The following is a 57,671-nucleotide window of genomic DNA, read 5'->3' on the forward strand; positions in this document are numbered from 1 at the left end:
CGCGCTGACCGTCTTTGCATCGGGCAAGAACACGGAGCTCGCCGCCCAGTTGGTCGCCGAGATGACCAGCAGGGACAATGTGGCTGTCATGGCGCAGTTCTTCCCGCCGGCCCGCAAGAGCGTTCTGGAGAGCAACGCCTTTGTCAATTCCAACAAGCTGATCCCGCCGGAACAGATGAAGAGCGTGGCCGCTGCGATCGTCAACGGCCGCGTCCATCCCTCGCATGAGCATGTGCCGCAGATCTTCGCGGCGATGGCGCCGCGCGTCGACGCGTTGTGGCGGGCCGACGCCAATGTCGAAGACGCGCTGAAGGGCGTCTGCGCAGCCATCCAGCCGCTGCTCTGACAGGGGCTCCGCTTCGTGGCCGGCAAGGCATTCCGGGACAATGCGGCGCGCGCTGCGGGCGCGCCGTGGTTGACCTTGAAGACCAGGGAAATGCTTGAAGCGTGGCTGTTCGTCAGCCCGACACTGATCGGCTTCCTGATCTTCTTCCTCGGCCCGCTGGTCGCCATTTTCTACTATTCGACGACCGAGTGGAACCTGCTCAGCCAGCAGGCGACGTTCGTCGGGCTCCGCAATTTCCACAACGTCCTGCTGGAGAATCCCGACTTCTGGCATGTCGTGCGCAATTCCGTGATCTTCGCGCTGGGGCTCGTGCCCCTGAACATGGCACTGGCGCTCTCGCTTGCGCTGGCGCTGTCGCGGCCGTTCTTCGGCGTCGTCTTCTTTCGCACGGTATTCTTCGCGCCGGTGGTCACGTCGGCGATTGCCTGGGCGATCGTCTGGAAATTCATGCTGCAAGGTGAAGGCGGCGCCGTGAACCAGATGCTGGCCTGGATCGGCATAAACGGTCCGAACTGGCTGCGCGAGCCCAACTGGGCGATGGCGGCGGTCATCGTCACCCGCGTCATCAAGATGGTCGGGCTCAACATGATCCTCTACATCGCGGCGCTGCAGTCGATACCGCGCGACTACGAGGAAGCGGCGACGCTGGAAGGCGCTTCGCGCTGGCAGGTCTTCCGCATGATCACCTGGCCGCTGCTTGCGCCAACGACGCTCGTCATCATGGTTCTGACGACGATCGGGTCGTTCAAGGTGTTCGACCACATCTACCAGATGACCGGCGGCGGCCCGGAAAACGGCACGCTGGTACTGGCGTTCTACATCTACCAGCAGGGCTTCAAATTCTTCAACGTCGGCTACGCGGCCGCACTGGCGCTGATCATGTTCGTCATCGTCATGGCGCTGACCCTGGTGCAGGTGATGCTGCGGCGGAGGGATATGGAGTGACCGCGCGCCGGACCGAGATCCTCTATCGTATCTGCTGGACCGTGGCCCTGCTGCTGCTGGCGGTGCCCTTCGTGTTCCCGTTCCTGTGGATGATTTCCGGTGGCTTCAAGAGCACCACCGAAATCTTCGGCACGCCGACCTTGATCCCGCGCATCTGGCGCTTCGAGAATTTTGTCGAAGTGTTCACCTATCAGCCCTTCGCGCGGCAGTATTTCAACTCGCTCTACATTGCCGCGACGGTGACGGTGCTGACCCTGTTCATCGCCTCGCTGGCAGGCTATGCGCTGGCGCGCATCCGTTTTGCGGGTGCGGGTCTTTTGATGCTGTTCCTGGTGATGGCGCTGATGGTGCCGGAGGAGGTCACCATCATCCCGAACTTCTTCCTGATCCGCGCCATGGGCCTGATCGACACGCACTGGCCGCTCGTCCTGCTGCCGGTCTTCGGCCCGCAGGGCGTGGTGGCGACGTTCCTGATGCGCCAGTTCTTCCTGGCGCTGCCCAAGGAACTCGAGGATGCCGGCAAGATGGATGGACTATCGCGCTTCGGCGTCTGGTTGAAGATCGCGCTGCCCATGTCGCGGCCGGCGCTTGCCGCGGTCGCGATCATCACTTTCCTGCATTCGTGGAACCTGTTCCTCGAACCGCTGATCTTCCTCAGCTCGCTGGAGAAGTTCACGCTGCCGCTGGCGCTGTCCAATTTCAACGACAGCTACGGCCTGCCCCTGTGGAACCTGCAACTGGCGGCGACGAGCCTGGCGGTGGTTCCCATCCTCATCATCTATCTGATCGCCCAGCGCCAGATCATCGAGAGCTTCGCCCTCTCCGGCGTCAAGGGATAAGGGACGTCATGACAAAGGTTCTGCTCAAGGACATCCGCAAGAATTTCGGTACTGTCGAGGTCATCCGCGGCGTCGACCTCGAGATCGAGGATGGCGAGTTCGTGGTCTTCGTCGGTCCGTCGGGATGCGGGAAGTCGACGCTGCTGCGGCTGATCTCCGGCCTTGAGCATATCAGCGACGGCGAACTCCACATTGGCGGCCGCCTGGTCAACGAGGTGCCGGCGGCCAGGCGCGGCGTGGCCATGGTGTTCCAGTCCTACGCGCTCTATCCGCACCTGACGGTCCGCGACAACATGGGTTTCGGTCTCAAGGTCCGCAAAGTGCCGGCCAGTGAACGCGCCCGCCGCGTCTCTGAAGCCGCCGCGACGCTGAAGCTCGAACCGTTGCTCGACCGTTTCCCGCGTCAGTTGTCGGGCGGACAGCGCCAGCGCGTGGCCATCGGCCGGGCCATCGTCGGCAATCCGGACGTCTTCCTTTTCGACGAGCCGCTCTCGAACCTCGATGCCGAACTGCGTGTCCACATGCGCTCCGAGATCGCGGCGTTGCACCAACGCCTGTCGACGACGATGATCTATGTGACCCACGACCAGATCGAGGCCATGACGCTTGCCGACAAGATCGTGGTGTTGCGCGACGGCAGGATCGAACAGGTCGGCTCGCCCCGCGACCTCTACGACAGCCCGCGGACCATCTTCGTCGCTCAGTTCATCGGCAGCCCCAAGATGAACATTCTGCCACTTGCCGACGGACAGCCGATCGCGCTTGGCGCGTCGGTCCCCGCGACGGCCACGTCGGTCGGCATTCGACCCGAGCACCTGTCGCTGGGCCAGCCCTCGAACAGCACGTTGCGCGGCAAGGTAGGGCTGGCGGAATATACCGGCGCCGTCACGCTGCTCCATGTCGCGCTGGATGGGGGCCAGACCTGCCTCGTCATCCACAATCAAGGACCGGCGCCCGAAACCGGCGCCGAGGTCGGCCTGCGGGCCGAACCCGGACATCTGCATTTCTTCGACAAGGAAGGACGGGCGGTCTGATATCTGCCGCGCGATCAAGCAGCGCGACGCTCCTGCGATCCGTGCCTTACGATCTATCCCGCCGCCAGCGCCGTGACTTCCCGCCGAAACGGCAATGCGTCGCCGATGTCGGGTTCGTCCAGCTCGCGGGCGAAGCGGTGGCCGGCATAGGTTGCCCATGCGATGGGCCCCGGTGCTTCGGCGTCGCCGATGACCTTGACCGAACGGATGCCATTGTCGGCCCACTCGTTTTCCCGGACCTTGAGATCGCGCCAAACGGCGTCGTCCTGATTGCGAGAGGTGACCAGGACGACGGCGTCCGCCGCCAGATTCTGCGTTGCGCCGGTGTAGACGCAAGCCGTCACGACACCGCCTGAAGCGACACTCACGACGCTCCTGTTGAGCACGATATCGACCCCGAGCTCCGCCAGGCGGCGGTGGATGGCACCCTGCTCCAGCGTGTTGCGGGTCCAGTCCGAGACATAGGCCGATGGCGTCACCAAGGTCACCTTCGTTCCCTGACGGGCCATCAGCTCGGCGAGTACGCCGCCCATGTAGTAGTGGTCGTCGTCGAACAGCACGACCTTGCCGCCTGGTACCTTGCCGGCCATCAGATCATCGGGCGTATGAACCGACATCGCGGCGTCGATCGGCATCGGCACGACATGGGCACGCGCGACGCCATCGCGGCGCCAGGTCGATCCGGTGGCGATGGCGACGTTCTGGAAGCCGAAGGACAGGATGTCATCCGCCGTCAGCCGGCTTTCGAAATAGATGTCGACATCAGGCATCTGGCCGAGCTGATGCTGCCGATAGTCGCGCACCCTGCCCCAGGCGGACAGGCCTGGAAGTTTGCTTTCGCGCGCCACGCGCCCGCCAAGCTCGGTACCTGCTTCCGCGATGGCCACCTTGTAGCCGCGCATGCCGAGCGCACGCGCGGCCTCCAGTCCGGCAGGCCCGGCGCCGACGATCAGCACGCTGTCGCTGTCGCCCTTGGCCTGCATGCGCTCCGGATGCCAACCCTTGCGCCATTCCTCCATGAAGGTCGGGTTTTGCGTGCAGCGCGAGATCGACATGGTCATGTCGCCGGTGATGCAGATGTTGCAGCCAATGCATTCGCGGATGTCCTCGATGCGGCCCTCCTCGACCTTCCTCGGCAGGAAGGGATCGGCGATCGACGGGCGGGCGCAACCGATGAAGTCGAGCGTGCCTGACCTGATCATTCTCACCATCACGTCGGGCGAGGTGAAGCGGCCGACGCCGACGACCGGCTTCGAGGTCAGCTTCTTGATGCCCGACACCAGGTTTTCCTGCGCCGCCTCTTCCTTGAAGCGCGACGGGCCGGAGCAATCCTCCCAGGCGCCGTGCGCGAGATCCCACAGATCGGGCAGGTCGGCATGCATCTCGATCATGTCGCGGACTTCCGAATTGGCAAAGCCGAGCTCGCCGATCATCTCGTCCAGCGACAGCCTGAGCGTCAGGCCGCAGGTGTCGCCGATCGCGTCGCGCCCTTCCTCGATCAGCTCGCGCATCAGCCGCGAACGGTTTTCCAGCGAGCCGCCATATTCGTCGCCGCGCTGGTTGGTGGCCGTCGACAGGAAATGCTGGATGATGCCGAAACCGTGCGCGCCATAGAGGCACACCAGGTCGAAACCCGCCTGCTTCGCGCGTTTGAAGGCATTGCGGTGCCAGCGACGCAGGTCGCGGATGTCCTGCTTGTCCATGGCGCGTGCCTGCACCGGATCGTTGGTGAAGGTGCGGATCGGCAGGGCCGACGGCCCTCGCGGCACCTCCTTGGTGTAGAGGTTGGGACCGTTGATCCCGGAATAGGCGAGCTGGATGCCGGCCAGCGCGCCGTGCTCGTGCATGGCTCTCGCCATCTTGGCCAAGGCCGGAATGTCGGCGTCGTCCCATAGCCGCAATTCGATGAAGGGCGTGATCTCGGAAGTGTGGTGCATCTCCGTCTGCTCGGTGAAGATGACGCCCCATCCGCCTTCCGACTTGATGCGGCGCATCTCGGCCGCGGCCGACGGATCTCGATAGCCGCCGCCATTACAATGCGGAACCTGATAGAAACGGTTCTTGGCCGTTACCGGACCTATCTTCATCGGCTCGAACAGGATGTCGTAGCGTTGGTCGCGCATGGTGCTTCCTCCGTGCCGGCCCGGCACTGCCGGTCCCGCCGAGACTACTCATAGATTGGAGCCGGCGCGGGAAAACTACGGATTTCTTCTGCGCCGATTAGGACGCGCCTAATCGCGCGCGCCGGCGCGGATTAGTCTGTGTTGAACCGGGGCTGAGCGAAATGCGACTTCAGGGCATTGGCGGCATGGTGCTAGACAGCCAGGACCTCACAGCGAGACTGGAACATGGACAGTATCAGGATACTCGAAAGGCTGATTGCATTCCCGACGGTGAGCCGCGACTCGAACCTCGACCTGATCGGCTATGTGACCGACTTGCTCGAAGCGAACGGCGTTGCCTGCCAGATCGTCCGCAGCGCGGACGGACACAAGGCCAACCTCTTTGCCACCATCGGCCCGGCCGACCGGCCCGGTGTCATGCTGTCGGGCCACACCGACGTCGTTCCCGTCGACGGCCAGAACTGGACGCTGCCGCCGTTCGAAATGACCGAGCATGACGGCAAGCTTTATGGACGCGGCGCTGCGGACATGAAGGGTTTTGTGGCCTGCGCGCTCGCGGCCTGCGTCAAGGCCTCCAAGATGGCGCTTCGGACGCCGCTGCATCTGGCGCTCTCCTATGACGAGGAAGTCGGCTGCCTGGGCGTGCGCGACCTGATCGAAATGCTGAGCGCGGCGCCGCAACGCCCGCTGCTGTGCATCGTCGGCGAGCCAACCAACATGCAGGTGGCGACCGGGCACAAGGGCAAGCTTGCCGCTCGCGCCATCTGCAGGGGACGCGAAGGCCATTCGGCGCTCGCCCCACTGGCGCTCAATGCCATCCATCTCGGCTGCGATTTCGTGCGCGCCTTGCGCGACGAACAGGAGCGGCTGGCCCGCGACGGCGCCCGCGACGGCGACTACGACATTCCCTACACGACGGTGCATGTCGGCAAGATCAATGCCGGCGTCGCGCTCAACATCGTGCCCAACCTGTGCCAGGTCGATTTCGAGATCCGCAACGTTGCCGCCGACAATGCCGCCGGCATTCTCGACAGGCTGCGCATTGCTGCGGCGCGCATCGCTGAGGACGCGGCTTCGATCGCGGCCGAGGCCGCGATCGAAATCGAGATCACCAATACCTATCCGGGCCTCGACACGCCGGCCGCATCGGCGGCGGTGGCTTTCGTCAAATCGCTGACTGGTGCCAACGACACGATGAAAGTCGCGTTCGGCACGGAAGGCGGCTTGTTCAGCCGCGATCTCGGCACGCCTGCCGTCGTCTGCGGGCCGGGCTCGATGGCGCAGGGACACAAGCCGGATGAATTTGTCAGCGTCGAACAGCTGCGGCGTTGCGACGGGATGCTGGACAGATTGCTGGAACGGCTCACGGACGGCTGGCCGTGATGCGAATGGCAGCCCTCACTTCACGATGCGTTCGGTGCCGAAGACACCCTGCTCGACGACGAAGCGGCGGCAGTGGTCGATGAAGGCCTGCACCGTCAGCGTGCGATGCTCGGCGTTGGGCAAGGCAATGCCTATGGTCAGCGGCCTGAGGTCCCCCAGCAAAGGCACGAAGACCAGCAATTTTCCGTCCGGCGACATGGTGTTGAGCGGCCGCATATTGGCGATACCGTAGCCGAAGCCATTGGCAACCATCGAGCGCATCACGGCGATGTCGCCGGTGCGCTCGACGATCTTGGGCCGCAGGCCCCTGGGCTGGAAAGCCGACAGGAAGTATTCGCGGCTGTAGGGCAGATCGAGCAGCACCATCGGCTCATCGACCAGTTCCTCGGGGGTGATGCCTGCCTTCGCCGCCAGGCGATGCGCGGCCGGAAGCATCACATAGGCCGGCAACTGCATCAGCGGCTCGAAGGTCATGTCCTGCGACAGCTCCAGATCGTAAGTCAGCGCGGCGTCTATCTCGCCACGCTGCAGCATCTCGAACAATTGGCCCTGGTTGCGTTCGAATTGCCGGACGCGCACATCGGGATAGGCATCCTCGAATTTCTTGCGCAGCGCCGGCAGCACGATCTGCGCGAAAGTGAGCAGGCAGCCGATCGCCAGCGGTCCGCGCACCTTTTCGGCGATGTCGCCGGCAATGTCGTGCAGCGCGTCGGCATCATTGAGCAGCCGCGCGGCTTCCTTGAGAAACAGGCGTCCGCCCGCGGTGAGCGCCAGGGCATGCGAGTGCTTGCGCACGAAAAGCTGGACACCGAACTCGGCTTCGAGCTGAGCGATCGACGCCGAGATGGACGGCGGCGAGACATTCACCTGCTCGGCCGCCTTGGCGATCGAACCCGCTTCGCCAACGGCGACGAAATATTCGAGCTGTCTGAGCGTAAAGCGGAGCGGCATGGTTCTATGTTGCCGGTTTGCGGCTGGTGATCAAGTCGCGGCCACTCCTCAGTACTTGATCCAGGTGGTCTTCAGCGCGGTGTATTTGTCCAGCGCGTGCAGCGACAGGTCGCGCCCGAAACCGGACTGCTTGAAACCGCCGAAGGGAGTCATCGGGCTCAGCGCATCGACGGTATTCACGGAAACCGTGCCCGCGCGCAGCCTTTCCGCGAGGCGATGCGCCCGCGACAGGCTGTCGGTCCACAGCGATGCAGCCAGGCCGTAGACACTATCGTTGGCGATGCGAAGCGCCTCGTCTTCGGTGTCGAAGGCGATCACCGACAGAACCGGACCGAAGATCTCGTCGCGGGCAAGCGGGTCGTCGGGCGACACGTTGTCGAAGATCGTGGGCTGCACGAAACTGCCGCGCCCATCGACGGCGACCCGGTCGCCGCCGGTCACCAGCCGTGCCGACTTCCTGCCGCCATCGATGAAACGCATGACGGTCGCGGCGTGGCGCGCGTCCACCATCGCACCCATCCTGGATGCTGGGTCGAGCGGATCGCCGGGCTGGGTCGCGGTTGCGCGCTCTGCCAGTTTCTCGACCAGCGCATCCTTGATGCCGCGTTCCACCAGAAGCCGGGAATTGGCCGAGCAGACCTGTCCCTGGTTGAAGAAGATGCCGAAGGCGGCCATGTCGGCGGCCGCATCCAGATCGCCGCAATCCGCGAACACCAGATTGGGGCTCTTGCCACCGGTCTCCAGCCAGACCTGCTTCATGTTCGACTGGCCGGAATATTGCAGGAACATCTTGCCGACAGCGGTCGACCCCGTGAAGGCGAGGCAATCCACATCCATGTGGCGGCCAAGCGCCTGGCCAGCCGTCTCGCCGAGGCCGGGCACGACATTGAGCACGCCGGCGGGCAGGCCCGCCTCCATGGCAAGCTCGGCCAGCCTGAGCGCCGAGAATGGCGATTGCTCGGCGGGTTTCAGCACCACCGAATTGCCAGCGGCTAGCGCGGGCGCGCATTTCCAGGTCGCCATGTCGAGCGGAAAGTTCCACGGCACAACGGCGCCCACGACCCCAAGCGGCTCACGCCGCACCAAGGCGAGGTCACCCCGGCCCGTCGGCGCCACCTCGTCATAGACCTTGTCTATCGCTTCGGCGTACCACTGGAAGATCGCCGCCGACCCCGGCACGTCGATTGTCGCCGCGTCCTTGATCAGCTTGCCCATGTCCAGCGATTCCAGCAGCGCCAGCTCCTGCAGGTTCTCGCGCAGCAATTCCGCCAGCCGCAGCAGCACCTGCTTGCGATGCTGAGGGCTCGCTCGCGACCAGACGCCAGCCTCAAAACTGCGCCGCGCCACAGCGACCGCGAGGTCGATGTCCTCTTCGCCGCAGGAAGCAACCTCGGCGAGCGTTGCGCCCGTGGCCGGATTGATGCTGGCGAAGGTCCGGCCAGAGCGGGCGGGCACCGCCTTGCCGTCGATGAACGCCCTGTCGCGAAAGCGGATCGCCGACGCCTTGCCGATCCAATCCTTATGACTGAGTTCGCTCATGCTGGCTCCAGATGTCGGACTATTCGTCACCGGGAACGCCATAGCTTGGCGCACCGGACGGATTGAGAGCGCGCGTGACATAGGCGTCGAGCTGGGGCTTGTAGATCTCCCACAGCGCCGCCAACTGCTCGATCGGGCAGTCCTCGGTCCAGTCGCAACGCAGGTCCGCGACCGGCCATGAAACATCGCGCACCAGCTTCATGCCGGCGGAGCGGACAGGTCCCGCCTCCCCGCCTGCATCGAGCGCGGCCCGCATGGTGGCGATCAGCCGGTCGCCGAGATCGCCTTCGGAGGCGAGAAAGGCGTCGACCATGGCTTGCGGAACCCTGTCGCTGGCAAGCAGATTGCCGCCGCAGGCGACGTCCTCGCCGCGCGCCTCGGCCCAGATGCCGAGTGCTTTCGGTCCCGAATGGATTGCGCTGCCGCCGGCCGCGTCGACCGCCAACACCTGCCGGTATTCGCTGAAAGCGGCCGTGCGCTTCAGAATCGCGACGGCTTCAGCGGCGGAGGCACCTCGCGCCATCAGCTCCAGCGCCCGTGGCCCGAGCGTCGGGTCCGTGACGTTCTGGCTGGCAACCGCGCCGACGCCGGCCTGCGCGTAGGCGCAGCGGGCCGCGACGGCGGGAGACGACGAGGACACCGCCACTCCGAACATGCCTGTGCGCCGGCACCGCGCGACGATGGAGAAGGTCATGGCCTAGTCCGGGATGATGGCTGTGCATCATCCGGGATTACGGCGGTGCCGTCGATCTCGACCAGCCATTCCGGCCGCGCCAGGGCCGATACGACAAGGCCGGTCGAAACCGGATGCACGCCTTTGATGTATTCGCCCATTGTCCGGTAGACGGCTTCGCGATGGCGCACGTCTGTCAGATAGATCACCACCTTGACCAGATGCTCCATCGTGCCGCCGCATTCCTCGATGAGCTGCTTGATGTTCTGCATGACCTTGTGGGTCTGCTCGACCGGATCGTGGCTGCCGATGTTTTTGGCGGTGTCGAGATCCTGCGGGCATTGGCCGCGCAGATAGATCGTGCGGCCACCTCGCGTGACGACCGCCTGGCACAGATCATTGTCGAGCTTCTGCTCGGGATAGGTATCCTTGGTATTGAAGGTGCGAATTCGCGTATGCGCCATATTGGTCTCCATCAGGTCGGGCTCGCGGCGTCGTCGGCTTTGGTCAGGCGTCCACGGGCTCGCGTTTCGCGGCGGCGTGATAGGCCAGATATTTGCGCTGCGTCGAAATACGGTCGGCCACGTGCTTGGCGTCGTGCCAGACGCCCCAGATAAAACTGGAACCCCTTCTCGATTGCCAGGGCAGGCCCAGGAAATAGATCCCTGGCTCGGTCGAGACGCCGCGGTGGTGCCTTGGCCTTCCCTTCTCGTCAAAGGCATCGACCTTCAGCCAACTGTAATCGGCGGCAAAACCCGTCGCCCAGATGATCGCCGCTATCCCCGCCTCGGCCAGGTGCAGTTCGCGGATCGGATTGGTCATGCATTCGGGATCCGGTTCGATCCGGCGGGCAGCGGGCTCTTCGGGAAGGTCGAGACCGTTGCGCGCCACATAGGCGTCGGCCTCGTCCAGCAGCGACATCAGATTGGCATCACCGCGGGCAATGTTCTTCGCAAGATCAGGCGCGAAGCTCATCAGCCCGTCCTGATAGGTCCTTGTCATGCCGACCAAGGTGAGCCCTTGCTTCGCCAGTCGGCGGAAATCGATCGTTTCGCCGCCGCGCGCGCCGCTCACCGCGATCGTCACATGTTCCGTGCCGGGTCCAGGGGTTTCGAGGTCCCATTTGCCGAGAACGCCCAGCCACCAGCAGAAATCGCGCCCGCGATAGGCCCGCGGCGGGCGATCGTGCGGGCCGACCGAGAGGTAGACGCGCTTGCCAGCGCGCTGAAGTTCGTCGGCGATCTGCACGCCCGAGGATCCCGCACCGACCACCAGGACCGCGCCCTTTGGCAGCTGATCGGGGTTGCGGTAGGCACTGGAATGGATTTGCAGAATGCCTGCCTCCTTGGGGACGAGAGGCGGGATTACGGGGACCTGGAAAGGTCCGGTCGCGGCGACGATGCTGTTTGCCTCGATCGCGCCATTGGACGTCTCGACCCGGAATCCGGGCCGGCCGACATTTCTTTGCACAAGCCTGACTTCGACGCCGCTGCGGATCGGCGCATCGATCTGCTTTGCGTAAGCCACAAAATAGTCGGCAACCTCCTCCTTGGAGGGAAAGCCATCGGGACCCGTAATCGGAAACTCCATGCCCGGGAAGCGGTCGTGCCAGGCCGGGCCATTGGCAACCAGGGAATCCCACCGCTGCGAGCGCCAGCGCTCGGCAATGCGGCCGCGTTCGAGAACGAGATGAGGCACCCCGCACTTACTCAGGTGCTCGCTCATGGCCACCCCCGCCTGGCCACCGCCAACGACAAGCGTGTCTATCGTCTCAACCGACATGCCCAGTCCTCTCCTGACCATCCGACAGCTCCTGCCGCACGGGACGAAAGCCGATTTCCGGCGGCTGGCAGACGCAGCCTGGGTGATCCATTTCGCCGTGTTCCGGACAAGCCGCTTGCGCCATCCGGTCTCCCTATTGGCGCTCACAAGTAGCAGCACGTGGCGGTGGGCGCCCATAACGAATCTCCGAAGTCACGCGTAACCATTTCCGAATTTCTCGCGCCGACAGACGCATCTACAGTTTCAGCGATCGGGTCCGCGGCGCCGCATGAGGTGGCGGGCGAAGCCGGGCACGGGTCGGCACGGAACAGGAGGCGCTCCCCCGTTCCGCAATGCCTCGAGCCGGCATTCTCGAGGGGCCGCTATGAAGACTGAAAGCTATGATACATTGTCGTCGGCGCGGGTTCGGCCGGCTGCGTGGTGGCCAATCGGCTGAGTGCCGATCCCTCGGTCAGAGTGTGCCTGATAGAGGCAGGCGGCAGCGACAACAGCCTGCGGGTCAGCGTGCCGGCAGGCATTCTGTCGCTCTATGGCAACCCGAACTACGACTATTGTTTCGTCGGCGTGCCACAGCCCCATCTCAACAACCGCAGCATTCCAGTCAACCGGGGCAAGGCGCTGGGCGGATCGAGTTCGATCAACTCGATGGTCTATATTCGCGGCGCCGCTGAGGACTATGACGAATGGGCCGGGCTCGGCTGCGCCGGCTGGGCCTACAGCGACGTGCTGCCCGTGTTCAGGAAACTGGAGCGCAACCTGATCGCCCAGGACCCGCGCTATCACGGCACGGACGGCGAGCTTATGGTCGACAACCCGCGCGATCCGAACGTGCTTTCGGGCATGTTCGTCAAGGCCGGCGAACATGCCGGCCTGCCTGCCAACGCAGATTTCAATGCCAAGAGCCAGTTCGGCGTCGGGGTCTACAACGTCACGCAGAACCGGGGCCAGCGCTTCAGCAGCTTCACCGCTTTCATGCGTCCGGTGCTCAATCGCAAGAACTTGACCCTGCTCAGTGCATGCGAGGTGATCGACCTTGTCATCGCCGAAGGACGCGCGACTGGACTGCGCGTGCGCCATGACGGCCAGGAGAAAATGCTCTCGGCCAACCACGAGATCGTGCTCTGTGCCGGAGCCATCAACTCGCCCAAGATCCTGATGGCGTCCGGCATCGGCCCCGCGGACGAGTTGCGGCGGATCGGCATCACGCCGGTTCTCGACCTGCCCGGCGTCGGCAAGAACCTGCAGGACCACATAGACGGCATGATCACCGTGCGCTCCAGGAGCACCAGGACGCTCGGCCTGTCGCTTGCCAACCTGCCCCGCATCGCGGCAGCACCGTTCCAGTATTTCGCGCGCCGCAAGGGCATGCTCACCACCAATTATGTCGAGGCTGGCGGCTTTGCGAAAACCAGGCATGCGAACGGCCTGCCCGACATTCAGTTCCACTTCGTGCCGGGCTATCGCAGCCACCGCGGCAGGCTCATCGAATATGGCCATGGCTATGCCATTCATACCTGCGTGCTCAGACCCAAAAGCGCGGGCGAGATCAGGTTGTCACGCGACAGTTCTCGGCGCGACGTTCTGATCGACCACCGTTTCTTCGCGGATGAAGAGGACGCCATGGTGCTTGTCGAAGGCATCAAGATCGCGCGCAAGATCCTCGCCGCATCCGAGTTCGATCCGGTGCGTGGCAAGGAAGTGCTCCCAGGCAAGGATGTCCGCAGCGACGACGAGATCCTCGCCTATCTACGCGCCGAGGCGCTGACCGTCTACCACCCGGTCGGGACCTGCAAGATGGGGACCGACGCGATGGCGGTCGTCGATCCGGCGACGCTGAAAGTGCGTGGCGTGGATGGCCTCCGGGTGGCGGATGCGTCGGTCATGCCGAAGCTGATCGGCGGCAACACCAACGCGCCAAGCATGATGATCGGCCAGAAGGTTTCGGAGATGATCCTCGGCTCGGGACATCGCGGTGGCAAGTAGGCCATCGCTGTTCTGGTGAACCGTCGCAAACGTCCAGAATTGTCTTAAGCCCTCCAAACGTCGTCATTCTATGGCGGAGCAAGGAGCGAAGCGACGCGCGCAGACCATAGAATCCATTCCGTTACGCTAAGGCGTTGCTACCGTGCAGAATTCTGCTCCGCTGCGTCGCTCGGCCAAGGTCACGGAATGGATCCTCGGGTCCGCTTCGCTCCCGCTCCGCCCGTGGATGACGAAGCAGAGAGGCTTCGGCCAATTCCCAGCATCCGCGCTGAAAGCCTGCAGCCTTTTCAGAGGCCCCATGTCGAGAGACTGGTTCAGTGGTCCTCGTCGATCTCGTCGTGCAAGAGGCCGAGGATGCGGCGCTTGAGCGCGATGAACTCGGGTTCGAGGATCACGTCCATCGAGCGCGGCCTGGGGATCTCGACCTTGATCTCGGCCTTGATCTTGCCGGGCCGGGCCGTCATCACCAGGACGCGATCGCCCAGGACGAGCGCCTCGTCTATATCGTGGGTAACGAACAGGACCGTTTTTTGCTGCCGCTCCCAGACACACAAAAGCAGTTTCTGCATGGTGCCGCGGGTCTGGCTGTCCAGGGCGCCGAAGGGCTCGTCCATCAACAGAACGGCCGGGTCGTTGGCAAGGGCACGCGCGATCGCCACGCGTTGCTTCATGCCGCCGGAAAGCTGAGCGGGGTAGTGGTCGGCAAAGGGCGCGAGGCCGACCTCGTCGAGATACTGGTCGACGATCTGCTTGCGCTGCCCCGCCGGCAGACCCTTGCGCCTGGGCCCATATTCGATGTTGGCGCGCACCGTGAGCCAGGGAAACAAGGTGTAGCTCTGGAACACCATGCCTCTGTCGGGGCCAGGCTCGATCACCTCCCTGCCATCGACCTTGATGCTGCCCGAAGTCGCGTCATTGAGGCCGGCCGCAAGGTAGAGCAGGCTGGATTTGCCGCATCCCGAAGGGCCGACGATGACGCAGAATTCATTCCTTGCCACCCCCAGCGACACATCGTCCAGCGCCAGCACGCCGTTGGCGTCGCCGTAACGCAATGTCACGTCTTCGATGGCCATCGTCGTGCCGGTCGGGCGCGGATCGCCGGTCGTCGAGGCCGTGCCGGCCAGATTTTTCGCCTTGATGGTTTCGGTCATTGCCATCCTTGATCCGACTGCGGTTTGCGAGCTTGCGTTCAAAATCAGGGTGCCCATGGCGCGACCCTCGCCCGGACAAGACGGAACGCCGTGTCGGTTATGAGGCCGAGAAGGCCGATGGCGGCGATCGCCATAAAGATCACATCGACCTGAAAACCTCGCATCGCCTTCAGGCTGATGTAGCCAAGGCCGCTCGACGCGGCAACGAGTTCGGCCACCACCAGATAGGTCCAGGCCCAGCCCATGGTGACGCGAAGCGTGTCGAGGATCGCTGGAAGCGCTGCGGGGAAAATGACGTGCCACACGGCTTCGCTGCGCTTCGTGCCGAGGGTGTAGGAGGCGTTGACCAGATCCCTGGATACGCCGCGCGCGCAGTCGGAAATCATCACGAGCTGCTGGAAGAAGGTGCCGAAGAAGATCACTGCTATGCGCTGCTCGATGCCGATGCCGATCCAGAGGATGAACAGGGGCACGAACGAGGTCACGGGCAAGTATCGGATGAAGTTGACCAGGGGCTCGAGCGGCGCCTGCACCACCCGGTAGGTCCCCATCCACAGTCCCAGCGGGACCGAGATCAGCGAGGAGACGATGAAGCCCAGGATCACCACCTTCGCGCTGGTCAAGGTGTGGTAGAAAAGGCTGCCGTCCAAAGACATGCGATAGGTCGTCTGTAGCACGGTTCCGGGCGTCGGCAGGAACATGTTCGGCACAACGCGGCCATAGGACAGCATCGCCCAGCCGCCGATCACGACCACCCACATCGCCAGGGCCAGCGTTGTCGCCGTGCTGGCGGGAATGTTGGCGAATGGGGTCGTCAGGCGCGTCCACGCCGTCCGCCTCTGTGCCATGGGATGGTCTCCGTTGATCTTCTGAAACACGAAGCTCTGGCGAAAAAACCGGGTTCGGCCCAGACGGACCGACCCGGTTTTTCGAAGGCTCACTGTTCCCTGATGAAATCGGTGTCGAGGATTGTCTTCGCGTCGATCGTCATCTTGAGCTTGCCGGCCTTGCCCCAGATGTCCTGCGCGAAGTTCACCAGGTCGGACGCCTCGCTCTTCTGCGGCGTGCCGAAGAATTCCAGGTTGCGATCGCGGTCGTAATAGCGCACGCCCTTGGCGCCGGCGGCGAAATCCTCGGGCTTTTCGAGATAGCCGCCAATGCCCTTGGCCATGATCTCATAGGCCTTTTCCGGATTGGTCTTGATGTATTCGACCGCCTTGTAATAGCCCTTGACGAGGGCCTTCACGTCTTCGGGATGCTTTTCGATCAGATCGCATTTGAGAGCGATCACATCGACGATCAGGCCGGGGGTGGTCGTGGAATCGATCAGCACCTTGCCCTTGCCGCCCTTGCGGACTTCGGTGAGGTGAGGCTCCCAGGTCACCGCGGCGGGAACCTGGCCGGCGATGAAGGCGGTCGCCGCGTCATCGGCGGTCATGTTGGTGATGGTGACGTCGTCCTCGGTCATGCCTTCCTTTTTCAGGAGCACGTTGAACCAGAATTCGGAAACGGAGCCCTCGTTCAAGGCCACCTGCTGGCCCTTCAGATCCTTGAGCGCCTTGACGTCGGGCTGCGTCACGACGCCATCACCGCCATGGCTGTCGTCCAGCGCCAGGACGTATTTGAAACAGAGATCGTCGGAGCGGTACTTCATCAGCTCGTCGACGGTGGAGGCGGCGCCATCGAGATCGCCGCCGGCGACCGCCGCCATGTAAAGCGCTGATTCTTCTATGATCTTCAGGTCGACATCGACGCCGGCCTCCTTGAAGTAACCAAGGTCGCGGGCAAGAAACAGCGGCCCGTATCCAACCCAGGTCGTCATGCCAAGACGAATGGCGCCTGCGTTGGCTGGCGCCGCAAGCCCCAGGCCCAGCAGGCCTGCGCCGACCGCGCCCATCAGGCAATTTCGGAATGTCTTCATTGTCGTCGTTCCCCTATGGCTGTTGCCGGCATCGGCCTCATGCAAGCGGCGTATGCCGGCTGTGTTTCGGCAGCCGCTCTTGTTTGGGCGTCGCCTCCCAGCGAGCCTTGCGTGTTTTAAGGTCCGCAAGAGAGCATCCGGACCGGATCGCAAAAAGAAGTCTTTTTCTGCCCATTGCTTCGTCGAAACCGAAGCGCGGTCGATAGCCAAATCGGCGACCTAGTGCCGGTCTTCATGCATGGATTGCGGGAGCCAGCCGTTTGGTTATTTTCGTACAAATGTTTTTTCGTGACACGCTGGGCGGGTGGTTTTATGAATCCGGTGATCGATCCGCGCGTCCGGCATGCCTTCTGGTGCGCAATGCCTGATCGCTTCGGGCCGGTTCGAGACCAAAGGTGACGCCCATGCGGGAATTGCCGAAAGACATTGACGCCGATGTGGTGATCGAAATCAGCAGGTTGCTGGACGACAGCGCTCTTTTCGCGCCTGTCCGGGTTCATGAACTCACAGCAAGGGTAAGGCAGAAAGTGAAGACGGGTTTGCCGGACCGTTCAATTGAAGAGCTGATCGTGGAAATGGCCTCCTTGCGTCGGTTGGCCATGGCCTTCGAGCTGCCTGGATCGGAAAATGTGGTGCAAATTCCAGAGCGACTCCTACGCTGACCGGGTCACGCGCTCCACAAGGCGGTCAGGACAAGCGACGCCTCGAGCACCTGGGCACCGGTCTCATTGCGCACCTTGACGGTGATCTTGACCAGGTCGCGATCCGGCATTTCGTCACGGGCGACATCCTGCAAAATGCGAATGGCTTCTGCTCTCGCTTGTTCTCGCGATTCGAACGGCTGGCCATCGTCGTCCGGCACGAGGCCATCGCCGTTATAAAGATCGAAATGATACCGTTTCATTTTCGGGCAGCCTCGGACACCTCTAGCGTGCTAAATACTTGTCGACGCTGGTGGTTCCCTCTCTGCTCCGGCGTTTGCCCCAGAATGCTCTCGGGCTGTCAAATGATAGTGTCCGCCATCGTCCGAAGGCCTAGGGTCCGAATGCTATCCTTGCGTCCGAGACAGTTGGCGATCGGCGTTTCAACCCCGATCCCTTCGAGGCCATCATGTTAGAGTCTCTCTATCTGCAACTCGGCCAGCACGACACAGTGTCGGACGAAGAGAAGGCCTTGTTGGCCGAAACGGTTTGTTTCGGACGGGACTTCGAAAAGGGGCAGGATCTGGTCAAGGCGGGGTCGCGGCCAACCTATAGCACCATGCTGCTGGATGGCTTGGCGGCACGCTATAAAGTGCTCGAGGACGGCGGCCGGCAGTTCACGTCCTTGCAGGTGCCCGGCGACTTTGTCGATCTCCACGCCTTTTTGCTCAAGACCATGGATCACGGTATCGTCGCGCTGTCGCCTTGCCGGGTGATGTTCGCGGATCACAACAAGCTGAAAGCCATTACCGAACAGGCCCCTCACCTGACCCGGTTGTTGTGGCTGGACACGCTGGTCGATGGCGCCATTCATCGCGAATGGATCGTGGCGATGGGCCGCCGTTCCAAGACCTCGCACCTGGCCCATCTCATGTGCGAATTGTTCGTGCGCCTGCAGGCGGTGAAACGCACCAACGGCATGAGCTTCCATCTACCGCTGTCACAGGCCGAAATGGCCGACGTGCTTGGGTTGTCGGTCGTGCACATGAACCGGGTGATCGGGGGCTTGAAAAAGATCAAGGTGATCACCTGGACGAACCATGTGGTCACCATTCTGGACTGGGACCAACTTGCCAGGCTTGCCGAGTTCGATCCCACCTATCTGAGCATCAACAACGAACCGAGATAAACAGGCTTGGCTCAATTTGCGGTGCTGCTGTTCTCGTCAAAAAACTGAATGCCCCGCACAGCAGCCTTCTTGGTGATCAAGCCTTTCAGATCCGCATCCGATCGCTCTGTGCCGGTCCGCTCCCGCAGCATGGCTATGGCGGCTTGCATCGACGAAAAGGGACGGTCCTGCAACTCGTCGAGAATGGCGTCCACCGACGCCGCGACGTTTGTCGGTTCGGGATTTATCGACATGGCCTTCCGTCCGACTCGCCTGCCTAATCGGCATGGCAGGTGTTCAAAGGCGCTTGATACCACCCAGCTTCAAGCGAAGCCTTTGGCCCTCGGCATAGGCCAGGGCAAAGGATTCGAGGTCGAATTGGCAGGTCGTTTCCTCACCGCCGCCGATCACACGGACGAACCATTCACCGCAGCCTTCGACGACCTCGATCCGGGTTCCGACTTTGCTTTTGTGCTGGGTATCGTGCACGGCTTTCCTCGCAAGCATCAGCCAACGCGGGATTCTCGCACCAGAACGAGGTTCCGTCATTTAAATTTGATGTCTTTGCGCTGTACGAGTTTTGCCAAACCGTGCCGAGCCAATCTGTCGCGCCGGCGGCATAAAACGCGGCTCGCACAGGATTAGGCTCGGGAGCCCTAAACAGAAGATCCAATAGCTTGGCAAAGCCGATGGTACCGTTGGCTGGGATCGAACCAGCGACCTCCGGATCCACAATCCGGCGCTCTAACCATCTGAGCTACAACGGCACGTCTTAACGTTGGTAGCAGGATCGAGGTGGAAGGTTCACTCTCCGCGATCCGCTCTGTCGTTCGGCGATGCGTCCATACGGGCTTCTGGATTCTAATTCAAGGCTTTTGCAAAGCAAAGGCCACTTCCCCACAGCGGTGCAGCTTTCGCCGGGCAAAGAAAAAGGCCGGCGGGAGGAGGTGCCGGCCTTTTCCTGTTACGAGCCAGCGGGAGGAGGTGCTGGCTGGTCACCCCGGAGGTGGAGGGAGGAGGTTCCACCCGCCGGGTATTCGCTCGACCGTCACTATCTCACATCTATTTGTCCGACAAAATGCGACCTTTTGTTGCATCCGCGGACGATGCGCAATTATTAGGCGGCCTTGATTTCCTTGATCGCCTTCTCGAAAGCGGTCTTGATCGGCTTCGAGACATCCTCGGCCGCCTTGGAGGCGACAGCCTGGAAATCCTTGGCCTGCTCGACGGTCAGTTCGACGCGCTTGCGCAGGAAGGCGGTCTGCAACTCGACGACTTCCGACAGCGACTTGGCGCCGATCAGGGCTTCGAGATGCGAGAAGCCGGCCTCGGCATTGGCGCGCAGCGCGGCAATGGTCTTGAGCGACAGGTCGCTGGAAACAGTCTTGGCGGTCTCGTAGGTCGACTCCAGAGCCTTCTGGGTCTCCTCGGCACCGGTCTTGAGCTTGGCGTAGGCCTCTTTCGACTGCTCAACGCCCTTTTCGGCGAAAGCGCGCATCTGGTCGGTGGCCTTGGAAGCGTCGAAGCTCGGGAATTCAACGTGTTCGATCGTCTCGGCAGTCTTGGTCCTGGACATTTTCCATCCTTTTCAGCGGCAGCGGCTTTGACAGAAAGCCGTCTCGTTCATGTATGATGGCAATATAAAGGCAAATTTTGTGCATTGCAATATCCTTGTTGCAGTGCACAAAAAACGTTTTTGGCCGTTAACCAAACAGCCAGAATTCAGCCTTTGCACGTTCTGGCTTGTGGACCTTCGTGGCTGCGGCTTTTATTAACAAAGCGTTAACTGCAAATCGCCGCTCCGTGAGGGTCCGCCAAGCGCATGCCGTCCGAATATTCCTTCCTCGACGTCGCCGTGCTCGACGCGGTCCGCCAGCGGTTTGCCGCCGGCGACGCGATCGCGATCCTGTCGGTGGACCTCGAGCAGGTCATCTGGGCCAATGGGCCGGGCGCCGCCATGTTCGGCTATCCCGATATCGAGGCGATCATCGGCGCCTCGGCGCGGCTGCCGCTGGTCGCGCGCCGTCAGATCATGGCGACCAGCGGTTTCCCGCAGATCGGCGGCGATCGCTCGATCACGGTGCGCCTGGCGACCGGCATGACCAGCCGCGCCGTCGGCTTTCTTGCCAGTGCCCTGACGCTGCCCGATGGCGAGCATGCCATCATGCTGGCCGTGCCGGCGGCGCAGACCGGCTCGCGCAGTGCCGCCGAGATCGCCAACCGGGCGATCAGCGGCCTTACCGAGGACGGCCATTTCATTGCCTTTATCGATGCCAAGGGCAATGTCGAGGCCGCCTCGCAGGGATTTTCAGCACTCGGCATCCAGCCCGCGACACTGGCGGCCCTGGTGGCCGACGTCGCGGCCGAGGGCGAGCGCATCGTCAAGCGCCTCGTTCCGGGCGGCAGAACCTCCTACCCGGCGGGCCTCGCCCGGCTGACGCCGGAGCGGCATCTGCTGGTGGTGATCGACGAGGATCAACTCGAGGACAGCGCATCTGGCGCTTCGGCGGACGGCTCGTCCGCGGCAACGGAACGCCCTGCCAAGGAGATTGACCGCACAACGGAGGTGGCGGAAACCGCCACGGTCGAATCCGGGTCTCGGCAGAACAATCAGCCGACGGCCGATGTTTCGCGGCCGGAGGCGACCAAACAGCCCGCTGCCGCTGCCGAGACCGAACAGGCGCCCGCCCCTTCCAGGCCCGTGGCTGACGATAGGCCGGAACAGGCAACGCGGGAGATCGAGGAACCGACAGGCCCGACACCGGTCGCCGCCGACAATGATCAGCCGGCGGCGGGCACGCCGGCACAGCACGATCATTGGTATTTCCATGCTGGGGAAGACGACGCGTCAACCGCGCCGGAACCGAAAGGCGGGACCGAAGCGGTTGGCCCCGAAACTTCAGCGGACAGCGTGAAGCAGGCCATCTCGCCTACGGCCCCGGCCGCAACCGTGGCCACCCGCAGGATAGACCGCTCGGCGGCACCGTTGCGTTTTGTCTGGCGTACCGACGCCGAGGGCAAGTTCAGCGCGCTGTCGCCGGAATTCGCCGATATCGTCGGCCATCCGGCAGCCGACGTGATCGGTCGACGCTTCAGGGATGTCGCGGCGGCCTTCGGTCTTGATGCGTCCGGCGAGATCGCCGGCCTGCTGGAGCGGCGCGACACTTGGTCCGGCCGCTCGGTGCTGTGGCCGGTCGTCGGCACCGACCTGAAGATACCCGTCGACCTGGCGGCATTGCCCGTCTATGGCCGCAGCCGCGCCTTCGAAGGTTTTCGCGGCTTCGGCGTCGCGCGAACCGGGGATGCGGTCGTCGATCCGGAAGCGATCGGCATGGCACTGGTGCCCAATGGCGCAATGCCGGCGGGACCGAAACCCGAGGCCGTGAAGACGGCGCCTGAACAACCCGAGGCCGAGGGGCCGAAGGTATCGGACCCGTTCAAGGGCGAAGTGCCGGCGCTGACCATCGTACCGAAACCGGAGCGGCGCTTTGCCGACAAGGTCATCCGGCTGGCCGAACACCGGCAACCGGCCAATGACAAGGGACTGTCGACGCTGGAACGCAGCGCGTTCCGCGAGATCGGCGAGCGGCTGAAGAAAGAAAGTTCGCCGGAGGCTGAACCGGCCGAGCCGGCAAGGCAGGCGGACCCAGATGCCGGGACAGGCCCTTTGTCGGAGCCGCACCACGCGACCAAGCCCGCGACCGATGCGACGCCGCCGGCGGACATCGCCACCCCAGATACCAAACCAGCAGACTCGAGCCAGGAACCGGCGACCGGCCAGGCGCATGGTATGCCAACGCCTGATGCGCAAGACGCACCGGACGCGGGCGAACCCTCCCTGAGCGATGCCGAGGATCAAAGGGATCTTGCGCGGCTCGACGGTGCGCAAGCGGACCAGGTCGAACAACAGGCGCCGAGCTCCGAATCCTCGCCGCCGGCGGCCTCGGGCTCCCTGCTCGACTACGCCGATAAAGAGGACAAGCCTGCTGATGTCGCCGACGGCAGCGACGAGGCCACAGCGCCCGAGGCACAAGAGATAATCGCGACGAAAGCGATGGCCGAGGATCGCGAGGCGCCAGCGCAGGCAGGATCCGCCAAGTCACCGCCAGCTGATGACGACGACATGACGGCGGACGATTTACGCGACGCCGAAGACAATGAGGATTGGACCGACGAGGACGCGACTGCATCCGGCGAGGAACCGATTGCTGCCCCCGGCCGAAGCGGCGGCCCGGATGATGCGGCCGGGACATTTGCCGAGCGGCCACGCCTGCAAGTGCCACCACTCAAAACCGAAGGATTCATGCCGTCGGCCTTTTCCGTCGGTAGCGAAAACAAGACGCCGGATACATCGCTGCTCGGCAAGCTGCCCGTGCCGCTGATCATCCATTCGGGCGACCAGTTGCACTATGCCAACGACGAATTCCTCGACCTGACCGGATACGAGACGCTGGAGGACCTGGAGGAAGCGGGTGGCCTCGGCGCTTTGTTTGCCGATCCTTATGCCGATGACGGCGCTTTCGACGGCAGCGACCGGGCTCTGCGGCTGAAGACGCGCGACGGACAGGAATTTCCTATCGACGCCATCCTGCGCTCCGTGCCCTGGCGCGACGGCAGGGCGCTGATGCTGGTCGTTCGCCGTTCCGGCGAGGATGATGCCCCCGCGGCGGCGCACGCGATTGGCGAGGGGCCAACGCAGCCCGACATTTCCGAGCTCAAGGCACGCATCGCCGAGATGCGTACCATCATCGACACCGCCACCGACGGGGTCGTGCTGATCGGCAGCGACGGCACCATCCGTTCGATCAGCCGCCCAGCCGAGGCGCTGTTCGGTTTCGACAGCGACGAGGTGACCGGCAAGCCTTTCGCCTCGCTGTTTGCCATCGAGAGCCAACGCGCGGCGCGCGACTATCTCACCGGCCTGTCGGAGCCTGGCGTGGCGAGCGTGTTGAATGACGGCCGCGAGGTGATCGGCCGCGAAGCACAGGGGCGCTTCATCCCCCTGTTCATGACCATCGGCCGGCTGCCCAACGACAGCGGCTTCTGCGCCGTGGTACGCGACATCACACAGTGGAAGCGGGCCGAGGAGGATCTCACCCAGGCGCGTGCGGTGGCCGAACGCGCTTCCTCGCAGAAAACCGATTTCCTCGCCCGCATCAGCCACGAGATCCGCACGCCGCTCAATGCCATTATCGGCTTTTCCGAGCTGATGGTCGACGAGAAGTTCGGGCCGGTCGCCAATGACCGCTACCGCGACTACCTGCGCGACATCAACCGCTCGGGCAACCACGTGCTCGACCTAGTCAACGATCTCCTGGACATCTCGAAGATCGAGGCCGGCCAGCAGGAAATGGCTTATGAGGCGGTGTCGCTCAACGATACGCTGGCCGAAACCGTGGCGATGATGCAGCCACAGGCCAACCGCGAACGCGTCATCATCCGCTCCAGCTTCGCCTCGCGGCTGCCGGAAGTGGTGGCGGATTTGCGCAGCGTGCGCCAGATCGCGCTCAACATCCTGTCCAACGCCGTCCGCTACACCCAGGCCGGCGGCCAGGTGATCGTCTCGACCGCCTATGAGACCTCGGGTGACGTCGTCATGCGGGTGCGCGACACCGGCATCGGCATGAGCCAGGCCGAGATCGAGCAGGCGCTGAAGCCGTTCAAGCAGATCAACGCCCTGAAGCGCGGGCGCGGCGACGGCACCGGCCTTGGCCTGCCGCTGACCAAGGCGATGGTGGAAGCCAACCGCGCCCGGTTCACCATCAATTCGACGCCCGGCGAAGGCACGCTGGTCGAAGTCGCCTTCCCGTCGACCCGGGTGCTCGCCGAGTAAGGTGAGCCTCCGCGGCAGCGGTTCTGCCGCAAGCTTTGCAGTTTCCGCGCGGTGATATTGGCTGCCCGCCGAATCCGGGACCGTCGGGAAAATCGTTCGGCCGCCGGAACAAAGCCTGCAGGCGCTTGTTAGGCACACAGCACGATGTGTGCCTAACAAGGATCTATTCATGAAAAATCGGCTGTTACTGGCCGCGCTCGGCGCGGCCACGGCAATCACCTTTGCCATGCCTGCCCTGGCCGCGGACAAGGCGCAGGACTTCATCGACAAGGCGGCGTCCGGCGGGATGTTCGAGGTGGAATCGAGCAAGATCGCCGAAGGGAAGGCGCAGGATCAAAGCGTCAAGGACTTCGCCCAGAAGATGATCGCTGATCATGGCGCGGCCAATGCTAAACTCGAGACGATCGCCGGCGAGCAGAAGCTGCAGGTGCCGTCGGCAACGGACGCCAAGCACAAGAGCGATATTGACGCTCTGCAAAGCGCGAAGGATCCGGTCGACAAATCTTACGTGCAGATGCAGCGCGATGCCCATGCCGATGCGGTGAAGCTGTTCGACGGCTACGCCAAGGACGGCGACAACGCGCAGTTGAAGACGTTTGCGCAGCAGACCTTGCCGACGCTCAAGATGCATCAGGACATGATCGAGAAGATCGCTTCCACGATGGATGACAAGTCTTCCGCGACGGGTTCGACGACCCCTGCCGTCACCACGACCGACACGGCAAATCCGTCCGCCCCGGTGCCGGGCGCCAACAGCTTCACCGAAGATCAGGCCAAGAGCCGCATCCAGGATGCCGGCTTCTCGGATGTGTCCGCGTTGAACAAGGACGAACAGGGCATCTGGCGCGGACAGGCGACCAAGGACGGCAAGAAGACGGCCGTCGCGCTCGACTACCAGGGCAACGTCGTTGCCGGCACCAACTGAACAGCAAATCTGGAGATCTTGACCATGAAAACCGTGACCGGACTTTTCGACAATTATGATGACGCTTCCGATGCTGTCGGCGAGCTGGAGGCAAGCGGAGTGCCGCACGCCGATATCAGCATCGTCGCCAACAATTCGACCGAATGGTACGACGGGGATGACGACCGCTCCAATGCCGCCGAGGATGCCGCCAGCGGCGCGGGTGTGGGTGCCGTCATCGGCGGTGCGGGTGGCTTGCTGGCCGGGCTCGGCATCGTGGCCATTCCCGGCGTCGGCCCGGTGGTGGCCGCCGGCTGGCTGGCCGCCACTGCTGTCGGCGCCGTTGGAGGCGCTGTCGTCGGCGGAGCTGCCGGCGGAATCGTCGGGGCACTGACGGAGTCCGGAGTCCCAGAAAGGGATGCCCATGTTTATGCGGAAGGTGTGCGCCGTGGCGGCACGCTGGTGACAGCCAAGGTCGATGATCAGTTGGCTGGCCAAGCCGAGCGGATTCTCGGACAAGCCAATTCGGTCAATCTGGAAGACCGCCGCAGCGCATACGAGGCCGACGGCTGGACGGGTTTCGACAGCAACGCCAAGGCCTTCACACCCGATGAGATCGAAAGCGATCGCGGGCGCTACGCCAATCGCCCTTGATCCCCTCGCCCGCCGCCAAAGGCGGCGGGGGAAAGTCTGCCGCGCGCAAGCCCGCATCGAAGCTCGAAGGAACACGCTAAATGGCCAAGGCACCACGCCGCAACGGCAACACCGCCGCTATTCACGATCAGACCTTGACGAGAGGTGATGGCGGTGAATTGCACCAGCGCGCCGAAAGCGACGGCGCGGTATTGACCACGGCCCAGGGCGGACCGGTCTCGGACGATCAGAACTCGCTGAAGATCGGACCGCGAGGACCGACGGTCCTCGAGGATTTCCACTTTCGCGAAAAGATTTTCCACTTCGACCATGAACGCATACCCGAGCGGGTCGTGCACGCGCGCGGCTACGGAGCGCATGGCTATTTCGAGACCTATGACTCGCTCGCCAAATACACCCGGGCCGACATTTTCCAGCGCGCCCGCGAGAAGACGCCAGCCTTCGTCCGGTTCTCGACGGTTGCCGGGTCGAAGGGCTCATTCGATCTGGCGCGCGACGTCCGCGGCTTCGCGGTGAAGCTTTATACGAAGGAAGGAAACTGGGACATTGTCGGCAACAATATACCGGTTTTCTTCATCCAGGACGCGATCAAGTTTCCGGACATGGTGCATGCCGTCAAGGAAGAGCCCGACCGGGCGTTTCCACAGGCCCAGTCCGCACACGACAATTTCTGGGATTTCATCTCGCTGACGCCAGAGTCCATGCATATGATCATGTGGGTCATGTCGGACCGCGCGATCCCGCGTTCCTTCCGCTTCATGGAAGGGTTTGGGGTGCACACGTTCCGGTTTTTGAACGCCAAGGACGAATCGACATTCGTCAAATTTCACTGGAAGCCGAAATTCGGCCTGCAGTCGGTGGCCTGGAACGAGGCGGTGAAAATCAACGGTGCCGACCCGGACTTCCATCGCCGCGACCTCTGGCAGGCCATCCAATCCGGCAATTTCCCGGAATGGGAACTCAGGGTTCAGCTCTTCGACCAGGATTTCGCCGACAGCTTCGATTTCGATGTCCTGGATGCGACCAAGTTAATTCCGGAAGAGGTGCTCGAGCCGATCCCGGTCGGCCGCCTGGTGCTCGACCGCATGCCCGACAATTTCTTCGCCGAAACCGAGCAGGTGGCGTTCATGACGCAGAACGTCCCGCCTGGGGTCGACTTTTCCAACGATCCTTTGCTGCAGGGCCGGAACTTCTCGTATCTCGACACGCAGTTGAAGCGCCTGGGCGGCCCGAACTTCACGCACATCCCCATCAACGCGCCGAAGTGCCCGTTCAACCACTTCCAGCAGGATGGGCATATGGCCATGCGCAATCCTGTGGGCAGGACAAACTACCAGCCAAATTCATTCGATGAAGGCCCGAGGGAATCGCCTCAGCGCGGCTTTCGTTCCTTCGCCGACGCCGAAGCCGGACAAAAACTACGCCTGCGCGCCGAGAGTTTCGCGGACCATTACAGCCAGGCGCGGCAGTTCTTCAACAGCCAGACCCCGCCCGAGCAGCGGCACATAGCGATGGCTCTGACCTTCGAGCTGAGCAAGGTCGAGACACCGGTCATACGCGAGCGAATGGTCGCCCATCTCATGAATATCGACGAAGGACTTGCCGTAACCGTTGCCGACAGGCTGGGCATCAAGGAATTGCCCAGACCGGCGGACGCCGCAATCGTGCCGAGGAACGATCTCGCACCGTCGCCGGCGCTCAGCATCATCCAGAACGGACCGGAAAGTTTCGCGGGCCGCAAGGTCGGCGTGCTTGTCAGCGCGGGCGCGGATGCCGCGCTTCTGAAGCGGCTGCAATCGGCGGTCGAGAAGGAGGGAGCCACCATGGAAGTGGTCGCCCCCAAGGTCGGTGGCGTCGAGGCCAGCGATGGAAGCTGGATCGAGGCCCGGCATATGATCGACGGCGGTCCCTCCGTCCTGTTCGACGCCGTCGCCCTCGTCCTGTCGGACGAGGGGGCGCAACGGCTGACCGGCGAGGCAGCGGCGCGCGACTTCGTCGCCGACGCATTCGCCCACTGCAAGTTCATCGCCTTCACGGCCGCTTCTGTGCCGCTGCTGCAGAAAGCGGGCGTCGACCCGAAGGCCGATGAGGGCATGATTGACCTGACCGACCCCAAAGCTGTTGCCGGCTTTGTGGAATCATGCCGCAAACTCCGTCTCTGGGGGCGGGAAATGGCTGTAAAACTGTGATCAGCCTGCGCCCTTCTGCGAGCCGAGTGCACCGACGAAGCCTTGGGAAGAGACTGCTCCGGTAAAAGAAAAGGCGCCCAAAGGACGCCTTAAGAGATGGGATTGCTGTCACAACGGGGGCTTGAGCTGAATTCAGCTCCTCGGGGGCTGAGGAACGGGATTTCTCCCTCAAGTTACATGCGACTATCGACGCCGGCCCTTAACAAGTCCTTACCGGGTCGCCAAAAAATTTACGAATGTGTACCACTCGTGAAATCTAGGTAAATTCGCGCGACATATTTCGTTAACCATGCCGGTTGCGGTCACTGCGCAAGTTGCGGCAGGTTCCTGAATAGCTCCAGCGCTTCCGGGTTGGCGAGCGCTTCCTTGTTCTTGATGGCGCGGCCGTGCACGACATCGCGCACCGCAAGCTCGGTGATCTTGCCCGACTTGGTGCGGGGGATGTCCGACACGGCGACGATCCGGGCCGGAACATGGCGCGGGCTGGCGCCGGTGCGGATCTTGGCGCGGATGCGTTTTTCCAGATCCTCGTCGAATTGGACACCAGCGGCCAGCCGCACGAACAGCACGACGCGCACGTCATTGTCGAAATCCTGGCCGATGCACAGCGCCTCCAGGATTTCGGGCATCTGCTCGACCTGGTTGTAGATTTCCGCCGTGCCGATGCGCACGCCACCTGGATTGAGCGTCGCGTCCGAGCGGCCGTGGATGACCATGCCGCCATGACCGGTCCATTCGGCGAAATCGCCATGGCACCAGACATTGTCGAAACGCTCGAAATAGGCGGCTTGGTATTTCTTGCCGTCGGGATCGTTCCAGAAGCCGATCGGCATGGACGGGAAAGCCTTGGTGCAAACCAGTTCGCCCTTCGCCTGCCTGACCGGCTTGCCGTCATCATCCCAGACGTCGACGGCGAGGCCGAGGCCCGGCCCCTGGATCTCTCCTGTCCAGACCGGCTCGATCGGCACGCCGAGCACGAAGCACGAGACGATATCGGTGCCACCGGACACCGAGGCCAGGTGCACATCCTTCTTGATGCCGTCATAGACGAAGCGGAAATCCTCGGGCGAAAGCGGCGATCCGGTGGAGGAGATGGCGCGCACCGTCGACAGATCATGGCTGCGGATCGGCTTGAGACCGGCCTTGCGCACCGAATCGATGAACTTGGCCGAAGTGCCGAAGAAGGTCATCTTCTCGGCATCGGCGAGGTCGAACAGCACATTACCGTCGGGATAGAAGGGTGAACCGTCGTAGAGCAGCAGCGTGGCGCCGGAGGCAAGACCCGATACCAGCCAGTTCCACATCATCCAGCCGCAGGTGGTGAAGTAGAAGAAGCGGTCGCCATCACCGAGGCCGGCATGCAGCCGGTGTTCCTTGGCATGCTGGATCAGCGTGCCGCCGGCCGAATGGACGATGCATTTGGGAATGCCGGTGGTGCCGGACGAAAACAGGATGTAGAGCGGATGCGAAAACGGCAGCCGCTCGAAGGTGACTGGTTTGACGGCGAAGGGCGACAGCGCCTCTTCCATCGCCACGGCCTTGTCGATGGTATCGGCAACATCCGCGGATGTGCCGAGATAGTCGACGAGCAGAACCTTGCGGACGCTGCCGAGCCTGGCCGCGACCGCCTTGACCTTGTCGGCGACCTCGATCGCCTTGCCATTGTACCAATAGCCGTCCGGCGCGATGAAGACGACAGGCTCGATCTGGCCGAACCGGTCGAGCACACCCTGCTCGCCGAAATCAGGAGAACAGGATGACCACACCGCCCCGATCGAGGCCGCGGCCAGCATGGCGGCGACGGCTTCGGGCATGTTGGGCATCATTGCCGCGATACGGTCACCCTTCTTCACCTTAAGCGACAGGAAAAGCTGCTGCAGGCGCGAAACCAGGCCATGCAATTCGTTCCACGACAGCCGCCTCTCGACCTTGTCCTCGCCGCGAAAGACGATTGCTTCGCCGGCACCGGTCTTCTTCAGAAGGTTTTCGGCGAAATTCAGCGACGCGTCCGGGAAGAACGAAGCGCCGGGCATCTTGCCGCCATCAAGTAGCAGTCGCTCGCCCTTGTCGCCTTCAAGTCCGCAGAAATCCCAGACGAGATCCCAGAACGCCTCCCGGTTCTCGACCGACCAGCGATGAAGATCGGTATAGGACGAGAACGGACTGCCGGTAGTCGTTGCCGCGGCCTTCATGAAGGCGGTCAAGGGGGAGGCATCAATCTGGTCTTGCGTCGGGGTCCAGAGCGGTACTTCGCCAGCCATGATCGATCCTCCCACGGTCGCCATCGCTTATGCATATCGCAGCGCAGCAGAGCAAGATTTTGTTGGGCCGATGCGCCCAGGTGTGCGCAAATGCCATCGCTGGGCCATAAAGACTTGAAATGCGTCAGCCCTAAGTCGTAGTGACGACAGGGTTACACCCGTCGGACGATCGGTTTTTATCGGAATGGAAGCATACGGGGCTATATGCCATCATCCTTGATCCGCCGCGGAGTGTGGGCGATCGGCGTTGCCGCCATCGTCATCGCGCTGGTGGTCGCGGCCCTGCCGCTGATCGCCTCGACGCGGATCGTGCGTGACCGCATCGCGTGGGAGTTAAGCGCCTGGAGCGGCTTTCGAGTTGCCATCGAAGGGTCGCCGCGCATCGAGGTCTGGCCGAAATTCCGCGCGATCCTGACCGATGTGACACTGTCGAAGTGGACCGACGGCGATGCCCCGCCGGTCGTCGAAGCCGAAAGGGTCGAGGTTGACCTCTCGGCCATGGCGGCATTGCAGGGCGATGTGGCGTTTTCCACGGCACGGCTGGTGCGGCCGACAATCCGGGTGCAGCGCACGGCGGATGGCCTGTTCCTGCCCACGGCGCCGACGGGCGGGCGCATCGCGCGCTCCATCGACGCGGCTCGCGGCGTGGTCAATGCCGACCCCGCCAAGCCCGATCTCGACAAGCTGCCAGCCGACACTTTCGGCACCGTCGAGTTCAGGGATGGCCGCATGGTGGCGTCCGTCAACGGCAAGGATGTGGAGATCCTGAGCAGTCTTAGCGGCCAGGCCACCTGGGCGGCGATGAACAGCAATGCGACACTGTCCGCGACCGGGATCTGGCGCGGCGAAAGCGTGACGGTGGATGCCGCCTCGCCGAGACCGCTGGTGCTGTTTGCCGGGGGCACGGCGCCGCTCACCCTGTCCTTCAAGGCAGCGCCCGCCACCTTCTCCTTCGACGGCACCGCCAGCATGTCCGAAAACGCCTATTTCGACGGCCAGGTGAAATTCGCGGCCCCATCGCTGCGCCGCGTACTGGAATGGTCGCAGGCCGGCATCGCGCCGAGCGCGGCAATCGGCTCGGTCAGCATTTCGAGCAAGGTCACGGCGTCGGCCGGCCGCATCAAATTCGAGAACACGGCGCTGGCGCTGGACAATAACCCGGGCATGGGCGCGCTGGACGTGTCGCTCGGCGAGACGCAGCCGGTGATTTCGGGCACGCTTGCCTTCGACACGCTCGACCTCAGGTCGTTCCTGTCCGCCTTCACGCCACTGGGACCGGCGACCAGCGCCGAGCCGGGCCAGGTCGACACGAGTTTCGCCGACCGGGTCAACCTCGATCTCAGGTTGTCGGCGGCCCATGCCACGGCGGGAAGCATCCAGCTTGCCGATGTCGCGGCCACCGCCCAGGTCAAGGACGGTCTTTCCGTCTTCGATATCTCCGACGCCTCGGCTTTTGGCGGCAACGTCCAGACCAGCCTTCGCTTCGACCGCAAACCCGAAGGCACCCAGGTCGAGATCCGGCTACTGGCCTCCGACGTCGATGGCGGCGCGTTCGGTACCGCGGCCGGGATGACCCGGCTGGTGCCGGTTGGCACGGGCACCGTTTCGGTCATCCTCAAGGGACCGGGAAGGACCTGGGATTCGATCTTCGAAAACGCCGACGGCTCGGTCTCGGCGACCTTCGGCCCTGGCGCGCTCAGCAAGTTCAACCTGCCGGCGTTTCTCAAGCATACCGAACAAGGCGGCTTCTTCGCGCTCGACGACGTCTCGGACGGGACGCTGCCCATCGATGGCGCCGAAGTGAAGGCAACCATTTCGAGAGGTGTGGCGAGACTCGACAAGGCAGAGGCCAATTCGGCGAAATACAAGATCTGGCTTTCCGGCATCGCATCCTACGCAGGACGCGGACTGGCACTGTCGGGCGGTGTTATCCAGCCGGATCAGCCTGCAACGCAAAAAACTGGCCAGCAAGGCCCCAACCAGTCGTCGTTTTTCGTCGGCGGAACGTGGAGCACGCCGTTCATTTCACCCATCAGCCGTGGCGTTTCGGGCGAATAAGGCATTGCTCCTGAAGCGCCGCTCCTAGAGAGGTTCAGCGTTTGATAGAATCGCCGATCCGCTCTAACTCTTTGTTTTCACGCAATTCCCAAGGGGAAGCGCTCCGCACTTCTCCCGGGAAAACCGTTGCACCCTTTTCCCGGAATTGCTCTACCCGCGTTGCGCGGCCCGCTCGTCAAGCTGCCGCTGCACCTCGCGTCGCTTGTTGGCGACCGAAGCGATGATCACGCCAACCGTGACGATCGCGATCAGGATGGTGCAGGCGGCATTGATCTCCGGCGTCACGCCGAGACGGACCTGGCTGTAGATCTTCATCGGCAGCGTGGTGGCGCCAGGGCCCGAAGCAAAGCTGGCGATGACCAGGTCGTCCAGTGACAGCGTGAAGGCCAGCATCCAGCCGGACACGATCGCCGGCAGGATGACCGGCAGCGTGATCTGGAAGAAGGTCTTCACCGGCGGCGCGCCAAGATCCATGGCGGCTTCCTCCAGCGAACGATCGAAGCTGACAAGCCGCGACTGCACGACGACCGCGACAAAGCACATTGTGAAGGTGATATGCGCGAGGATCACGGTCGTCATGCCGCGATCCATGCCGATGGCGACAAACAGCAGGAGCAGCGACAGGCCGGTAATGACATCAGGCATGACCAATGGTGCGAAGATCATGCCCGAGAACAGGACCCTGCCCCGGAAGCGTGTGTAGCGGGTCAGCGCCAAGGCGCCCATGGTGCCGAGAACCGTGGCCACGGTCGCTGAAATCAGACCGACGCGGATGGTCACCCATGCGGCGTCCATAAGGCCCTGATTGTGGAACAGCGACACGTACCATTTGGTCGAGAAGCCGCCCCAGACGGTGACGAGCTTGGACTCGTTGAAGGAGAAGACGACGAGCAGCACGATCGGCAAATAGAGAAAGGCAAAACCGAGCGTGATCGAGGTGATGTTGAAGCGGCTCCAGGTGGTGTTCATTTGTCCTGCTCCTGCGCGCGGGCCTGGGCATGCTGGAACAACACGATCGGTACGATCAGCAGCAATAGCAGGATGACGGCAACGGCCGACGACACCGGCCAGTCACGATTGGCGAAGAACTCGTTCCACAGCGTCTTGCCGATCATCAGCGTCTGTGAGCCGCCGAGCAGGTCGGGGATGACGAACTCACCGACGGCCGGGATGAACACCAGCAGGCAGCCGGCAATGACGCCCGGCAGCGACAGCGGGAAGGTGATCTTCCAGAAGGCAGCTGTCGGCGGGCAGCCGAGGTCCTTGGCTGCCTCGATCAAGGAATAGTCCATTTTTTCCAGCGACGAATAAAGCGGTAGCACCATGAACGGCAGGTAGGAATAAACGATGCCGATGAAGATTGCCGTATAGGTGTTGAGGATCACCAGCGGCTGGTCGATGATGCGCAGCGCCAGGAGCAGCTGGTTGAGCAGGCCCTCGGGCTTCAGGATCCCGATCCAGGCATAGACGCGGATCAGGAACGAGGTCCAGAACGGCAGGATGACCAGCATCAGCAATGTCGGGCGGATCGTGGCCGGAGCGCGCGCCATGCCATAGGCGATGGGATAGCCAACCAGCAAGGTCAGCACCGTCGAGACGGCAGCGATGACGACGCTGGTGAGGTAGGCCCTGAAGTAGAGTGCGTCCTGCGTCAGCCAGGCATAGTTGTCGAAGTTGAGGTCGCGAAAGCCGGCGAAGAAGCCGGAAACGCCGTCGCTGAAATCGAGCACCGGCGTATAGGGCGGCATGGCGATAGCCGTCTGCGACAGCGAGATCTTGAAGACGATGATGAAGGGGACGAGAAAGAAGAACAACAGCCAGAGATAGGGAACGATGATGACGAGCCGGCTGACGAAGCCGGCACCCAGCCGTATCAGGAACGGCTCGGCGGCAGTCGATGGCGCGGCGGCATCGGCGACGGCGACATTGGACATGACCGCCCCCCTACCGTGCCAGCACGACGCCGGCGTCGGGCCGGAAGGACACCCAGGCACGGTCGTTCCAGGTCAGCGGGTCCTCGGTCACACGGGCCGCGTTCAGCGCGCTTGCCCGCACGATCTGCCCGTCGTCCAGCCTGACGTGATAGACCGTCATGTCGCCGAGATAGGCGATGTCGTAAACCTCGCCCTCCAGCGCGTTGACGGCATCGGCCGGCTTCTTCGACGAGACCCTGATCTTCTCCGGCCTGATGGCGAAGACGATATTGGCATCGGCCTTTGCATTCGCGCCACCATTCTCGACGACGATCTGGGCCCCGCTTGGACCTGTGATGCGCGTCGTGTTGGCCGACTGTTCGGCAACCTTGCCCTCGAACATGTTCACGTTGCCGACGAAATGGGCGACGAAGCGCGACGTCGGGGCTTCGTAGACTTCCGGCGGCGTCGCCACCTGCATCACCTCGCCCTTGTCCATGATGGCGATGCGGTCGGCCATCGTCATCGCCTCTTCCTGGTCATGGGTGACGACGACGAAGGTGAGACCAAGCTCCTGCTGCAGATCCATCAGTTCGAACTGGGTTTCCTCGCGCAGTTTCTTGTCGAGCGCGCCGAGCGGCTCGTCGAGCAGCAGCACCTTAGGTCGCTTGGCGACCGAGCGAGCAAGCGCGACGCGCTGGCGCTGGCCGCCGGAGAGCTGATGGGGCTTGCGCTTGGCGAACCGCTCGAGCTTGACCAGCTTCAGCATGTCGGCGACGCGCTTTTCGATATCGGGCTTGGCCATGCCTTCCTGCTTGAGGCCGAAGGCGATATTCTTCTCCACCGTCATATGCGGGAACAGGGCATAGGACTGGAACATCATGTTGACCGGCCGGCGATAAGGCGGAATGCCGCGCAGATCCTGGCCATCGAGCAGGATGCGGCCGGCCGTCGGTTCCTCGAAGCCGGCAAGCATCCTGAGCAGCGTCGACTTTCCGCAACCCGAGGCGCCAAGCAGGGCGAAGAACTCGCGCTCGAAAATGGTCAGCGACAGATTGTTGACGGCGGTGAAGTCACCGAACTTCTTGGTGACGTTGTCAAACTGGATATATGGCTTGGCGTTCGGGTCGTTCCATGGCGCGAAGTCCCTGCGGATGCTGCCAAGCGATTTCATATCCCACTCCGTGTTTTTATATTCCCCAAAAACAGAAAACGACCCCGGCAGTTGGCTGCCGGGGTCGCGTCGGATTGCCTACTGGCCGGTGACGATCTTGGTCCAGCTGCGCGTGACGATGCGTTGGGTCTTGGGATCGTAAGGCTGGATGGTATAGAGCTTCTGCAAGGTCGCGGCGTCCGGATAAACCGAAGGATCGTCGAGCAGCGCCTTGTCGACGAATTGCTGCGATGCCTTGTTGCCGTTGGCATAAAGGACATAGTTCGACGATTTGGCGATCACTTCCGGCGTCATCATGTAGTTGATGAATTCGAGCGCCTCGGCGACATGCGGCGCATCGGCGGGGATCGCCATCTGATCGAACCACATCTGGGCGCCTTCCTTCGGCACGGAATAGCCGATTTCCACGCCTTGCTTGGCCTCGACCGCGCGGTTGCGAGCCTGGAACACATCACCCGACCAGCCGACCGCCAGGCAGATGTCGCCATTGGCAAGCGCGTTGATGTATTCGGACGAGTGGAACTTCCTGATGTAGGGACGGATCTTGAGAAGAGCTTCCTCGGCCTTGGCGATATCGTCAGGCGAGGTGCTGTTGGGGTCCAGACCGAGATACTTCAGCGCCGCTGGTATGATGTCGGACGGAGAATCCAGCACATAGACACCGCAATCCTTCAACTTGGCCAGGCTGTCCGGATTGAAGAAGGTATCCCAGCTGTCGATCTTGTCGGTGCCGAGCGCTGCCTGCACTTTCTTGGTGTTGTAACCGATGCCGACCGTGCCCCACATGTAATTGACCGAGTATTCGTTGCCGGGGTCGTATTTGGCGGTGCGCTCCGTGACCGTATCCCACATGTTGGAGAGGTTCGGCAGCTTAGACTTGTCGAGCTTCTGGAACACGCCGGCCTGGATTTGGCGGGCGAGGAAACTGCCGCTCGGCACGACGACGTCGTAGCCGCTGCCGCCGGCGAGCAGCTTGGTTTCGAGGATTTCGTTGGAATCGAAGGTGTCGTAAACGACCTTGATGCCGGTCTTCTTGGTGAAATCATCGATGATCGAACTGTCAATATAGTCCGACCAGTTGAAGACGTTGACGACGCGGTCCGCGGCGTGACCGGCTGGCATCGAAAGCGCCAGAAATACCGAGGTTGCCGAAAGCCAGAACGCTTTGCGGATCATGCTATTCTCCTTTGGTGAGTGTTCCATTGCCGGCGCGTCGCGACATGCTCGCGCGGCCGGGCATTTGCTTCAGACTATTGAGCTTTCCGGGGGCCGACAAGCGCCAACCGGCACGCCGCCCGCGGCCACCAGGTTGTTCGGGGCGGGAAGGAATTGCGGTGCCGTCAGAAGCTTTCGCCGCCGCGCGGACAGAGATACAAGAATGTGGTCCGGTCTCGATCGAGCCGCCGGGGAGACTTGGCAAGATACGCCTGTCTTGTTGTTGCCGTAGTCCCAGCCTGCCCGGGCGGCAGCGACATTGTCAATGGGCAAAGCTTCGGCGCCGGCATCAATTAGGCGAAGGCACTCCGGTGACCCCAGCCCGCTGCGGCCGCGCCTGGCGTTTGAATTCGAGCCCGATATGGACAAGCAGCGCCGTGACCACCACCGCGCCGCCTATGATGGTGCGCCCGGACGGCACCTCGGAATGGATGAGCCAGACCCATATCGGCCCCAGGATCGGCTCGAACGTGCCGAGCAGTGCCGCGATCGCCGCCGGGATCAGGCGCGCGCCGGTGGCGAAGAAAGCAAGGCCAAGGCCGAGATTGACCACACCAAAGACGAAGAGAAAGCCCATGTCGCCGGCCGATACCGTGAAGGTCGAGGCCTGCGAGGCAGCGAAGCCTGCGGCCAGGATCGTGCCGAGACAGGTCGCCGGCGTCATGCGCACGCTGGAGAAGCGCCGGGTGATGACGGTGGCGGTCGAGAACATGAATGCGATCAGCAGCGCCAGTCCGTCGCCTATGGGCGAGACGGAGCCGTCAAGAGATTCAGACACCATGATGGCGACGCCGGCGATGACGGCGGCAATCGCCATCCAGGTTGCGACGGTTACTCTTTCGCGAAACAGCGCCCAGGCAAACAGGGCCGCCAGGAGCGGCACGCCAGCCTGCATCAGGAGGATATTGGCGACTGTGGTATAGGCAAGCGCCACGACGAACGAGGTCGACGCAATGGCGAAGCAGAATCCCACCGCAATGCCCGGCAGGCCCATGTCCCGGAACGACTTCACCATGCCGCGCCAGCCGTCACGCCAGGCCATGAAGCAGAGCAGGAAGGCGGCAGCCCAGACGGAGCGCCAGAAGATAACCGTCCAGCTGTCGCCAACGCTGATGAAGCGGGCGATGGTGCCGCCGAAACTCCACATCAGCGCCGACAGGAAGACCAGCAGCATGCCGACGCGTTCCTCGCGCGGCGAGACTGTCGAGGTAGCAAGGCCGGGCGATGATGCTGTGTCTGTCATGGCGCGACTGTCGAGCTTTTGTGGACGGGACGATGCGCAAGGGGCGACAATAAACTGCTCTGTTCGCGTAACGCAAAGACTTGGGCCGCGGGTGATCCAGAGACCGGCGACGATTGTGGCACCTTTGCTGCAGCGTTACTGGAAATCGAACGCGCTCAGGCCGGTCACCATCTCGTCGAGGCCGAGCGGTCTGGTCACCGGCGGCTCTGCGCGCGCCAGGCAGCCGACACGCTCGCAAAGCCGGCAGGCCGGGCCGACTGGCGTCGCCGCGATGCCCGCCCCTACCTTTGCACCGACTGCCGTGCCGGGCAGGGCCGCACCATAGACCATGTCGTCGCGAAAGCCGATGTCGCAGCCGAGCAGCAGTGCCGTGCGGCGCGGGCGTTCGGAGAACGCTCCTTGCGGCCCCTCCAGGGTGCGGGCCATGCATAGGAACTCGGCGCCGTCGGGCATTTCCACCGCCTCGACGAAGATCTGGCCGGGCTGGGTGAAGGCGACATGCACGGGCAGCTTGGGACAGCCGCCGCCAAACCGGCTTTGCGGAAAGCCCTGGCTGCCGGCCTTGCGAAAGCGGTTTCCGGCATTGTCGACCTCCAGCATGAAGAAGGGCACCCCAGAAGCCCCTGGCCGCTGCAGCATGGTCAGCCGGTTTGCCGCTTGCTCGAAGGAAACGCCAAAGCGCGAGCGCAGGACGTCGATGTCGTAACGTGAGCGAATAGCCGCCGCGTGAAAGGGCTGATAGGGCATCATCAGCGCATGGGCGGCATAGCGGCCGAGTTCGAAGCGGGCAAGGCGGCGCGCCTCGTCCGTGGCCAGTCTCAGCGCCTGAATCTCGCCGGCGACCGCGACCGTCATGCGGATCAGGCAGGCCTCCATCGCGACTTCACGCAACTGGTCGAAAGGCGACAGGCGCTCGGAAAGGAACAGGCGCTGCGAATGGCGGTCGTAGCGACGGCGCCAGTTCGGCATGGTGGCGACCGGCAGAACCTTGACCACGATGCCGTATTCGCGCTTCAGCCATGCCTTCAAGGCGCCAGACAGGTCGTCGCCGGGATCGAGCACCGAGGTGAACGCCTCGGCCTCTTCCTCGAGCGAGGAAAAATGGTTCGGTCGCCGCTCGAAAATCTCGTGCACCTCGTCGATCGGCAGGCGGGCGCCGGAGAGCGCGGTCGCCCGCCCTTCGCGCGCCAGAAGCTCGTTGAGGTCGGACAGCCGCTCGGCCTGCTCGCGATAGGCGCGGAACAGTTTTATCACCGCGGCGGAGGCATTGGGCGCCGCCTCGGCAAGCTCGATCAGTTCCTGGTCTCCCGGCAGTTCGCCGACAAGCAACGGATCGGAGAACACCTCCTTCAGGGCAGCGACCGAGCCCCTCGCCTCGCCCTGCAGCTCATGCGGATCGACCTTGTAGACGGAGGCCAGCTTCAGGATCAGTTGCACCGTCAGCGGCCGCTGGTTGCGCTCGATCAGATTGAGGTAGGACGGCGAGATGCCGAGCCCCTCGGCCATCGCCGTCTGGGTCAGGCCCTTGGCGCCGCGGATGCGGCGAATACGCGGCCCGGCGAAAATCTTCTGATCAGCCATCGACTATCCTTGACAAGATTTACACGACATCCGCCGCAATCCCAAAGCCGCTTTCCTTTACAGGATTGACAAATTTACAGTGCCTTCCTGTCAAACACAACACAGATTTTCTCTTATATCCGACCGGTTTTCCTAATTTTTCTGGCTCATCTCGCGCCGAAATGTAAATTCAGTCACATAGAAGCGCCCCCAACAAATTGGCGCGCAGACATCATCCAGAACCCTCCGGAGTGACCAATGACTGATTTTTACAACCTCGTTCCCTCGGCGCCTGAAGGTCGCTTCGACGGCATTGAACGCCCTTATTCGCCGGAGGACGTGAAGCGGCTGCGCGGTTCGGTGCAGATCAGGCAGAGCCTTGCCGAAATGGGGGCCAACCGGCTGTGGAAACTCATCCACGAGGACGACTTCGTCAACGCATTGGGCGCCATGTCCGGCAACCAGGCGATGCAGCAGGTGCGCGCCGGACTGAAGGCGATCTATCTGTCGGGCTGGCAGGTTGCCGCCGATGCGAACACCGCCTCGGCAATGTATCCCGACCAGTCGCTCTATCCGGCCAATGCGGCGCCCGAACTGGTCAAGCGCATCAACCGCACGCTGCAGCGCGCCGACCAGATCGAGACCTCCGAGGGCAAGGGGCTTTCTGTCGAGACCTGGTTCGCGCCGATCGTTGCCGACGCCGAAGCCGGCTTCGGCGGTCCGCTCAATGCCTTCGAGATCATGAAGGCATTCATCGAGGCGGGCGCCGCCGGCGTCCACTATGAGGACCAGCTGGCGTCGGAGAAGAAGTGCGGCCATCTCGGCGGCAAGGTGCTGATCCCGACCGCGGCGCACATCCGCAACCTCAACGCGGCGCGGCTCGCGGCCGACGTGATGGGCACACCCACACTGGTCGTGGCACGCACCGACGCGGAGGCGGCAAAGCTGCTCACCTCCGATATCGATGAGCGCGACCAGCCCTTCGTCGACTATGATGCCGGCCGCACGGTGGAAGGCTTCTACCAGGTCAGGAACGGCATCGAGCCTTGCATCGCACGGGCCATTGCTTACGCGCCCCACGCCGACCTGATCTGGTGCGAGACCTCGAAGCCCGACCTGGCGCAGGCCAAGAAATTCGCTGAGGGTGTGCGCAGGCACCATCCGGGCAAGCTGCTCGCCTATAATTGCTCGCCGTCGTTCAACTGGAAGAAGAATCTCGACGACGCCACGATCGCCAAGTTCCAGCGGGAACTGGGCGCCATGGGCTACAAGTTCCAGTTCATCACGCTGGCCGGCTTCCACCAGCTCAACTACGGCATGTTCGAACTCGCCCGCGGCTACAAGGCGCGGCAGATGGCGGCCTATTCCGAGTTGCAGGAAGCGGAATTCGCCGCGGAAGCCAATGGCTATACCGCGACCAAGCACCAGCGGGAGGTCGGCACCGGCTATTTCGACGCCGTCTCGATGGCGATCACCGGGGGCCGGTCATCGACCACCGCCATGCATGAATCGACCGAGCACGCGCAGTTCAAGCCGGCAGCGGAGTGAGTTCGCAAAAAGACGACCAACAGAGGAACGCCTGAGAGGGCAAGGACATAGGAGAAGACCAATGGCATCGATAAGCCGTGTCAAGGAACGGGCGGAAGAGCAATCGACCACGATGAGCGTCGACCAGCAGGCGACGATCCGCATGCTGGCCAACGATCTGCACAGGCTGAACCAGTCGGTGATGAAGGCCGTCGAGGCGGGCGTCTCGGTGGAGCTCGTGCGCTCTGCAAGGCACCATGGCGGCGACGGCAATTGGGGCGATCTGCTGATCCCGGTGATCGTCACGCAGCAGAGCCACAGCTGATCGGAAATGGTCCAGGCGACCCTTCACCTGCGCAATGTATGCGCAGGTGAATTTTATTTTTACGTAACCAAGCCATGGACAGAGCAGTACAGTACTGTTGCTCGTATCCACTGTTGTGGAGAGTGCCATCCGGTTCTTTTATTTCAACTTGACATAGGGTCCGATCTCACGCCAATTGTCGCCCAGATTCAACTCTGCATTGAAATAGGGGCGAACTTCTTGGCCGACTTGGGTGCCCCGTGAAACGAGACGGCGAGACCGCAAAACATGTGAATCTGGTGACCCGGGATTCAAGTACCGAGACGATCCACGATCTCTCCCGGGTGCTTGTCGTCGGGAAGTCGCCGATCAACCGGGTCGTGGTATCGAAGATCGTCGAGCGATCCGGACTCAGACCAATCTCGGAATCGCCTGATATCGCAGCGAAAACCTTGCGGACGCTGGTGCCGGGCGCGATTGTGCTCGACGGCGGCCCCGACAACAAGGATTGCGACAACCTGATGCCCGGCATCGAAAAATTGCGCCGGGCCTCGGGCAAATCGCTTCCTCCCGTGATCCTGCTTTCAACCAAGAACGGCACGCCGGAGAGCCTTGGCCTGGCGAATATCATCGATGCGGTGGTGGCCAAGCCGATCACGCCCGAACGGCTGCAACCGGTGATCGATCGTCTGATCAGCCGCTGAGGCAATTGCGGGAAAGTCGTGCAGCGGTTTTTTCCCTCCGGAATTATGCAAAAAGCAAATAATCGAAGTCGCGATCAGCCCGGCTTCGCGATGCTTTCTATCAGTTCCGGCAATTGGCCGAGATCCGATATCTGGCGGAAACGCGGCTCGGCAACTGGCGCCTCGACGTGTTCGAGCACCCAGGTCAGTTCGTGTGGCACATGGACACCCCAGCCGCCGGCCTCGATGGCGGGCACCACGTCCGACTTCAGCGAATTGCCGACCATCATGCTCCTTGCCGGACCATCGCCATGGCGGTTGAAAAGGCGCGCATAAGTCGCGGCGGTCTTGTCGCTGACGATCTCGACGGCGTCGAACAGGTCGCCCAGACCGGAGCCGACCAGCTTGCGCTCCTGATCAAACAGATCGCCCTTGGTGATCAGGACGAGGCGGAAGGTGCCGGCGAGTTTCTCGACCGTCTCGCGTGCATGCGGCAACGGCTCGATCGGATGGCGCAGCATCTCGCGCCCGGCGTCCAGAATCTCCGCTATGACCGAAGCCGGTACGCGCCCGTCGGTGACCTCGATCGCCGTTTCGATCATCGAGAGCGTAAATCCCTTGATCCCGAAACCATAGATCGCAAGGTTGCGCCTCTCGGCCTCCAACAGCCGCGCCGATATCTGCTTTTCCTCGCCATGATCGGCCAGCATGGCGGCAAAGCGCTTTTCTGTCGTGCGGAAGAATTGTTCGTTCTGCCAAAGCGTGTCGTCGGCATCAAAGCCGATCATGGTCAGTTCGCTGCTGGTTCGCATCGCCGGCTTCTCGATTGCGGGAAGGCGCCAAACCTAAGCCGACCGGCAGGCGGTTTTCAACCTGCACCGGCAATTGCCGGCGGCGGCTCCCCTTCCCTTCCATCACGCGGCACGACTATACTCCGAAATCCGCAACCCAATCTGGTGAATGATGCCGCCTGCAAAAAAGGAAGTCCGTCCGTCGAGCCGCGGAGGACGGGCGCGCACGCCTGCCTTTGTGAAAAACCTGCGTGGTGTGAAGAACTGGAAGGAAGTCAGCGATTGGCTGGAATGGCGCGGCATCGAGGATATCGAATGCATCACGCCTGATCAGGCCGGCGTGGCGCGCGGCAAGATGATGCCGTCGAAGAAATTCACCTCCAACACCTCACTGGCGCTGCCCTCGGCCGTCTTCATGACGACGATTTCCGGCGGCTATCCAGAGGACGGCAACGGCTTCCACTATCCGGAAGACGACGGCGACCTCAAGCTGATGCCGGACCTGTCGACGCTGACAGTGGTGCCATGGGAAGAAGACCCGACGGCGGCCGTCATCTGCGACCTCGTCCACCAGGATGGCCGTTCGGTCGAGTTCACGCCGCGCAATGTGCTGAAGCGCGTCATTGCCGCCTACGACAGACTTGGGTTGAAGCCGGTCGTCGCGCCCGAGATCGAGTTCTACCTCGTGCGCAAGAATCCAGACCCGGACTATCCGTTGACCCCGCCCGTCGGCCGCTCCGGGCGCGCGATCGGCGGCGGCGCCGGCTATTCGATCGCCGGCGTCAACGAGTTCGACGAACTGATCGACGACATCTACCATTTCTCCGAAAGCCAGGGGCTTGAGATCGACACGCTCATCCACGAAGAGGGCGCCGGCCAGCTCGAGATCAATCTGCGCCATGGCGACCCGGTCGAACTTGCCGACCAGGTGTTCATGTTCAAGCGCACCATCCGTGAGGCGGCTCTCAAGCACGAGATCTACGCGACCTTCATGGCCAAGCCGATCCAGGGCCAACCGGGCTCGGCCATGCATATCCACCAGTCGATCATCGACAAGAAGACGGGCAGGAACATCTTTTCGGCCGAGGATGGTTCCGAAACCGAGGATTTTTTCCATTTCATCGGCGGCATGCAGAAGCACGTGCCGAACGCGTTGGTGATGTTCGCGCCCTACGTCAATTCCTACCGGCGGCTGACGCAGGCGGCATCGGCTCCCGTAAACAACAAATGGGGCTACGACAACCGCACCACGGCGTTCCGCGTGCCGCGTTCGGACCCCGCGGCGCGGCGCGTCGAGAACCGCATTCCGTCCTCCGACGCCAATCCCTACCTGGCACTTGCAGCCTCGCTCGCCTGCGGGCTGATCGGCATCACCAGGAAGATCAAGGCCGAGCCACCGGTGCTGACGACCGCCAACGCCGACGAGATCGACCTGCCGCGCAGCCTGCTCGAAGCGGTCGACCTGTTCGAAGGCGACGAGGAACTCTGCGCGTTGCTGGGCAAGTCCTTCGCCGCCACCTATGCGGCGATCAAACGTGCGGAATTCGAAACGTTCATGGAAGTGATCAGTCCGTGGGAGAGGGAGTATTTGTTGCTCAACGTCTGACCAGTCATGAACTATCAATCCCCAATTTCTCCTGGCCGCTCCTGGTATGAGGACACGGCCGGCCCACGGCCTGAATATCCGGTGCTCGATGGCGACCGGACCTGCGATGTCGTCATCATCGGTGGCGGCTTTACCGGCCTGTCGGCAGCGATTCATTTGGCCAAGGCCGGAGCGGACGTGGTGCTGATCGAGGCGCATCGCTTCGGCGACGGCGCTTCCGGGCGCAATGGCGGCCAGCTCGGCACCGGCCAACGCGCCTGGGCGGAGGATCTCGAGGCCGAATATGGCCTTTCCCGCGCCAAGGCGCTGTTCGATCTTGCCGAAGAGGCCAAAGCCCACCTGCTCGAATTCGCCGCCATCAACCAGATCGATATCGACTACATACCGGGTCAGCTTTCGGTTGCGCACAAGCCGCGCTATGTCGACGACTACAAGGCGCATGCCGAAATCATGGCCGGCCGTTTCTCCTACCCGCACATCTCATTCATGGATGCGAAGGAGACCGCGGAGCGGCTGGGTTCGAGCGCCTATTTCGGCGGCACGCGCGACACCGGCACCGGCCATATCCATCCGATGAAACTGGTGATCGGCACGGCGCGGGTAGCGGCACAAGCCGGCGCGCACCTGTTCGAAGGGACGCCATCAACCGGCATCATCTCCGCCGGCGGCAAGGTCAGAGTCTCCACACCGAGAGGGACGATCTCGGCGGAGAAATGCCTGATCGCGGTCAATGCCTATGGCGGAACGCTCGAGCCGGTGAGTGCCGCGCACATCATGCCGATAGGATCCTTCATCGGCGCGACCGTGCCGCTGGGGTCGGATTCGAAAGTGCTGCCAGGGGGCGAATCGGTCGACGATTCCCGTTTCGTCGTGCGCTATTTCCGCAAATCCCGGGATGGCCGGCTGCTGTTCGGCGGACGCGAGGTCTATGGCGTCAACGATCCAAAGGATATCCACATCCATATTCGCCGTCAGATCGCAGAGCTTTATCCGGCGCTGAGCGATGTCGAGATCACCCATGGCTGGGGCGGTTATGTCGGCATCACGGTGCCGAGAAAGCCGTTCGTGCGCGAAGTGAGGCCGAATGTGGTCTCGGCCGGCGGCTATTCGGGTCACGGCGTCATGCTGTCCAACTTCTTCGGCAAACTCTATGCCGAAACCGTCACAGGTAACCGCGACCGGCTGAAGCTGATCGAGGACTTGAAAATTCCGCCCTTTCCTGGCGGCCGCCGGTTCCGAGCGCCGCTGCTTTTCCTGGCGCTCAACTGGTTCGCGCTGCGCGACAGGATTTAATGCGTCGCGCAAAAGTGCCCTCGCCCAGGACGAACGACGAGCATCAAAACAGATCTAAAGTGCGTTGTTATAAGTCCGGTTCGAGGCGACGTGCTTCAGGCAGGGATCGGATCGCCGTCATCTGATGCGATCACGATCTCATGTAATATTGTAATATTCATGTAACATTTGTTGCCCGGGCGACACATTGCGGAATTGCCGGCGAAGGCGCAGAATCCTCGGTAATGGCGTACTGATGCCACAATCGCGGACGAAAGGTCCGCATCTGGGCGATTGTTCGGGGATTGTTGCGGGCCTGCCCGCGTTTTGGGACCGATGCTGATCGAACGCACGATTTGCGAGATTTGATCGAAAGAACACCGGCCCGCTTATGGAGGTGGCAAGAGTGAGAGAGCCCTTCAGTTTCGGTGCTCCGGAACGTCGGCGCTTTGCCATGCAGTTCGGCTATGACATGCGCCCGTCATTCTGGCAGGGTGTCCGTTCGAACTCGCACCTGGTCATTGCCGCGGTCGGTACCGCCGCACTGCTTGGCGTTGCCGCGGTTGCACTCTGGCTGGCATTGCCGACCAGCGAGAGGCAAGCGGCCGCCAGCCCCGAGCAGAGCATTCCGGCCATTCCAGTGAAGACGACGAAAGTTTCCCCTTCGGGGACTACGGTCACCGCAGCTGCCGTGACACCGCAGGCGGAGCGCAAGTCCAGCCAGGTGTCACCGATCATGGCAGCGGCGGCGGGCAACATACAAGCGCTTGCGGCCAATGATCCCCGCTGGACCGGGGCACAGCCAAAGGCTGCCGCCGCGGCAGCTGATCCCGATCAAGCGGCTGCCCCCAGCCAGATAGCCAAGCAGCCCGAGCCGTTGCCTGACAAAACAGCGGCATTCGCCCAATCGTCTACCGATACCGATGCCACCGACGAGCTTGCCAAGGTCGCAGCGCCGAGCCCGCCTGCGACAAGCAGCAATCCCGATGGCGCGCAGACCGCCGGCATTCCGGAGACGCAGCCGCAAGTACCGGAACAAAAACCCGCAAATGCACAAGGCGAAGATGACGCAGCCAAGGCGAAGCCGCGCAAGGTGGCTGCGGCGGGCAGCGGCCGTATTCTCAGGACTGTCACCATGCGCAGTGCTCCGAAGAAGGGCGCAGCCTCCATGGGCACGGTGCCTGCCCGGACTTCAGTGCAACTGATGGGCTGCAAGCAGTGGTGCGAGATCGTCTACAACGGCAAGCACGGCTGGGTGTACAAGAGCTACGTCAAGCCCGACGCGTAATATCCGACGATCGCCGCATTCAGATGCAGCGCCCGCCATCGACTTCCAGCGCCACGCCGGTGATGAAGGCGGCCTCGTCCGAGGCCAGCCATAGAGCCGCATTGGCGATATCGAGCGGGGTCGACAGCCGGCCGAGCGGAATCGAGGCGCGGAATGTCTCGCGGATTTCGGGCGTATCGGCGCCCATGAATTTCTCCAGCATGCCGGTCTCGCCGGCGACCGGGCAGAGGCAGTTGACGCGGATATTTTTGGGCGCGAGTTCCACTGCCATCGATTTGGTGGCGGTGATCGCCCAGCCCTTCGAGGCATTGTACCAGGTGAGGCCAGGTCGAGGCCGCAGCCCCGCGGTGGACGCCGTGGTCAGGATGACGCCGCCGCCCTGCCGCTCCATGATCGGTATGACGGCAAGGGCGGCGTGATAGATCGCCTTCATGTTGACTGAGGTGATCAGGTCGAAGGTTTCCTCGTCGACCTTGAGCATATCGCCGTTGCGATGGGTGAACCCGGCATTGTTGACCATGATGTCGATGCGGCCGAAGGCGCTTTTGGCCGCATAGACCATCTCGTCGAACTCGGAACGCAACGAAACATCGGTCTGCGTCCAGATCGCCGCCGCGCCGATCTCGCCAGCGACACGTTCCGCCCCCTTGGCGTTGAGATCGGCAACGACGACCCTGGCGCCCTCTTGCGCAAAGCGCTTGGCCATGCCTTCGCCGAAGCCGGATGCCGCACCGGTGATAATGGCGACCTTGTTTTCCAGACGCATGCGTCTACCGCTCCTTGGGTTCATCGCGCAGCCTGCACGAAAGAGCTGACAGCCCGGCCGGTGCCGCGACGGGATACAGCCCGATTTCTCCCTTAGCTTTCGTCACATTCACGTTCTATGCTGCAACTGCGAAAGCTTCCGGAGTCTTCGTTCACGACAAGCCTCCCGGCGGCGCCAGTGTCAAGCGCACAGGTGGATCCAATCAATATCCAGCGATTGGTCCTCGATGTGACACCATGGCACTGGAAAATTTAAATCGATTAGAATATATCAGCCGCGTACTCGCGACCGGCGTCAAAGCGGACAGACAATGACCAGCCAGATCATCCCCGTCGACCCTTTCGACTTCATTATCTTCGGTGGTACCGGCGACCTGTCGGAGCGCAAGCTGCTGCCGTCGCTCTACTACCGCCAGCGCGACCATCAGTTCTCGGAGCCGACGCGCATCATCGGCACGTCGCGCTCGAAGATGAGCGACGAGGAGTTCCGGGCCTTCGCCAAGCAGGCCATTTCGGACCACGTCAAGCCGGCCGATATCGATGCCAAGGAGTTGAAGACCTTCCTGGCACGGCTTTCCTACGTCCCGGCCGATGCGACGAGCGGCGCCGGCTTCGACAAGCTGAAAAAGGCGATCGGCGAAAGCGACCACATCCGCGCCTTCTACCTGGCCGTGGCGCCGGCGCTGTTCGGCGATATCTCGCACAAGCTCAAAGAGCACAATCTGATCACGCCGAATTCGCGCATCGTGCTGGAGAAGCCGATCGGCCGCGACCTGGCCTCGGCGCAGGCGCTCAACGATCTCGTCGGCGACGACTTCCACGAAAGCCAGATCTTCCGCATCGACCACTATCTCGGCAAGGAGACGGTGCAGAACCTGATGGCGCTGCGCTTTGCCAATGCGCTCTACGAGCCGCTGTGGAATTCCGCCCATATCGACCACGTGCAGATCACCGTCGCCGAGACCGTCGGCCTGGAAGATCGCGTCACCTATTACGACAAGGCAGGCGCGCTACGCGACATGGTGCAGAACCACATGCTGCAGCTGCTTTGCCTCGTCGCCATGGAGGCGCCGTCGTCGATGGACGCCGACGCCGTGCGCGATGAGAAGCTGAAGGTGTTGCGGGCGCTGAAGCGCATCAACGGCAACGAGGCGCCCAAGCACACCGTGCGTGGTCAGTATCGTGCCGGTGCGTCGGCCGGCGGACCGGTGAAAGGTTATGTCGAGGAGCTCGGCAAGGACAGCAACACCGAGACCTTCGTCGCCATCAAGGCCGAGATCGGGACCTGGCGCTGGGCCGGCGTTCCCTTCTATCTCAGGACCGGAAAGCGGCTGGCGACCCGAGTTTCGGAAATTGTCATCGAGTTCAAGCCGATCCCGCATTCGATCTTCGGCGACAGCGGCGCAGGACCGATCTTCGCCAACCAGTTGGTCATCCGGCTGCAGCCGGACGAAGGCGTCAAGCAGTTCATCATGATCAAGGATCCAGGCCCGGGCGGCATGCGGCTGCGCCAGATCTCGCTCGACATGAGCTTCGCGCAGTCTTTCGACGGTCGCGCGCCGGACGCCTATGAGCGGCTGATCATGGATGTCATCCGTGGCAACCAGACCCTGTTCATGCGTCGCGACGAGGTGGAAGCCGCCTGGAAGTGGATCGACCCGATCCAGAATGCCTGGGAAGGCGCCAAGCAGGAAGCACAGGGCTATACGGCAGGCACATGGGGGCCGTCGGCCTCGATAGCGCTGATCGAACGTGACGGGCGGACATGGCACGAGAGCAATTGAACAGCGCCAGCTACGACTGGAACGCCTTTCCCGACCGTTTGCAACTGGCCTCGGCGCTGGCTGCAAAGGTGGCCGATCGCCTAACGAGGGCGATCGACCGGCGCGGCACGGGGTTGCTGGCTGTCTCCGGCGGCACGACGCCGGCAAAGTTCTTTGCCGCGCTCTCCGCGGCGCCGATCGCCTGGGACAAGGTGATCGTGACGCTGGTCGACGAACGCTTCGTGCCGGCCTCCTCGCCGCGATCCAATGCCGGGCTGGTTACCGCAAACCTGCTGCAGAACGCGGCCAAGGCAGCCCGTTTCGTTCCGCTCTACCACGAGGCATCAGGCATCGAGGATGCCGCGGCTTCCGATGATGCGGCATTGCGATCCCTGCCCTGGCCGCTCGATGTCGTGATCCTCGGCATGGGACCGGACGGCCACACCGCCTCGTTCTTTCCCGACGCCGACGATTTGCCGAGGCTGCTCGACCCGGCCTCCGACAGGATGATCCTGCCCGTCCATGCCAAAAGCGCTGGTGAGCCGCGGCTGACCCTGACGCTCGCCCGCATCATCGATGCGGGTTTCCTCGCCTTGCACATAGAGGGCGAGGAGAAGCGCATCGCCTTCGACAACGCTGTCGCGCCCGGACCGCGCAAGCCGATCCGCGCCGTGCTCGACGCATCGCCCAGGCCCGTGGAGGTTTTCTGGGCGCCCTGACTTCAAGTTTACAAGTGGTCCCGGCAACGGCGGGAGGATGTTTCCGGGACCTCGCCTGAAAGGACCTGATGCCATGACCGCAAGACGCGACATCGAAGCCATCACCGAGCGGATTCGCCAGCGCTCCAAACCGGGCCGCGAACGCTATCTCGGCCGTATCGCCGAAGCGTCGAACCAGACCGCCAACCGGTCGGTGCTGTCCTGCGGCAACCTCGCCCACGGCTTTGCGGTGTGCAGCCCCTCGGAAAAGCTGGCGCTGGGCACCGACAAGGTGCCCAATCTCGGCATCATCACCTCCTACAACGACATGCTGTCGGCGCATCAGCCCTTCGAGAGCTTCCCCGCCCTGATCAAGGAGGCCGCGCGCGAAGCCGGTGGCATCGCCCAGGTCGCCGGCGGCGTGCCGGCGATGTGCGATGGCGTGACACAAGGCCAGCCGGGCATGGAGCTGTCGCTGTTCTCGCGCGACGTGATTGCCATGGCGGTCGCGATCGGCCTGTCGCACAACATGTTCGACGCCGCCGTCTATCTCGGCGTCTGCGACAAGATCGTGCCGGGACTGGTGATCGCCGCGCTCACCTTCGGCCATCTGCCGGCGGTTTTCATTCCGGCCGGCCCGATGACGACAGGCCTGCCCAACGATGAGAAGGCCAAGGTCCGCCAGCTCTATGCCGAGGGCAAGGCAGGACGGGCCGAACTGCTGGAAGCCGAGTCCAAATCGTACCATGGGCCGGGCACCTGCACCTTCTACGGCACGGCCAATTCCAACCAGATGCTGATGGAGATCATGGGCCTGCACACGCCGGGTGCGTCCTTCGTCAATCCAGGCACGCCGTTGCGCGATGCCTTGACCCGCGAGGCGACGAAGCGGGCGCTGGCGATCACCGCGCTTGGCAATGCCTATACGCCTGTCGGGCGGATGATCGACGAACGCTCGTTCGTCAACGGCGTCGTCGGCCTGCACGCCACCGGCGGGTCCACCAACCACACCATCCACCTGATCGCCATGGCGGCGGCCGCCGGCATCGCGCTGACCTGGCAGGATATTTCCGATCTTTCGGAGGCAGTGCCGCTGCTGGCACGGGTCTATCCGAACGGGCTGGCCGACGTGAACCATTTCCAAGCCGCGGGCGGGCTCGGCTTCCTGATCCGCGAGCTGCTCGACGAAGGCGTTCTGCACGAGGATGTGCAGACGGTGTGGGGCGAAGGCCTGCGGCCATATGCGGTCGAGGCAAAGCTCGGCGCCGACGGCAGCGTGGTGCGCGAGGCGTCACCGCGTGCCAGCGGCGACGAAAAGGTGCTGGCGCCGTTCAACAAGGCGTTCCAGCCGACCGGCGGCTTGAAAGTGCTGTCGGGCAATCTCGGCCACGCGGTCATCAAGACTTCGGCCGTCAAGCCGGAGCGACGTCTCATCGAGGCGCCGGCCAAGGTGTTCGACAGCCAGCAGGGGCTGAACGACGCCTTCAAGGCCGGCACGCTCACCGGTGATTTCATCGCCGTCATCCGCTTCCAGGGACCGAAGGCCAACGGCATGCCGGAACTGCACAAGCTGACCACCGTGCTCGGCATCCTGCAGGATCGCGGCCAGCGTGTCGCGCTGGTCACCGACGGGCGCATGTCGGGCGCTTCCGGCAAGGTGCCGGCGGCGATCCATGTGACGCCGGAAGCGGTCGAGGACGGGCCGATCGCGCGGATCCATGACGGCGACATCATCCGCCTCGACGCCGATGCCGGCACGCTGGAAGTGCTGGTGCCAGGGACCGAATTCGCGCTGCGCCGCACGGCCGAGGCCGACCTGATCGGCAATGAATTCGGTTTCGGCCGCGAGCTTTTCGCTGGTTTCCGCCAATTGGTGGGCCGCGCCGACCACGGCGCCAGCGCCTTCGGAACCGCCTGAGGCAATCTGTGCGGCATGAAAAAGGGCGGCTCGCGGCCGCCCTTTTTGCCGGTCGAAATCGCAATCCTTATTGCACCGTCAGTTCAACCCGCTCTCCAGCCTTCACGATCACGGTGCCTTCCTTCTTGCTGTTGTCCGGCTTCTCCGAGACCACCGCGTAATCGCCCGCCGCTATCGCCGCCTGATACTTCTCGTCATAGGCGTAGCCGATCGACTTGCGATTGCCATTGATGTCCTTCTTGGTCTCGAAAATCTCGATCTTGGAGGTGCCGGGAGCCGTGATTGCCAGCACGCCGGCATTCATGGCGACCTTGAGATCCTGGAACTCGCCGATCTTGACGCTGAAAGGCTGTTCCACGACGGCGAGGTCAACCGTCGCGATCAACACATAGTCGTCGGGCGGCAAATCGAACTTGCTGTCGGGGCCATAGGCATAGGTGACCTCGTCGCGGGTGCCATCGATCTTCTTCTTGGCCTTGAGCACCTTGAAGCCGACGCCTGAACCATCGGCCTTGTCGCCACCGGCCGCATAATAGGCGTTGGCAACGACATGGCCGACGCCGACGATGATGTCCTTGTCTATCACCCGGCCGGCAGCGAGCGGAATCGTTTCGGTGACCGCGCCCTGTCCGATCGTGACGGTCACTTTCTGGTCGCCGGCCGGCAACACTGCTTTCGTGTCTCCATAATAGGTCGGGGGGTTGTCGGCCCCCGGATAGGCGATCACGACAGCCGCCCCACTGGCCACATCGGCACCTTGGCTGGGACGCGGATGCAGGATGAGCGTGCCGGCATTCAAGGTGAACAGCGGCTTGTAGACCTGGCCCGCCTCGATCTTGATCTTCTGCTCCGCCTTGGCCTCGCCGTCGCGCGCGACGATGACGTAGTCGCCGGGTTCCAGATTGGCTTTGTACTCGCCGTATTCGGTGGTGATGTTGTCGCCGCGCGTGCCGTCCGATTTGGCCTTGTAAACTTCCCAGGCATTGCCGTCGGTGACGGGATCGCCGCCCTCGGCCAACACCACGGTCGGCATGAAATTGAAATCGGGCTTGGCCGGCTCCGGAGCGGGGGCCGGTGCCGGCTCGGGCGCCGGTGCCGGCGCCGCGACGGTCTCGACCAGCGCTTCCTGCAGCGCCTTCTCGTCGGAAGCCTGGATGTATTTGCCGCCGGTGTTGTCGGCGAGGCAGGCAATCTGCTTGCCTTCGTCGGCGGTCAGGCCGAAGCCGACGACGTCGGCGGTGAAATCGACGCCGGAGGCTTCGAGTTCCTTGCCAAGCGCACAGGGGTCGCCGCCGCAGGTTTCGAGCCCATCGGTGATGAGGACGACCGTCGCCTTGTCCTCGGTGTATTTCAGCGCTTCGGCCGCCTGCTTGACGGCTGCCGTCAGCGGCGTCTTGCCGAGGAACTTCATACTGTCGGCGGCTGCCGCGATGGCGCTTGCCGAGCCAGCCTGAGGCGGCACGATGAGCTGGATGTCGTCGCAGCTGCCCTTCTCGCGATGGCCATAGGCCATAAAGCCGATCTCGTCGTCAGCGGGGACCGATTGAAGCACGGTCCTCAGCGATTCACGGGCAATTTCCAGCTTGGGCTTGCCATCGATCTGCGCCCACATCGATCCCGATGCGTCGAGAATGATGATGACCTTGTTGGCGGCAAAGCCGAAGGTCGTCATCGACAAAAGGAGGATCGCCGCAGCGACGCTCCGTGCAAGTCCCGCCATCGAAATCTCCTGAGTTAGCCCCCTCGTCGGCACGTGAAAGCTATTTGACGTGGCGTCGGGACACAAGCCCGCAGGCATGGCGCCGGCATGCCCGACCAGGCAAATCACTCAGTACGTCGTGCGGCGCTCCTCCGAGGGCGGGCGGCCAAATTGCAGCCGATAGCTCTGGGCAAAATAGGAATGCGAGGTGAAGCCGGTCGCGATCGCCACGTCGAGGATCGGCATGTTGGTCTGACGCAGCAATTCACGCGCCCGCTCCAGCCGTAGCCGCATGTAGTAGCGCCCGGGCGTGACGTTGAGATGGCGCAGGAACAGCCGCTCCACCTGGCGCACCGAAAGGCCCGCCGACTTGGCGAGCTGTACCGCCGACAGCGGCTCGTCGAGATGGTCGGCCATCAGTTCGACGATGCGCCTGAGCTTCTCCGACTTGCCCGTCAGGTCACGCTCCGGGCCGACGCGCTGGCGGTCTCCGGCGGAGCGGATGCGCTCGTGCTGGAACTGGTTGGCGACGCCATTGGCAAGGTTGGAGCCGAAATCGCCACGCACGATCTCCAGCATCAGGTCGATAGAGGTGGTGCCGCCGGCGCAGGTGTAGCGCTTGCGGTCGATCTCGAAGACATTGCCCGTGCAGTTGATATCGGGAAAGCGCTCGACAAAGCCGGCGCGGTTTTCCCAATGGATGGTGCAGCGATAGCCTTCGAGTTGGCCGGCCTCGGCCAGCAGGTAGGATCCGACCGACAAGGCGCCAAGCGCGTTGCCGCGCCGGCCCCAGCTGCGCAAGGCCGCCAGAACCTTGCTCTTGCCCGGAAATTCCGTCGTCAGGCCGACCGAAACGAAAAGAATGTCGACCGGCGGCAGGTCGGCGACGGCATAGTCGATCTTGAGCGGCAGGCCGTTGGAGGCCATCACCGGATCGCCATCGGCGGAGACCGTCGTCCAACCGTAGAAATCGCGTCCAAGCAGGCGGTTCGCCGACCGGAACGTGTCGATCGCGGCCGCCAGCGAGAACATGGAAAACTTGTCGACCAGCAGGAAGGCGAACTGCCGGCCACCTTGAACGGGATCATTCGTGACCGGCCGTTCCGGGGAAATAGTGGGATTCGGCAAAGCTGCGGCTTTCAGGGTCAACCCGGGCTCAGAAGGAAGGCCGCTTCAATCCGGCCGCAAGGTAGGCCGAAGCTAACGTATTGGCCATCAGCATGGCAATGGTCATCGGACCGACACCGCCGGGGACCGGGGTAATCGCGCCCGCCGCCTTGGCCGCTTCGGCATAGGCGACATCGCCGACGAGACGCGACTTGCCCTCGCCCTTCTCGGGAGCGGGAATGCGGTTGATGCCGACATCGATGACGGTGGCGCCGGGCTTGACCCAATCACCCCTGATCATTTCCGGCCGACCGACCGCAGCGACAAGGATGTCGGCCGTGCGGGCAAGCGCCGGCAGGTCCTTGGTGCGGCTGTGAGCGATGGTGACGGTGCAGTTGGCGGCAAGCAGCAGATTGGCCATCGGCTTGCCGACGATGTTGGAGCGGCCGACGACGACGGCAGTGAGGCCGGACAGGTCCTTGCCGCGCACGCGCTCGATCAGGAGCATCGAGCCGGCGGGCGTGCAGGGCACGAAGGCCGTGTCGAGTTCACCAGTGCCGAGCTTGCCGACATTGATGAAATGGAAGCCGTCGACATCCTTCTGCGGCGAGATGGCCTGGATGATCTTGCCGGCATCGACATGGGCGGGAAGCGGCAGCTGGACCAGGATGCCGTTGATGGCCGGGTCAGCGTTGAGTTCGGCGATGAGCTCGAGCAGTGCCGCCTCGGACGTCTCGGCCGGCAGCGTGTGCTGGAGCGAATGAAAACCGCATTCCTTGGCGGTGCGGGATTTGGAAGCGACATAGACCTGGCTGGCCGGATCCTCGCCGACGATGACCACGGCGAGACCCGGCTTGGCCTTGCCCTTGGCGACCAACTCGGCGGTCAGCGCCTTGACCGATCGCACCACGTCTTCGGCAACGCTCTTTCCGTCAATCATTTCGGCCATGGACCACCCTCAATATCGTTCCGCTCAACGCTGCCTTCGGAAAACACAATGCAGCGGCGCAGGCAATCTGCAGCGCGGCATTGTCATGAAAATTCAAGTTCGCAATCCCGTCAAAGCGCCGTTCCATGCCGTTTACGTGAAACCGGCACGGTTTTGTTCGGCCTCCACACCCTATCCGGTGGCTCAGAAGTAACGGCGACGGGTGCGGTTTTCGGTCAGTTCGCGGACCGCTTCGCGGAATTCACGCAGGCTGGCGCGAATCTCTTCGACCGATGACTGTTCGCCATCCTCCTCGACCGGAATCGGCCTCGCATGCGGGGCGGCTGGATGGACCGGTGGCTGCGTCGGGGCGGTCGGCGGCGGGTACGACATCTGCGCCGCATAGGGTCCCGCTGTGGGTTGCGTATAGGGATAACCCGCTTGTGACCGGGGCTGCGCCGGGGGATAGCGCATCGGCTGCGCATAGGGAGAGGACGGCAAGGGCGGAGCAGGATACATTGCCTGTTGCGGCATCAGGGGCGAGCGCGAGGGCGACGCCATTTGCCGCCCATACCCGGCCTCGGCGCCTGGCTGGAAAGGTGACTGCCGAGGCCCGAAACCGGGCTCCGGATAGCCAGGGAATATCGGAGCATTGGCCGGCCGTCCGTTGTCGGCAAAGGCGGGTAAGGCGAACTCGCTGGAGATGTCGTCGTCGGCTTCGGCCGACGGCTTGCGGGACATGGCCTTGCGCAGTCTCGACATGAGTGCGCCGATCCTCCCGGAGCCTTCGGCGGGAGCGGCTTCGGTCCTGGTGGCCGGCGGCGCGGGAGGCGGCGGTACAGGCGGTACAGGCGCTGTCGGCATTGGCGGAGCGGGCGGAGGCTCCGGCCGGAATGCCTGCGCCTCAAGAGGCGCCCTCTGTTCATCCAACTTGCGTTCGTCCAGCTTGCGCTCGCGGCGTGAGCGCGAGCTTGCCGTCTCGCGCAGGCTGTCATAGGTCCCGCGCAAGGCGCCGAGACCAACACCCGCGCCGAAGCCAAGCAGCAGCCCGGCCAGTGCCACCAAGGCCCGCGAGGGTCCATTTGGCTCAAGTGGGGCTTGAGCGGAGGTGATTACGTTGATGTTGGTCGTATTGATGCCCGTCTGTTCACCGGTCTCCTTGGCGCGCAGAAGATATTGCTCGTAGACGGAACGCTTGGCGGTGGCCTCACGCTCCAGTTCGCGCAGGGCAACCAGGTCGCTGTTGACGTCGCCGCTTTGGACCTTGGCCTGAGCCAGCCGAGACGCGAGGTCCTGTTCGAGCTGGACCGCGCGCTTCAGGTCGACCTGCAGCGAAGAGGCGATGCGGCGCAATTCATTGGCAATGCGCTCGCGCGCGCCGGCAATCTGGGCGTCGAGAGCCTGGAGCTCGGGATGGCGCGGCCCCAGCCGAACCGCGGCTCGATCGGCCTCCTGCTTCAGCGTCGCATATTGCGAGCGCAGATCGCTCATGGTGTTGGAGTTGATTTCTTCCGGCAACGTGCCGGTCAGAACGGAATTGACGTCCAGCGAACGCGCCGACGCCGCCCGGGCATTGAGTTCCAGCGTGCGGGCGCGGGCGACGGAGAGCTGCTCGTTGAGCTTCAGCATCTGATCGTCGCTGATCAGATGGCCTTGCGCGTCGACGAGACCATGCGTGGCCCTGAAATCCTCGACCTTGCGCTCGGCCGCCTCGACCCCCTTGCGCAGATCATCTAGCTTGGACGTCAATTCGTTCGTCGCGCGTCCGGCCATGTCGGACTGGTATTTGGCGGCCTCCTGCTGAAAGACGGTCCTCGTCGTATTGGCGATGAGCGCCGA

At 63.0% G+C, this 57,671-nt stretch carries 48 protein-coding genes and 1 tRNA gene (2 of these 49 cut by a window edge); 22 read left to right on the forward strand and 27 right to left on the reverse strand.

Going from position 1 to position 57,671, the window contains the following annotated elements:
* The 4 genes from EN824_RS25690 to EN824_RS25705 form a co-directional block, all read left to right on the forward strand.
* On the forward strand, positions 1-346 hold the 3' end of the coding sequence (locus tag EN824_RS25690; protein WP_135932853.1) for a sugar ABC transporter substrate-binding protein. 899 nt of this gene lie to the left of the window's left edge; only the last 346 of its 1,245 coding nucleotides appear in the window; its start codon lies off the left edge, out of view; the stop codon is at positions 344-346.
* 90 nt (positions 347-436) lie between these two features.
* Positions 437-1,291 carry a sugar ABC transporter permease gene (locus EN824_RS25695; RefSeq protein ID WP_127275847.1) on the forward strand — a complete coding sequence of 285 codons (855 nt, stop codon included), beginning with the start codon at positions 437-439 and terminating at the stop codon, positions 1,289-1,291.
* The gene (locus tag EN824_RS25700) at positions 1,288-2,130 is read left to right on the forward strand and encodes a carbohydrate ABC transporter permease (RefSeq protein ID WP_135861877.1); all 843 of its coding nucleotides are present in this window, start codon (positions 1,288-1,290) and stop codon (positions 2,128-2,130) included. The genes EN824_RS25695 and EN824_RS25700 overlap by 4 nt, the downstream gene beginning before the upstream one ends.
* Before the next feature lie 8 nt (positions 2,131-2,138).
* On the forward strand, positions 2,139-3,164 hold the full coding sequence (locus tag EN824_RS25705; protein WP_135861879.1) for an ABC transporter ATP-binding protein: 1,026 nt from the start codon (positions 2,139-2,141) through the stop codon (positions 3,162-3,164).
* Between the two features lie 53 nt (positions 3,165-3,217).
* Here EN824_RS25705 and EN824_RS25710 read toward each other — a convergent pair whose 3' ends face one another.
* Positions 3,218-5,287 (reverse strand): FAD-dependent oxidoreductase, encoded by a 2,070-nt coding sequence (locus EN824_RS25710; RefSeq protein ID WP_135861881.1) that lies wholly within the window; start codon positions 5,285-5,287, stop codon positions 3,218-3,220.
* Positions 5,288-5,512: 225 nt separating this feature from the next.
* Between EN824_RS25710 and argE the strand changes: the two genes are divergently transcribed.
* Positions 5,513-6,670, forward strand: coding sequence for an acetylornithine deacetylase (gene argE / locus EN824_RS25715; protein ID WP_127870876.1), 1,158 nt, complete (start codon positions 5,513-5,515; stop codon positions 6,668-6,670).
* A gap of 15 nt (positions 6,671-6,685) precedes the next feature.
* Here the strand turns inward: argE and EN824_RS25720 are convergent, their stop codons facing one another.
* The 5 genes from EN824_RS25720 to EN824_RS25740 are packed head-to-tail and all read right to left on the reverse strand — an operon-like array spanning position 6,686 to position 11,615.
* Positions 6,686-7,621 carry a LysR family transcriptional regulator gene (locus EN824_RS25720; protein WP_015316459.1) on the reverse strand — a complete coding sequence of 312 codons (936 nt, stop codon included), beginning with the start codon at positions 7,619-7,621 and terminating at the stop codon, positions 6,686-6,688.
* Positions 7,622-7,669: 48 nt separating this feature from the next.
* Positions 7,670-9,160 carry an aldehyde dehydrogenase gene (locus tag EN824_RS25725; protein ID WP_127870875.1) on the reverse strand — a complete coding sequence of 497 codons (1,491 nt, stop codon included), beginning with the start codon at positions 9,158-9,160 and terminating at the stop codon, positions 7,670-7,672.
* 19 nt (positions 9,161-9,179) lie between these two features.
* Entirely contained in the window at positions 9,180-9,854 is a 675-nt protein-coding gene (locus tag EN824_RS25730) for a DUF1028 domain-containing protein (RefSeq protein ID WP_127870874.1), read from the reverse strand.
* Positions 9,851-10,297, reverse strand: a complete 447-nt coding sequence (locus EN824_RS25735; protein WP_127870873.1) for a RidA family protein — start codon at positions 10,295-10,297, stop codon at positions 9,851-9,853. The genes EN824_RS25730 and EN824_RS25735 overlap by 4 nt, the downstream gene beginning before the upstream one ends.
* A gap of 43 nt (positions 10,298-10,340) precedes the next feature.
* Entirely contained in the window at positions 10,341-11,615 is a 1,275-nt protein-coding gene (locus EN824_RS25740) for an NAD(P)/FAD-dependent oxidoreductase (RefSeq protein ID WP_135932854.1), read from the reverse strand.
* A 420-nt stretch (positions 11,616-12,035) separates the two neighbouring features.
* Here EN824_RS25740 and EN824_RS25745 point away from each other — a divergent pair, with 420 nt between their 5' ends.
* A complete protein-coding gene (locus tag EN824_RS25745) occupies positions 12,036-13,598 on the forward strand; it encodes a GMC family oxidoreductase N-terminal domain-containing protein (RefSeq protein WP_245521013.1) in 1,563 nt (520 codons plus the stop codon).
* 314 nt (positions 13,599-13,912) lie between these two features.
* Here EN824_RS25745 and EN824_RS25750 read toward each other — a convergent pair whose 3' ends face one another.
* The 3 genes from EN824_RS25750 to EN824_RS25760 form a co-directional block, all read right to left on the reverse strand.
* Entirely contained in the window at positions 13,913-14,671 is a 759-nt protein-coding gene (locus tag EN824_RS25750) for an ABC transporter ATP-binding protein (protein ID WP_245521021.1), read from the reverse strand.
* A 122-nt stretch (positions 14,672-14,793) separates the two neighbouring features.
* Positions 14,794-15,597 carry an ABC transporter permease gene (locus EN824_RS25755; RefSeq protein ID WP_135880988.1) on the reverse strand — a complete coding sequence of 268 codons (804 nt, stop codon included), beginning with the start codon at positions 15,595-15,597 and terminating at the stop codon, positions 14,794-14,796.
* Positions 15,598-15,686: 89 nt separating this feature from the next.
* Positions 15,687-16,670, reverse strand: coding sequence for an ABC transporter substrate-binding protein (locus EN824_RS25760; protein ID WP_127870868.1), 984 nt, complete (start codon positions 16,668-16,670; stop codon positions 15,687-15,689).
* Positions 16,671-17,074: 404 nt separating this feature from the next.
* On the opposite strand from EN824_RS25760, the gene EN824_RS25765 reads away from it, so the two are divergent.
* Positions 17,075-17,332, forward strand: a complete 258-nt coding sequence (locus EN824_RS25765; protein WP_127276936.1) for a hypothetical protein — start codon at positions 17,075-17,077, stop codon at positions 17,330-17,332.
* A 5-nt stretch (positions 17,333-17,337) separates the two neighbouring features.
* Here EN824_RS25765 and EN824_RS25770 read toward each other — a convergent pair whose 3' ends face one another.
* Positions 17,338-17,574 carry a hypothetical protein gene (locus EN824_RS25770; RefSeq protein WP_127276934.1) on the reverse strand — a complete coding sequence of 79 codons (237 nt, stop codon included), beginning with the start codon at positions 17,572-17,574 and terminating at the stop codon, positions 17,338-17,340.
* Between the two features lie 206 nt (positions 17,575-17,780).
* Here EN824_RS25770 and EN824_RS25775 point away from each other — a divergent pair, with 206 nt between their 5' ends.
* A complete protein-coding gene (locus tag EN824_RS25775; protein WP_135932857.1) occupies positions 17,781-18,500 on the forward strand; it encodes a Crp/Fnr family transcriptional regulator in 720 nt (239 codons plus the stop codon).
* An 11-nt stretch (positions 18,501-18,511) separates the two neighbouring features.
* Here EN824_RS25775 and EN824_RS25780 read toward each other — a convergent pair whose 3' ends face one another.
* The 4 genes from EN824_RS25780 to EN824_RS25795 all read right to left on the reverse strand — a co-directional run bounded on the left by EN824_RS25780 (position 18,512) and on the right by EN824_RS25795 (position 20,055).
* The gene (locus EN824_RS25780) at positions 18,512-18,733 is read right to left on the reverse strand and encodes a hypothetical protein (protein ID WP_127870867.1); all 222 of its coding nucleotides are present in this window, start codon (positions 18,731-18,733) and stop codon (positions 18,512-18,514) included.
* A 43-nt stretch (positions 18,734-18,776) separates the two neighbouring features.
* Entirely contained in the window at positions 18,777-18,968 is a 192-nt protein-coding gene (locus EN824_RS25785) for a hypothetical protein (RefSeq protein WP_245464296.1), read from the reverse strand.
* A gap of 201 nt (positions 18,969-19,169) precedes the next feature.
* Positions 19,170-19,246 (reverse strand) — tRNA-His (locus tag EN824_RS25790).
* A gap of 350 nt (positions 19,247-19,596) precedes the next feature.
* Positions 19,597-20,055 carry a phasin gene (locus tag EN824_RS25795; protein WP_135916946.1) on the reverse strand — a complete coding sequence of 153 codons (459 nt, stop codon included), beginning with the start codon at positions 20,053-20,055 and terminating at the stop codon, positions 19,597-19,599.
* 246 nt (positions 20,056-20,301) lie between these two features.
* On the opposite strand from EN824_RS25795, the gene EN824_RS25800 reads away from it, so the two are divergent.
* From EN824_RS25800 to EN824_RS25815, 4 genes are all read left to right on the forward strand, one after another.
* The gene (locus EN824_RS25800; protein ID WP_135932858.1) at positions 20,302-24,312 is read left to right on the forward strand and encodes a PAS domain S-box protein; all 4,011 of its coding nucleotides are present in this window, start codon (positions 20,302-20,304) and stop codon (positions 24,310-24,312) included.
* Positions 24,313-24,481: 169 nt separating this feature from the next.
* Positions 24,482-25,237, forward strand: coding sequence for a DUF4142 domain-containing protein (locus tag EN824_RS25805; protein WP_127870864.1), 756 nt, complete (start codon positions 24,482-24,484; stop codon positions 25,235-25,237).
* Between the two features lie 24 nt (positions 25,238-25,261).
* Positions 25,262-25,870, forward strand: coding sequence for a general stress protein (locus tag EN824_RS25810; RefSeq protein ID WP_127870863.1), 609 nt, complete (start codon positions 25,262-25,264; stop codon positions 25,868-25,870).
* Positions 25,871-25,950: 80 nt separating this feature from the next.
* Entirely contained in the window at positions 25,951-28,059 is a 2,109-nt protein-coding gene (locus EN824_RS25815; RefSeq protein ID WP_127870862.1) for a catalase, read from the forward strand.
* Between the two features lie 302 nt (positions 28,060-28,361).
* On the opposite strand, the gene EN824_RS25820 is transcribed toward EN824_RS25815, so the two are convergent.
* A complete protein-coding gene (locus tag EN824_RS25820) occupies positions 28,362-30,320 on the reverse strand; it encodes an acetoacetate--CoA ligase (protein ID WP_127870861.1) in 1,959 nt (652 codons plus the stop codon).
* Between the two features lie 204 nt (positions 30,321-30,524).
* Here EN824_RS25820 and EN824_RS25825 point away from each other — a divergent pair, with 204 nt between their 5' ends.
* Positions 30,525-32,378 (forward strand): AsmA family protein, encoded by a 1,854-nt coding sequence (locus EN824_RS25825; protein WP_127277036.1) that lies wholly within the window; start codon positions 30,525-30,527, stop codon positions 32,376-32,378.
* 150 nt (positions 32,379-32,528) lie between these two features.
* Here EN824_RS25825 and EN824_RS25830 read toward each other — a convergent pair whose 3' ends face one another.
* The 6 genes from EN824_RS25830 to EN824_RS25855 form a co-directional block, all read right to left on the reverse strand.
* Entirely contained in the window at positions 32,529-33,347 is an 819-nt protein-coding gene (locus EN824_RS25830; RefSeq protein ID WP_127277034.1) for an ABC transporter permease subunit, read from the reverse strand.
* On the reverse strand, positions 33,344-34,312 hold the full coding sequence (locus EN824_RS25835) for an ABC transporter permease subunit (RefSeq protein WP_127870860.1): 969 nt from the start codon (positions 34,310-34,312) through the stop codon (positions 33,344-33,346). The genes EN824_RS25830 and EN824_RS25835 overlap by 4 nt, the downstream gene beginning before the upstream one ends.
* Positions 34,313-34,322: 10 nt before the next feature.
* Positions 34,323-35,465, reverse strand: coding sequence for an ABC transporter ATP-binding protein (locus tag EN824_RS25840; RefSeq protein WP_127277032.1), 1,143 nt, complete (start codon positions 35,463-35,465; stop codon positions 34,323-34,325).
* Positions 35,466-35,543: 78 nt separating this feature from the next.
* Positions 35,544-36,641, reverse strand: a complete 1,098-nt coding sequence (locus EN824_RS25845) for a polyamine ABC transporter substrate-binding protein (RefSeq protein WP_127277030.1) — start codon at positions 36,639-36,641, stop codon at positions 35,544-35,546.
* Between the two features lie 328 nt (positions 36,642-36,969).
* Positions 36,970-37,923: a DMT family transporter gene (locus tag EN824_RS25850; RefSeq protein WP_127277028.1), complete on the reverse strand. Its 954-nt coding sequence runs from the start codon at positions 37,921-37,923 to the stop codon at positions 36,970-36,972.
* 135 nt (positions 37,924-38,058) lie between these two features.
* The gene (locus EN824_RS25855; RefSeq protein ID WP_135932859.1) at positions 38,059-39,504 is read right to left on the reverse strand and encodes a helix-turn-helix domain-containing protein; all 1,446 of its coding nucleotides are present in this window, start codon (positions 39,502-39,504) and stop codon (positions 38,059-38,061) included.
* Between the two features lie 237 nt (positions 39,505-39,741).
* Here EN824_RS25855 and aceA point away from each other — a divergent pair, with 237 nt between their 5' ends.
* From aceA to EN824_RS25870, 3 genes are all read left to right on the forward strand, one after another.
* On the forward strand, positions 39,742-41,031 hold the full coding sequence (gene aceA / locus EN824_RS25860; RefSeq protein ID WP_127870858.1) for an isocitrate lyase: 1,290 nt from the start codon (positions 39,742-39,744) through the stop codon (positions 41,029-41,031).
* A gap of 61 nt (positions 41,032-41,092) precedes the next feature.
* The gene (locus tag EN824_RS25865; protein WP_023766759.1) at positions 41,093-41,335 is read left to right on the forward strand and encodes a hypothetical protein; all 243 of its coding nucleotides are present in this window, start codon (positions 41,093-41,095) and stop codon (positions 41,333-41,335) included.
* 278 nt (positions 41,336-41,613) lie between these two features.
* Positions 41,614-42,018, forward strand: coding sequence for a response regulator (locus tag EN824_RS25870; RefSeq protein WP_245521014.1), 405 nt, complete (start codon positions 41,614-41,616; stop codon positions 42,016-42,018).
* A 74-nt stretch (positions 42,019-42,092) separates the two neighbouring features.
* Here EN824_RS25870 and EN824_RS25875 read toward each other — a convergent pair whose 3' ends face one another.
* Positions 42,093-42,809 (reverse strand): HAD family hydrolase, encoded by a 717-nt coding sequence (locus tag EN824_RS25875; RefSeq protein ID WP_135932860.1) that lies wholly within the window; start codon positions 42,807-42,809, stop codon positions 42,093-42,095.
* A gap of 148 nt (positions 42,810-42,957) precedes the next feature.
* On the opposite strand from EN824_RS25875, the gene EN824_RS25880 reads away from it, so the two are divergent.
* The 3 genes from EN824_RS25880 to EN824_RS25890 all read left to right on the forward strand — a co-directional run bounded on the left by EN824_RS25880 (position 42,958) and on the right by EN824_RS25890 (position 46,954).
* Complete coding sequence (locus EN824_RS25880) at positions 42,958-44,394, forward strand: glutamine synthetase family protein (RefSeq protein ID WP_167531254.1); 1,437 nt, start codon at positions 42,958-42,960, stop codon at positions 44,392-44,394.
* 6 nt (positions 44,395-44,400) lie between these two features.
* On the forward strand, positions 44,401-45,687 hold the full coding sequence (locus EN824_RS25885) for an FAD-binding oxidoreductase (RefSeq protein ID WP_135932861.1): 1,287 nt from the start codon (positions 44,401-44,403) through the stop codon (positions 45,685-45,687).
* A 385-nt stretch (positions 45,688-46,072) separates the two neighbouring features.
* Positions 46,073-46,954 carry an SH3 domain-containing protein gene (locus EN824_RS25890; RefSeq protein ID WP_135916954.1) on the forward strand — a complete coding sequence of 294 codons (882 nt, stop codon included), beginning with the start codon at positions 46,073-46,075 and terminating at the stop codon, positions 46,952-46,954.
* A 19-nt stretch (positions 46,955-46,973) separates the two neighbouring features.
* On the opposite strand, the gene EN824_RS25895 is transcribed toward EN824_RS25890, so the two are convergent.
* Positions 46,974-47,720, reverse strand: a complete 747-nt coding sequence (locus EN824_RS25895; protein WP_127870853.1) for an SDR family oxidoreductase — start codon at positions 47,718-47,720, stop codon at positions 46,974-46,976.
* A gap of 310 nt (positions 47,721-48,030) precedes the next feature.
* Here EN824_RS25895 and zwf point away from each other — a divergent pair, with 310 nt between their 5' ends.
* From zwf to edd, 3 genes are all read left to right on the forward strand, one after another.
* Positions 48,031-49,503 (forward strand): glucose-6-phosphate dehydrogenase, encoded by a 1,473-nt coding sequence (gene zwf, locus EN824_RS25900; RefSeq protein WP_135881002.1) that lies wholly within the window; start codon positions 48,031-48,033, stop codon positions 49,501-49,503.
* The gene (gene pgl, locus EN824_RS25905; RefSeq protein ID WP_135932862.1) at positions 49,485-50,201 is read left to right on the forward strand and encodes a 6-phosphogluconolactonase; all 717 of its coding nucleotides are present in this window, start codon (positions 49,485-49,487) and stop codon (positions 50,199-50,201) included. The genes zwf and pgl overlap by 19 nt, the downstream gene beginning before the upstream one ends.
* 73 nt (positions 50,202-50,274) lie before the next feature.
* On the forward strand, positions 50,275-52,098 hold the full coding sequence (edd, locus tag EN824_RS25910; protein ID WP_135932863.1) for a phosphogluconate dehydratase: 1,824 nt from the start codon (positions 50,275-50,277) through the stop codon (positions 52,096-52,098).
* Positions 52,099-52,165: 67 nt separating this feature from the next.
* On the opposite strand, the gene EN824_RS25915 is transcribed toward edd, so the two are convergent.
* The 4 genes from EN824_RS25915 to EN824_RS25930 all read right to left on the reverse strand — a co-directional run.
* Positions 52,166-53,818 carry a VWA domain-containing protein gene (locus EN824_RS25915; protein WP_135932864.1) on the reverse strand — a complete coding sequence of 551 codons (1,653 nt, stop codon included), beginning with the start codon at positions 53,816-53,818 and terminating at the stop codon, positions 52,166-52,168.
* 108 nt (positions 53,819-53,926) lie between these two features.
* Positions 53,927-54,925, reverse strand: a complete 999-nt coding sequence (locus EN824_RS25920; RefSeq protein WP_032922464.1) for a GlxA family transcriptional regulator — start codon at positions 54,923-54,925, stop codon at positions 53,927-53,929.
* Between the two features lie 28 nt (positions 54,926-54,953).
* Complete coding sequence (folD, locus tag EN824_RS25925) at positions 54,954-55,853, reverse strand: bifunctional methylenetetrahydrofolate dehydrogenase/methenyltetrahydrofolate cyclohydrolase FolD (RefSeq protein ID WP_135932865.1); 900 nt, start codon at positions 55,851-55,853, stop codon at positions 54,954-54,956.
* 183 nt (positions 55,854-56,036) lie between these two features.
* Positions 56,037-57,671 carry the 3' portion of a GNVR domain-containing protein gene (locus EN824_RS25930; protein WP_135932866.1) on the reverse strand. The gene runs 942 nt beyond the window's last position, so 1,635 of the gene's 2,577 nt are visible here — the last part of the coding sequence; its start codon lies beyond the right edge, outside the window; the stop codon is at positions 56,037-56,039.

The organism is Mesorhizobium sp. M8A.F.Ca.ET.181.01.1.1, assembly GCF_004792025.1.
In the GTDB taxonomy this organism is placed as follows: domain Bacteria; phylum Pseudomonadota; class Alphaproteobacteria; order Rhizobiales; family Rhizobiaceae; genus Mesorhizobium.

Excerpts from the sequence above, each read along its gene's own strand:
- EN824_RS25830 (WP_127277034.1), bottom strand. The coding sequence starts at position 33,347 with ATGAACACCACCTGGAGCCGCTTCAACATCACCTCGATCACGCTCGGT.
- EN824_RS25865 (WP_023766759.1), top strand. The coding sequence starts at position 41,093 with ATGGCATCGATAAGCCGTGTCAAGGAACGGGCGGAAGAGCAATCGACC.
- EN824_RS25795 (WP_135916946.1), bottom strand. The coding sequence starts at position 20,055 with ATGTCCAGGACCAAGACTGCCGAGACGATCGAACACGTTGAATTCCCG.
- EN824_RS25810 (WP_127870863.1), top strand. The coding sequence starts at position 25,262 with ATGAAAACCGTGACCGGACTTTTCGACAATTATGATGACGCTTCCGAT.
- EN824_RS25730 (WP_127870874.1), bottom strand. The coding sequence starts at position 9,854 with ATGACCTTCTCCATCGTCGCGCGGTGCCGGCGCACAGGCATGTTCGGA.
- folD (WP_135932865.1), bottom strand. The coding sequence starts at position 55,853 with ATGGCCGAAATGATTGACGGAAAGAGCGTTGCCGAAGACGTGGTGCGA.
- EN824_RS25765 (WP_127276936.1), top strand. The coding sequence starts at position 17,075 with ATGCGGGAATTGCCGAAAGACATTGACGCCGATGTGGTGATCGAAATC.
- EN824_RS25820 (WP_127870861.1), bottom strand. The coding sequence starts at position 30,320 with ATGGCTGGCGAAGTACCGCTCTGGACCCCGACGCAAGACCAGATTGAT.
- EN824_RS25825 (WP_127277036.1), top strand. The coding sequence starts at position 30,525 with ATGCCATCATCCTTGATCCGCCGCGGAGTGTGGGCGATCGGCGTTGCC.
- EN824_RS25840 (WP_127277032.1), bottom strand. The coding sequence starts at position 35,465 with ATGAAATCGCTTGGCAGCATCCGCAGGGACTTCGCGCCATGGAACGAC.
- EN824_RS25770 (WP_127276934.1), bottom strand. The coding sequence starts at position 17,574 with ATGAAACGGTATCATTTCGATCTTTATAACGGCGATGGCCTCGTGCCG.
- edd (WP_135932863.1), top strand. The coding sequence starts at position 50,275 with ATGACCGCAAGACGCGACATCGAAGCCATCACCGAGCGGATTCGCCAG.
- EN824_RS25805 (WP_127870864.1), top strand. The coding sequence starts at position 24,482 with ATGAAAAATCGGCTGTTACTGGCCGCGCTCGGCGCGGCCACGGCAATC.
- EN824_RS25695 (WP_127275847.1), top strand. The coding sequence starts at position 437 with ATGCTTGAAGCGTGGCTGTTCGTCAGCCCGACACTGATCGGCTTCCTG.
- EN824_RS25915 (WP_135932864.1), bottom strand. The coding sequence starts at position 53,818 with ATGGCGGGACTTGCACGGAGCGTCGCTGCGGCGATCCTCCTTTTGTCG.
- zwf (WP_135881002.1), top strand. The coding sequence starts at position 48,031 with ATGACCAGCCAGATCATCCCCGTCGACCCTTTCGACTTCATTATCTTC.
- pgl (WP_135932862.1), top strand. The coding sequence starts at position 49,485 with ATGGCACGAGAGCAATTGAACAGCGCCAGCTACGACTGGAACGCCTTT.
- EN824_RS25710 (WP_135861881.1), bottom strand. The coding sequence starts at position 5,287 with ATGCGCGACCAACGCTACGACATCCTGTTCGAGCCGATGAAGATAGGT.
- EN824_RS25750 (WP_245521021.1), bottom strand. The coding sequence starts at position 14,671 with ATGGCCATCGAAGACGTGACATTGCGTTACGGCGACGCCAACGGCGTG.
- EN824_RS25855 (WP_135932859.1), bottom strand. The coding sequence starts at position 39,504 with ATGGCTGATCAGAAGATTTTCGCCGGGCCGCGTATTCGCCGCATCCGC.
- EN824_RS25780 (WP_127870867.1), bottom strand. The coding sequence starts at position 18,733 with ATGTCGATAAATCCCGAACCGACAAACGTCGCGGCGTCGGTGGACGCC.
- EN824_RS25880 (WP_167531254.1), top strand. The coding sequence starts at position 42,958 with ATGATGCCGCCTGCAAAAAAGGAAGTCCGTCCGTCGAGCCGCGGAGGA.
- EN824_RS25735 (WP_127870873.1), bottom strand. The coding sequence starts at position 10,297 with ATGGCGCATACGCGAATTCGCACCTTCAATACCAAGGATACCTATCCC.
- EN824_RS25875 (WP_135932860.1), bottom strand. The coding sequence starts at position 42,809 with ATGCGAACCAGCAGCGAACTGACCATGATCGGCTTTGATGCCGACGAC.
- argE (WP_127870876.1), top strand. The coding sequence starts at position 5,513 with ATGGACAGTATCAGGATACTCGAAAGGCTGATTGCATTCCCGACGGTG.
- EN824_RS25725 (WP_127870875.1), bottom strand. The coding sequence starts at position 9,160 with ATGAGCGAACTCAGTCATAAGGATTGGATCGGCAAGGCGTCGGCGATC.
- EN824_RS25835 (WP_127870860.1), bottom strand. The coding sequence starts at position 34,312 with ATGTCCAATGTCGCCGTCGCCGATGCCGCCGCGCCATCGACTGCCGCC.
- EN824_RS25815 (WP_127870862.1), top strand. The coding sequence starts at position 25,951 with ATGGCCAAGGCACCACGCCGCAACGGCAACACCGCCGCTATTCACGAT.
- EN824_RS25740 (WP_135932854.1), bottom strand. The coding sequence starts at position 11,615 with ATGTCGGTTGAGACGATAGACACGCTTGTCGTTGGCGGTGGCCAGGCG.
- EN824_RS25705 (WP_135861879.1), top strand. The coding sequence starts at position 2,139 with ATGACAAAGGTTCTGCTCAAGGACATCCGCAAGAATTTCGGTACTGTC.
- EN824_RS25755 (WP_135880988.1), bottom strand. The coding sequence starts at position 15,597 with ATGGCACAGAGGCGGACGGCGTGGACGCGCCTGACGACCCCATTCGCC.
- EN824_RS25850 (WP_127277028.1), bottom strand. The coding sequence starts at position 37,923 with ATGACAGACACAGCATCATCGCCCGGCCTTGCTACCTCGACAGTCTCG.
- EN824_RS25720 (WP_015316459.1), bottom strand. The coding sequence starts at position 7,621 with ATGCCGCTCCGCTTTACGCTCAGACAGCTCGAATATTTCGTCGCCGTT.
- EN824_RS25800 (WP_135932858.1), top strand. The coding sequence starts at position 20,302 with ATGCCGTCCGAATATTCCTTCCTCGACGTCGCCGTGCTCGACGCGGTC.
- EN824_RS25885 (WP_135932861.1), top strand. The coding sequence starts at position 44,401 with ATGAACTATCAATCCCCAATTTCTCCTGGCCGCTCCTGGTATGAGGAC.
- EN824_RS25760 (WP_127870868.1), bottom strand. The coding sequence starts at position 16,670 with ATGAAGACATTCCGAAATTGCCTGATGGGCGCGGTCGGCGCAGGCCTG.
- EN824_RS25775 (WP_135932857.1), top strand. The coding sequence starts at position 17,781 with ATGTTAGAGTCTCTCTATCTGCAACTCGGCCAGCACGACACAGTGTCG.
- aceA (WP_127870858.1), top strand. The coding sequence starts at position 39,742 with ATGACTGATTTTTACAACCTCGTTCCCTCGGCGCCTGAAGGTCGCTTC.
- EN824_RS25845 (WP_127277030.1), bottom strand. The coding sequence starts at position 36,641 with ATGATCCGCAAAGCGTTCTGGCTTTCGGCAACCTCGGTATTTCTGGCG.
- EN824_RS25895 (WP_127870853.1), bottom strand. The coding sequence starts at position 47,720 with ATGCGTCTGGAAAACAAGGTCGCCATTATCACCGGTGCGGCATCCGGC.